The following is a 57,671-nucleotide window of genomic DNA, read 5'->3' on the forward strand; positions in this document are numbered from 1 at the left end:
AAAAATGTTTGAACAACGATATACAAAGGCCAAAAAGGGGTAGTCAGGCAGCCTCGGCTGCCTGACTACCCCTCCACATATAACTCATAGAGTATGGATGTTTACACATAATTCTTGACGGAACCTTTTATTGGCGATTTTCACATATTTATTGGCGAAAAAATGATTTTATTGGCGATTTTCACACGTTTATTGGCGAAAATAAAATTTTATTGGCGAACTGGAAAAAATCATTGTTTTTTTCCAGTTTCTCCACAAAAATAGGCCAACTCGCTCATTAGCGAATTGGCCTTCTTTTCTTATTTCTCAATCCAGGTATACATATACTGGTCGTCTTCAATAGCTTTGGCTTTCTTCACCGTCTTCAAGGGACGGAAGGTATCGATCATGACCGCTAGCTCTAGTGTTTCTTTTTTGCCGATGCTTGCTTCCGTTTTACCTGGATGCGGACCGTGCGGAATCCCGCTTGGATGCAATGTAATCGAGCCTTCCTTGATTCCCTTGCGGCTCATGAAATTGCCTTCTACATAGTAAAGCAGCTCATCGCTGTTGACGTTGCTGTGGTAATATGGCGCCGGGATCGCTTCAGGATGGTAATCGTAAAGCCTAGGGACGAATGAACAGATTACATAGTTATGGCCTTCGAATGTCTGGTGCACTGGCGGCGGCTGATGGATTCGGCCTGTGATTGGCTCAAAGTCCTCGATATTGAACGCCCATGGATACAGATAGCCATCCCAGCCGACGACATCAAGCGGATGGTGGTTCAGCACATGGCGGTGAAGATAACCGCGGGTTTTCGTGATGACCTCATGCTCCCCTTTTTCCGAGAAAGTCTCAAGCAATTCTGGTCCGCGAATGTCGCGTTCACAGAACGGGCTGTGCTCAAGCAGCTGTCCGTATTCATTGCGATACCGGCGTGGAGTCGTAATCTGGCTAAACGATTCGACAATCAATGCCTTTGTCTGCTCGGAATCATCTGGAACAACTCTGTACATCGTGCCAATCGGAATCACGACATAATCACCAGGACGATAGTTTATTGTTCCAAACATTGTTTCTACCTTGCCGGACCCATGATGGAAAAAGAACATCTCATCTCCATCGCCATTTCGGTAAAACTGCTTCATCGGCTCGGTAATATTGGCAAAACCGATTAACAGATCATCATTACCGAGGATATATTCCCTTCCGCTTAAAGCATCACCCGTTTTCGTGATCTGATCGGTCAAGAAGTGCCGATGGTTCAGTGATCCCTGTTCCTCATATTCAGGCAAATAGCTGCCGATCAGTTCACTTTTCACGACTTCTGTCGGCATATGGTGGTGATACAGAATCGACTGTGTGCCGGAAAAGCCTTTTGTGCCCATTACCTGCTCACGGAATAACGAACCATCTTCCTTTTTAAAAATCGTATGGCGTTTCTTCGGAATTTCTCCCAGCTGGCGGTAATACATGAAAACACCTTCTTTCTAGTCTTCGATAATTTTATTTTTCAGGACACCGAGTCCCGTAATCTCCAGTTCCACTTCGTCTCCTGGCTCAAGCCAGCGATGTACATTCGTGCCAAGCTCGAGGATGCAGCCTGTTCCGACCGTTCCTGATCCGATCACTTCACCCGGATACAGTGTCGTTCCCGATGATGCACGCTCGATCATTTCACCAAAGGAAAAATAAAGTTCATTCACATTTCCTCTGGACAGCTCTTTGCCATTCACCTTCGCAACCATTTCAAGGTCATAGCCTTTCCCAGCTTTCAGGGATTCCAACTCATCTCTCGTGACAAGGTAAGGACCGATTGAAGTCGCGAAATCCTTGCCTTTCGCTGGGCCAAGTCCTACCTTCATTTCCTGACGCTGAAGGTCGCGGGCACTCCAGTCATTCATGATAAAAAAGCCAAAAATATGCTGTTCGGCATCCTCAGCCTTGATATTCCTGCCTTCCTTGCCAATAACACAGGCTATTTCCAATTCATAATCCATCCATTCACAGTTCTGCGGCCGCCTGATTTCATCCTCAGGCCCCCGGATAGCAAGATGGTTGGTAAAATAGAAAACCGGGATTTCATACCATTCAGGAATCATCTCAAGACCACGATTTTCACGGGCGGTTTTTACATGCTGCTCAAACGCGTAAAAATCACGGACACTTTTCGGGTTTGGGAGCGGCGCTTTCAGGCTGACTTCATTTAATGGATAGGAACCATTCCCTGTCTCAATCAGCCCTTTATTTTTTCCGATATACTCCATGTATTGCTCATGGTTCTCGATGAATGCCAGTATATTGTCAGGCAAAGTACCGTTGGAGGCTTCATTCATATCGACTGCCATATTTCTTGAATTGATCCAGCCAGCACTCACTGTACCGTCTTTTTTTGTAAACGTAATGAATTTCATGAGATCACCTATTTCCTTTGCAGCTCAAAGGTTTTTGCCAGCGGCAGGGTGTAGGTTGCTCCTGCCAGCCTTCCAACCGGATTCAGCTTTTCTGAATTGATACGGCCGCTTTCGTAAAGTTCATCGGCGACATGGACATGGACCACCTTGCCAATGACAAGGCTTCCAGCTCCTGCTTCTTCCCCTCCAAAATGGAGGACCTGATCGAGAACACACTCAAGATGAACCTTGGACTCCTTGACCCGTGACGGTTTTACCGCCACACTGTCGACCTTGGTCAGCCCAGATGCCTCGAATTCATCCACATCCGAAGTGAATTCAGTGGCACAGTCATTCATCTGCTGAACAAACTCTTCACTGACAATATTGATGACGAATTCCTTTGTTCCTTCAATATTCTTCAGCGTATCCTTTTTCACGCCATCAGTCCCTCTCCTCATTGGTGAAAAACAGACCATCATCGGATTTGCGCTAATGACGGTAAAGAAGCTGAATGGAGCCAAATTGGCGTTCCCGTTTTCATCCTGGCTGGAGACAAAGGCAATTGGCCTCGGCAGGACAGAGCCTTGCAAAAGCTTATAAGCCTCTCTCCATTCAAGCGTATCTGTCTTGATTTCCAAGGCTTACACCGCCCTTTCATGAAAAAGCTGGCTGACGATTTGCAGAATGAATTCATGGTCTTCCCGCGAACCTAAAGTAATCCTGAACGCTTCCTTGTAGCCCGAAAGCTGCATTTGTCTGACAAGGACGCCATGCTCTGTCAGCGTCTGGATGACCGGTCTGTTTGTGAAGGCAAACAAGAAATTGGATTGTGAGGGGAAACTATCAATCTCCAACTCTTTGAACTTCGCACTTAGAAAGTCTCTCTCTATACTATTTTTAGCAGAGCACTCCTGGACAAAGTCCTGGTCTCCAAGCGCAGCCACCGCTGATGCCTGGGCGAGCTGGTTCACATTGAATACATCTCTTACTTTATGGAGCTCCTTCGCGATGTCTTCATGCATTATGCCATAGCCAACACGCAGGCTCGCAAGCCCGTATATTTTTGAAAAAGTTCTCAGGATAACAATGTTTTGATACTGCTCAAGCAACGGCATCGTATCAAGGTATTCCTTGGAGTCAGCGTACTCGAAATAAGCTTCATCCATAATGATCAGCACATTTGAAGGCACATTATCAATAAACGAAAGCAGTTCTTGCTTGGCGACAATTGTCCCGGTCGGATTGTTCGGATTGCAGACGAATACCATCTTTGTTTTTTCAGTGATTGCTTCCTGCATTTTTTCGAGATCATGCCGGCCTTCGATCATTGGTAATGTAACAGCTTTGCCCCCCTCGATCAGGACATTCGTTTTATAGCGGGGGAAAGTCACCTCCGCCATGACCGCTTCTTCACCTTTATCAATATACGCCCTTGTCAGCAGGCGGATGATTTCCTCTGAACCGTTCGAAACAAGAAAATGCTTTTCGTCCAATCCATAATGGGAGGAGAGCTTCTTAACGATTCCTGTGGTCATTCCATCAGGATAGAATGCCAGATTAGCAGATGCCTGCATGATTGCTTCTCTGACCTTTGGTGAAGTGCCATAAACATTTTCGTTATCCGATAGCTTCCTTACAGTAGTGATCCCATACTGTTCCTTGATTTCCTCTATTGTCTTGCCGAGGGCATATGGTGTGATTCCTTCAAGTTCTGCTCGTGCTTTTACGTTCATGTTCATCCCCCAATTTCTCAGTCGCCGTTTATAACGAAAAGGGAGCGAATCGCCCCCTTCCATCCCGGCTTTTAAAGGTTGCCGCGTCTTTCCTGTTCACGTTCGATTGATTCAAATAGAGCCTTGAAGTTGCCTTCGCCAAAGCCTCTTGCACCTTTACGCTGGATGATTTCAATGAACAGCGTCGGGCGGTCTACGATTGGCTTCGTGAAAATTTGCAGCAGATAGCCTTCATCGTCTCGGTCTACTAAAATGCTAAGCTCTTTTAACTTATCAATCTCTTCGTCAATTTTACCGACACGCTCAGAAAGCATTTCGTAGTATGAATCAGGTGTGCTAAGGAATTCTACTCCGTTATTACGAAGAGTGGCAACTGTACTTACGATATCTTCTGTTAGAATCGCAAGGTGCTGTACGCCAGGGCCATTGTAGAATTCAAGGTATTCCTGGATTTGCGACTTGCGTTTTCCTTCAGCCGGCTCGTTGATTGGGAACTTGATGCGGCCTCCGTTGTGCATCACCTTAGACATCAGCGCTGAATATTCAGTCACGATATCCTTGTCTGTGAAGTGCTTCATTTCCTTGAAGCCCATTACGTTCGCATAATAGTTAACCCATTCTTCCATTCTCTCAACATTGCCGACAACATGGTCGATGCCGATGAAACCTGCGTCATTCACAGGGACAGTCGTTTCATGCGCAGCAAATCCTGGCATGAAGATTCCCTTATAATTATTTCTTTCTACTAACGTATGGATTGTGTCACCGTATGTACCGATGACAGCTTTCTTCAAACTGCCATGTTCGTCAGAAACCTCATGCGGGGGCTGGATTTCGATCGCACCGCGTTTGACAGCTCCTTCGTAAGCCTTTTGCACATCATCAACAGCCAGTGCAATATCCTTGACGCCATCGCCGTGAGTCTTAACAAATTGAGCGACACGAGAAGAATCATTATAAGTACCTGTAACAACAAGACGAATCTTGCGCTGCTGAAGTACGTAAGAAGCCGTTTCACGGTTGCCAGTCTCAAGTCCGGAATACGCCACAACCTTGAAGCCAAACGCCGTCTGGAAGAAATGAGCTGCCTGTTTCGCGTTCCCTACATAAAGCTCTAAATAATCAACATCCTTTACCGGAAAAAAATCTTCAGTTGTTTGGCCAGATACCATTACTTTCTCTTGCATTGTGTAACCTCCCGTTTAAATATTTACAATATTTAAAATTATTTTATAGTAACTCTGCCTTCCCTCTCAAGAGCTCGATGTAAAGCTATAATGCTTTTACGCAGTGAAGAAACTTATTATGTTCACTGATGATTCTGCTATATTCCCCGATGACGAGGTTTTTCCCAGCTGAACCTGATTTAATCCCTGTTGGCGGAGATTTATTCTCCGTTGATCCAGTTTTATTCCCCGTTATAGCATATAGCAATCGAGCATTATATCTTAACCTTCTGCTTCTTCGGCACACTGTGAATTGCTTCCCCCTTGAATGCTTCGACAGCTTCAAGAAGCGCTTCGTTTACGCTTGGATGCGGATAGTTTGGGAACTTGAAATCTTCGTCCCGGGCAGCCATTTCGAGTGCCTGGATTCCATTTGAAATCAACTCGACTGCGCCTGCCCCGATCATATGTATGCCAAGCAGCAAATCACTAGTCTTATCGAAGACAACTTTGACCAGCCCTTCTTTTTTACCGAGGATTGAAGCAAAGCCATTAGCGGACATCGAAAACTCTCCGACGCCAACTTCATATCCTTGTTCGACCGCTTCCTGCTCCGTCAAACCAGCGCAGGCAATTGGCGGGCGGGTACGGGCAATGTGCGGAATGAATGTCATGTCATTTTCGCTAGGACGACCACAGATGGTTTCAGCGGCAGTCTTTCCTTGTTTAATCGCTTTTACAGCAAGCTGAGGTCCAGTCGTCACATCACCGATCGCAAAAATGTTTTCAATCGAAGTCCTGCCAGTATCGTCCGTGACAATAAAACCGTCAGGAGTTACTTTCATTTTAAGCCGATCGACCCCCAGATTCTCAAGCTGGGGCTTCGTGCCAAACGAATAGAACATATGGCTGCCAGCAACGGTCTTTACGCCTTTTTCACCAGAAAGGACAACATTAACTCCCTCTTCTGTTAAATCCGTCTCTTCAACAGAATAACCTTTCACAACGGCAATTCCCGACTTTTTCAAAATACGGTTCAACTCACGATTTATGCTCGAATCGAAGGCAAAATCAGCATCAGCTAAAATGAATGACACCTGAGAACCAAATGCCTGGAACACCATCGCCATTTCCAAAGCGATATAATCATTCCCAAGCACAATGAGATTTTCGGGAACCGCCGCTAAATCAGCGATCGACCAGATATCTAAAATTCTTTCTGCTCTGGGTGCATTCTCCATTTTTACCGGTGTGCCGCCTGTAGCGATAATCGCTTCATTGAACCGGTACACTTCGTAGCTGTCTTCATTCTCAACACCTATTTTGTCCTCGGAAAGGAAGAAAGCACTGCCTTTGATCAACTCCACTTTATTCGCTTTGCATAAAGCTTCTACACCATCACGGAGTTGCTTAACGACTTGATTTTTATAGTTTAAAAGCTTGCTGATTTCAAAATTAAGACCTGTTGTCTCAATCCCAAGCATTTCATCCTGCTTTGCTGCCACCAATCTTTCCGCACCATGGGCCATCACCTTGGAAGGAATGCAGCCTTTATTCAAGCAAACGCCACCAAGCTGGTCCCTTTCGATCAAAGTGACATTCTTTCCGAGCTGCGCTGCCCTTATTGCTGCATGGTATCCGCCGGGTCCGCCGCCAATGATCATTAAATCTCTTTCATGTGCTATTTCGCCAACGACCATTTACATCAACTCCAGAAGCATCATTTTGGGGTTCTCGATCAACTGTGCGAACCTGTTTGTAAAGGCTACTGCCGTTGCACCATCGGCAACTCGGTGATCAAAGGCCATTGATAGATTCATGATCGAGCGGATCGCGATTTCATCCTGATCGGTTACAACAGGCCGTTTCTTTGTTTTATGGAAAGAAACAAGTGCCGTTTGAGGATGCTGGATGATTGGTGTTGCGCCAATGCTTCCCCCAAGCGGACCTACATTGCTGACCGTGAATGTCCCTCCGGAAATATCCTTGACTGTCAGCTTATCTTCCAGGGCTAGGTTTGTCAGACGCTTCATTTCTTCATGGATCTGTTTCAGGTTTTTCTGCTCAACATTCCGGATGACTGGAACAATCAGCCCATCAGGAGTGTCAACGGCAATTCCAATATGGTGCTCACGCAACAGCTGAATGCTTTCGTTTTCTTCATTAAGCACTGCATTAAAGACAGGAAATTCTTTTAATCCGATCGACAGCGCTTTAATGAAAAAAGCTGTAGCAGAAATAGAATTTCCAGAAGACTTGATTTGCTCCCGGAAGGTAATCAGCTCGCTTACATCGATTTCCTCATAATGAGTGCAATGTGGAATCGTGAAAATGGATTGGACCATCTTCTTCGCAATCTGCTTGCGGCGTCCGCGGAACGGTATTGTATCCTGAGATAGATTTACAGTCTCAACCACTTCGGAACCTGCTTCCGAAGTATTCGAAGCCTTTGTTTCGGAACTCACTTCTGAAATATTCGGAGCCTTCCATTCGGAACCTGGTTGCGAAACCTTCGGAACCTGATGTTCGGAAGTCACTTCCGAATTGCTCGCAACACCGGAATCTCTTAATTTCACAGCAGCTAAAACATCCTCATCGGTAATTCGGCCAGCTGGTCCAGTACCGTTTAGGTCCATTATATTAATGTTATTTTCACGGGCAATTTTTCTTGTATATGGAGAAGCGAGGATGCGTTTTGAACGCTCGCTTACAACCTCTGTCACAATGCCATCCACCGGTCTGTTCAGCAGATTCACCGCAACCTTCGAAGGTTCAGCTTTAACATCATCGCTAACCTTCTGAGTTTCTAAAGTTCTTCCAGCACCGGCACCATCCTCCATAATCAGGAGTGTCGTGCCGACTTTCACCGTTTGGCCTGGAGTCATTAGCAATTCTTTTATTACACCTGATCGTGGAGCGGGAATTTCTGCAGTCATTTTGTCTGTCTGGACTTCAACCAATGGATCATCTGCTTTAACGAAATCCCCGGGTTTCACCAGGTAACAGTTAATGTCGGCTTCAGTCATCCCTTCCCCAATATCATGGAGCTTTACTTCAACCATTGGCACGCCTCCTAAAACTTCATCACTTTCTCGATTGCAGCTGCGACTCTTTTCGGGGTCGGCAGATAATGGTCTTCGAATCCAAAATACGGTACAGGCGTGTCATAGCCTGTTACTCTTTCAGCCGGGGCCTTCTGATAAAGGAATGCTTCATCATTGATCAGCGAGATCAAATCGCTGCCAGTCCCGCCAGTTGCGTGTGCTTCATGGAGAATAACAGTACGTCCAGTCTTTTGGACGGACTCAATGACGAGGTCCTTGTCGATCGGATAAAGCGTCCTTAAATCGAGAACCTCACAATCAACACCCTTTTGCTTCATAACCTCAGCTGCCTTCATGGCAACAGGAATCATCGCTCCCCAGGCAATCACGGTTACATCATCGCCTTCAGTCAGCTTTTTTCCCTTGCCAATCTCAACTGTATACTTCCCCTCCGGAACCTCATCGCGGGAAGAACGGTAGCTTCTCATCGGTTCAAGGAATAGGACCGGATCCGGATCTTCAATCGCGGCAATCATCAGCCCTTTGGCATCATATGCATTGGACGGGCAGACAACCTTCATGCCAGGCATATGGGTAAACAGAGATTCCGTACTGTCACAATGGATTTCTGGTGCACGGACACCGGCACCATAAGGAGCGCGAATCACCATTGGCACGGTAAAATGGCCCATCGTTCTCATTCTCAGCCTTGAGGCATGAGTCATAATCTGTTCATAAGCGGGATAAATGAATCCCAGGAATTGAATTTCAACTACCGGACGGAAGCCATTTACAGCCATTCCAATAGCTGCTCCAACAAAACCCGCTTCACTTAAAGGAGTATCGATTACACGGTCCTCACCATATTTCTCTTGTAGTCCATCTGTAGCACGGAAGACTCCGCCGTTTTTGCCAATATCTTCACCTAGAAGGATGACATGCTTGCTTTCACCAAGCATCGTATCAAGTCCATCAGTAATGGCCTGGACGAGTGTCAATGTCTTTGTCTGAACAGCAGTTTTCATTATGCCTCACCCCCGAGGAACTCTAGGTATTCTCGTTTTTGTTTTTCAATGGTCCATGTTGGCTTTTCAAAAACATAATCAAAGATCACGGCTGGGTCAGCTGGAGGGAAACTTTCCATCTCCTGAACTGCGGCATCAATTTCCGCGGCAGCATGTTCTGCGATTTCCTTCACCCATGCTTCATCATAGATACCTTCATTTTTCATCCAGTGTTCCAATCTCAAGAGCGGATCAGTTTCCATACGTTTCATTGCGCTTTCACTCTGGTCACGGTATTTTGAAGCATCATCAGCCGTTGTATGCGAACCGTATCTCCACGTCATAGCTTCAATCAACGTCGGACCTTCCCCGTTGCGGGCTCGTTCTAGCGCCTTCTCAGTTTCTACGAAAACGGCAAAAACATCATTTCCGTCTATCCGTACACCAGGAATATCATAAGCCAATGCTTTCTGGGCTATCGTGGCTGAGTTCATCTGTTTGCTGATTGGTACAGAAATCGCGTATTGATTGTTTTGACAGAAATAAACGACGGGAGAATGAAAGACGCTTGCAAAATTCAAGCCTTCATGAAAATCCCCCTCTGATGTTGCACCGTCGCCAAAATAACAAATGGCTGCATTCTTCGTCCCTCTTTGTTTTTCGGCAAAAGCTGCACCAGCTGCATGAGGAATCTGGGTGGCAATCGGAATAGCAGGCGGGAAAATCTTTTTTCCTTCCGGCGGAACACAGCCTTCATTCCGTCCATTCCAGAACAGCAAGATATTCCTCAGGGAATGGCCAAATACCATTGCTGCACCATGATCGCGATAAGTCGGAAACATCCAGTCCTCATTTTCCAGAGCAAGAGCAGTTCCTACCTGGGATGCTTCCTGACCTTCAAATGGCGCATATGTCCCTATCCGGCCCTGACGCTGGAGACTGACTGACTTCCTGTCTAGCGTGCGGATTCTTACCATTTCCGAGTAGAATTGCTTCACACGCTCTTCGGTCACTAAATCCTTATATTCAGCGGATACAATGTTCCCGTTCTGGTCCATCACTTGAAAAATAGGAAAATCCTTTTCCATCGGCTCACCCTCTATTTAAAATCTCTGTTTCTATTACATTCTCACTGCCCACTTCGGACGTTTCATGTGAGAGAAAAAGCTGTTGCGTCTTGTTCTTGCCTCAATTCGGTTTTCACAGAATTTATTGGCGGCTTCCACAGTTGTGATTCCTTCGCGCTCTGCCTGGCTGTATATATTCAAAAGAGAATTATAGATTGCTTTTGTTTTCTTCAAAACGCGTTCTTTGTTTGGCGAATAAAGCTCATCAGCTACCTGGATCAAACCGCCAGCATTGACAATATAATCAGGTGCATAGAGGATGCCTTTTTCCTGGAGCACAAGTCCATGCCGTTCTTCCTTCAGCTGGTTATTGGCTGAACCGACAATCGCCTTTACCAGAAGCTGGGGTATTGTATCATCATTGATGATTCCACCCATTGCACATGGGATAAAAACATCTGCTGGCTGTGAGTAAATCTCGTCGCTGCTCACAACCTTGATGCCCCCACCCATTTCCTGAGCCTTATGGACAATTTGATCGATTGCCTTTTGGTTGATATCTGTTACGAACAGGTCCGCACCATTTTCAAGCAAGTATTCAGCAACCTTGTAGCCAACCTTCCCCAATCCCTGGATTGAGTATGATTTTCCTGATAAATCATCCGTTCCCCAAAGCGCTTTGCTCGTTGCCTGCAAGCCATAGATTACACCCTGTGCAGTTGGAACCGAAGAATCCCCGCTGCCGCCGTATACTTCATCTACACCGACGATGCAATTTGTTTCTTTCAAAGCATGGACAAAATCCTCCGGATCGGTTCCCATGTCAGTACCTGTATAAAAACGGCCCTGGATCGATTCGACAAATTGGCCGAATGCCCTGAATAACTCTGGGCTCTTATCCTTAGTAGGATCGCCAATAATAACTGCCTTTCCTCCGCCAAAATCGACATCGGCAGCTGCACATTTGTATGTCATTCCTTTAGAAAGACGCAAAACATCCTCAAGTGCATCGTCAACCGTCTTATACGGATACATGCGGCATCCGCCTAAAGCTGGTCCTAAACGTGTACTATGGATGGCAATAATCGCCTTTAATCCAGATGCTTCATCATTACAAAAAACTACTTGCTCGTGTTCTCTAATTTGTTCAAACATATCCATTTTTCTTTCCCCCTTTATTCCGTTAAAACATGTTAGCGCTTTCATTATTGCGCAAAATTTTTAGCTGCCAGTTAACAGTTCAGATATCCTTGACTTAGGCAGGATGACCTGTTTTACTTCGCCTACGCCGACAAGACGGCCGCGGCTTTCCGCCTTCACATTGGTTATGATGATATTTGATTGAAGATCAGTCACTGTAGCGGTAATCGAAACCTCTGCCCCCTCGACACATGGAGCAATATGCTTTACAGTCACTGCGCCTCCCATTCCTTCTTCGTGACCCTCTAAAAATGGAAGTATGACTTGCCTTGATACCCATTCCATGTGATAAACCATCGAAACCGTGGAGTATACCGGATGAACGAGCTTCCCCTCAAAGCGGGCAAACATTTCTGGTGTTACTTTGACATCTATAGAAGCCGTGTGCCCAGCTTTTAAGCCATCACGCATCATATCCCACCTTTCCAAGTTGCAAATATGTATAACGTTTATTTAACGTTATCATAACATTTCGTTAAATAAACGGTCAATAAATTGTAAGAAATTTTGGTATTTTCTTATAAATGATAGTGGTATAATAATTTCTTTTGATTTTGCTCTGTTAAACAAGGCTGTTGATTTTCGTTCCAGGCGCTTCGCTTTCCGCGGGGGAAGAATTATGAAAAAGCTCAAGTGCCAGCTTTTTCAAAGACAAATTCTTCTTGGCTGGCGCTGAGCCTCCTCGTCGCTTCGCTCCTGCGGGGTGCAAATGATTCCTCACGAGAATCATTTCACCTAGGTCTCACCTGACCAGCTAAGCCCGCAGGACATTGATTGGGCTTCCTCGAACCTGCCCACGCACGATGGAACTGCGTTAGCATTTTCGGAGGAGTCTTCGCGCCTTCCACTACAATCAACAGGTATTAAAAACAACATTGGGCTTTAACAGAGCCTTGATCTTTAGCTTTGTTATATTAAACTGTCGATTTCCGCTCAGGTCAACAGGTGCTAAAAATCAACATTAATCTTTTACACAACCATTTTTTCAGAAAAAGGGTTTATTAACTTTGCCGCAGACTTCCGCTTCAAACAACCAGAGTTTACAAAATCAGCCATGACCTTTACCACAGCTAAAAATATAGTGGTATCTATTCAAGAATAAAAACACTCTTAAGAATGCAAAAAAAAATCAACCAGCAATGTTTAGCTGGTTGACGCGTTTTAACTGAGCAATGCCCGGTCATTTGCCATCTTTGTTCCGCGAATCCGCTGGAACTCATTGAGCAGGTCATCAATCGTAAGCTTTGCCTTTTGTTCTTCATTTACTTCTAGAATGATTTGGCCTTTATCCATCATGATCAGCCTGTTTCCTAAATCCAGGGCCTGCTGCATATTGTGTGTGACCATTAACGTCGTCAAGTGGTATCTATCAACGATTTCATTTGTTAAATTCGTGATCAGCTCTGCCCGTGATGGATCGAGTGCCGCAGTGTGCTCATCAAGCAACAGGATCGATGGCTCTGTGAAGGTTGCCATCAACAGTGACAACGCCTGCCTTTCTCCTCCAGACAGCATTCCTACTTTTGCATTCAAGCGATTTTCCAGTCCCAAATGAAGCGACTCGAGCACCTCTTTGAACAGCTCGCGACGTTTCTTTGTTACGCCAAGGCCTAGAGTCCTTCGTTTGTTTCGTGAGTAGGCGATTGCCAGGTTCTCCTCAATCGTCATGCTTGGAGCCGTTCCAGCCATTGGATCCTGGAATACCCGTCCAATCATTTTCGAGCGATTATACTCTGACATATAGGTGACATCCTTGCCATCCAGCGAAACCTGGCCGTGATCTGGAAGCATGACGCCTGAAATGATATTCATCAAAGTTGATTTCCCGGCACCATTGCTGCCAATCACGGTAACAAAGTCACCTTTTTTTAATGTGAGATTAATATTATCGAGGGCGATTTTTTCATCTGGTGTGCCCTCGTTGAAGACTCTATGAATCTGATTTAAGTGCAGCACCAGCCTCACCCTTTCTATCAGGAGTAACACTCATCATCTGGATGTTTTCAATCTGCCTCTTGACCTTCCGCTTTTTCTCTTTGTAGCTGTCGATCATTTTCGGCGCAGTCAGCGCCAGAATAACAATCACCGCAGTAATAAGCTTCATATCCCCTGGTTTAAGAAACTCAACCCGTAATGCCAGTGTGACTACTATGCGGTAGATGATTGAACCGCCAATTACAGCGAGTGTAGTTCTTGCAATTGATTTTGTTCCAAACAGAGCTTCACCGATAATTACCGAAGCAAGACCAATGATGATCATCCCGATTCCCATGCCAACATCCGCGAAACCGCCCTGCTGGGCAATTAACGCTCCGGAAAAAGCCACCATTGCATTTGAAAGCCCAAGGCCGAGAATGATCATCAGGTTTGTATTGGATGAAAAACTGCGGATCATTCTTTTGTTATCGCCTGTCGCCCTGATAGCCAGCCCGATTTCGGTCTTCAGGAAAGCATCCGTAATGAATTTGATTGCAAAGGTCACAATAATCATGAATAAAAGAATTCCCCATGTCCTTGGGAGACTGTCGCCAAGACCAACGGCTGACAGGATTCCGTTAAAAACTGAATCAATTCCAGTTTTATCGAAAAAGTCCCTTACCGCAGTCATTGTAGTATCCGTATTCAACAAGGGCACATTCGATTTCCCCATGATTCTGAGATTGATAGAATACAGTGCAATCATCATCAGGATCCCCGAGAGAAGCGCGTTTACCTTGCCGACTGTATGGATGACACCAGTCAAACAACCAGCGAGGAATCCAGCAACAAGTGCTGTCATCGTCGCGGCAAAGGGATTTGCACCATTTACGATCATGATTGCGGCAACTGCAGCTCCTGTCACGAAGCTGCCGTCAACCGTTAAATCTGGAAAATCTAATACCCGAAAGGATAAGTATACGCCTAGAGCCATAATGGCATAGATGATGCCTGACTCAAATGCTCCAAATATTGAAGTAAACAAGTTGAATCATCCTTTCTTTTATTCTTCGTAGAACTCTGCGTCCTCTCCCCATGCTTCCTTCACTTCAACGCCTTGTTCCTTAGCGGCCTTTTTATTGATTGTCAGTGTTAATGAATCAGGAAGCTCGACCGGGATTTCAGATGCTTTCTTTTTGCCGGATAAAATTTCAGCTGCCATCAATCCAGACTGGTAACCGATGTCGTAGTAGTTGAATCCGCTCGCCGCGACTGCTCCGCGCTTCATCGAATCCAATTCACCAACGAACAATGGAATCTTCTTGCCATTTGCCACTGAAATCACAGATTCAAGGGCAGAAACAACTGTGTTGTCAGTCGGTACATAAATGGCGTCAACGCGTCCAACAAGTGATTCAGCAGCCTGCTTAACTTCGGCAGAAGTTGAAATCGAAGCCTCTACTACTTTCGCACCGTTTGCTTCCGCAAGCTTCTTAACCTCTTTTAACTGGACTTCAGAGTTTTGTTCACCAGCGTTGTAGATGACGCCAATTTTCTTAGCTCCAACTTCCTTTGTCATAAAATCGACTGTCTTCTTCGTAGCATCCGGATGGTTATCTGTTGTACCTGTAATGTTGTCGCCAGGCTTATCGAATGCTTCAACCAGGCCTGCTCCAACTGGGTCTGTTACAGAAGTGAAAATAATTGGAATGTCTTTTGTTGCATTGAGTGCTGCTACAGCACTTGGCGTTGCGTTAGCAAAGATCAAGTCGACCTTGTCACCGACAAAGTTGTTTGCAATCGATGCGGTGTTGTTCATATCAGCCTGGGCATTCTGGAAATCATACTTCACATTTTCGCCTTCTTTAAATCCTTTGTCCTCGAGAGCCTTTTTGAATCCTTCCGTTGCGGCATCAAGAGACGGATGCTCAGCAAACTGAGTCAAGCCAATCTTGTACTGCTTTTTGTCTGATGAACCATTTGATGCTTCCTTTCCTCCGCATCCAGCCAAAACAAGCGCACTGGCAAGGACAAAGGAAATAGCTTTTACAGACTTCTTCATAAAAATCCCCCTTGATATTTTATAAACCGGCAAAACAGCTATGTAATTTAAGACTTGCAGGCAGCCGGAACGCACCAAATTCAACACTTTTACTTTCGTAATAGAATCGGAGATTAAGAATATTTGAAAGCGATTCCAAAAAGTATGATATTCACTATAGACACCGTAAATATAACGTTATATTAACACCACGTAAAAATAGTGTCAATAATATTCCGAAAATTTAGTATGTTGAGATTTCTAATTATTAAACCATCTTTTTAGAAAATCGACAAGATGTTTTTTGAAAATAACAAAACTTTTTTGCTTTTATGCGCGAAAGTGAGGGAGTAAACTCAGGTATTACTGGCTTTATGGCCATTAGAATTAATTCATGTTTGTATTATGGGTTGAAATTTGAAAAATAAAAAAGCATGCTTTCGTATTGAAGCATGCTTTGAAGAGATTATAGTAAGGCTGCAGCCACCTTCAAACGTTCACGAGCCTCTTTCACCATACGATCAAGTAATTCTTTTACGGTCGGAATATCTGAAATCAATCCGGATACCTGGCCGCCATTCATGAAGCCACATTCCTCGTTGCCTTCAAGTGCGCCTTTTTTATGTATATCTTCTGTTGTCAGTTCCGCAAACTCCTCCACCGTTAATCCCTGTTTTTCAGCCTCCAGCAGTTTCCCTGCATATGGAGTATTCAGCAATCTGCGGATCCTGCCGACAGACCTCCCGACAATCACCGTTTCATGATCATTGGCCAGCAATAATTTATGCTTGTAAACGTCATGGAATGGTGCTTCCTTTGTCGCTATGAACCTTGTTCCCATCTGCACTCCACTTGCACCGAGAGCCAGCATTGCCGCAAGACCTCTGCCATCCCCGATTCCGCCAGCCGCAGCAACAGGTATATTTACTTGTGCGACAATCTGCGGGATCAATGCGAGAGTGGTAGTTTCCAGATTCGAATTTATACCTGCCGCTTCATACCCTTCAGCTACTAAAATATCTGCCCCTGCTGTTTCTGCTTTCTTCGCCTGTTTTACAGATGCGACTACTGCAATGACCTTGACTCCCGCTTCGTGCAGCTTTGGAATAAAAGGTGCTGGATTTCCTGCAGATAAAGTAACTGCCGGAACCTTGTGCTTTACAGCAAGCTTTAAAATTCCCACCGCATCTGGGGAAACACTTAAAGCAACGTTCAAAGAGAAAGGCATAGAAGTCCTTGATTTGGTTTCAATTATTATTTGTTCAACTTCCTCAGCAGGCATCGTCCCGGCACCAATCGTGCCCAACCCTCCGGCTTCGGAAACAGCAGCCGTCAGTACCGCATTACTGATATTTCCCATTCCCCCCTGGATGATTGGATATTTTATGCCCAGAACAGAAGTAATTCCATTCACAAAAATTCCCCCTTCGTTATAATAATGTTATACTAATTTTAAAATTATGACAATTGCGAAAAGGAGTGACAATATGATTTTAACTTATCTCAATAAAAAGCCTGCGGTCGATGAAACCGTTTTTCAGGCACCAGGATGCTTTATCATCGGGGATGTGAAAATTGGCAAGAATTCAAGTGTGTGGTTCAATGCTGTCTTGCGTGGAGATGAAGATACGATTACGATTGGCGAAAGCTGCAGCATCCAGGATAATGTAACCTGCCATCTTTATGAAGGTTCCCCGCTAGTGATAGAGGATGAAGTCACAGTAGGACATAACGCAATCCTGCATGGCTGCACGATCAGAAAACGATGCATCATCGGCATGGGCGCCACCATCCTTGATGGTGCGGAAATCGGCGAGGAGTGTATCATCGGGGCCAATACGTTGATTCCAGCTGGCAAGAAAATCCCGCCACGTTCGCTCGTCGTCGGAGCACCAGGGAAAGTGGTAAGGGAGATTGGGGAAAAGGATTTAGAGCTAATCCAGTTATCAATCGATACATATGTCCAAAAAGGCAAGGAATATCGTGAGACATTGAAAGATATTAATTAAACGGAAAGAGCTTGGAAAGTACCAAGCTCTTTTCGTTTGCGATCAAACCCACTTTACAATATCGTCCATCGGCCGTCTTGTTTTTGGTTTTGGCTCATTGACTCTGTAGCCAAAAGCGCACATTACTGAAATTCCAAAGTGGCCATTCTCCAGCAAGCCTTCATCAGCAAGAAGCTGGTTCATTTTATCAAAATTGAAACCCTCAATCGGACAGGAGTCGATGCCGATTTGTGCCGCAGCCGTCATCATGTTGGCTAAGGCTATGTACGTTTGCTTGCAGGCCCAGTCAAAAAGCGGGCGCTCACCTTCGAGCAGGTTAAAATCAGATTTCTGGAATTCTTCGATTCTCTCGAGGTATTTAGCCTTGAATTCTTCGGGCAGCTTTTTAACATTTGTAAAATGGTCCTGTAAATAGGCTGAATCATATTTTGTGTCAAGCTTAGTCCTGGCGAGAATGACTACAAAATGACTTGCTTCCGGAAGCTTGCTAAAAGCTCCCCATGCTGTATTTTTAATTTTTTCCCGCAGTTCGTCACTTTGGACAACAAGCAGGCGCCAAGGCTCGAACCCAAATGAACTAGGTGATAATCGGCCTGTTTCTAATATGAAACGGAAATCGTCTTCGGGAATTTTCTTTTCAGGATCAAATTCCTTTGTGGCATGTCTAAATTGAAAAGCCTCAAGAATTTCTTGTTTTAATGTCTCTTTGTTTAGCATCTATCCATCTCTCCTTCCAGGTCTTTTTTATAACTTATCATATTTCCCTGGAATATTCATGAAAAAGCACTGTTGAACCCTTTTCAATTGCTTATGCTGCATGCTTGTGTTAAAGAAGAAAGCCATCCAGATCAAGGATGGCTTCACATTATTCCAAAATATAAGGATGGTCCATTACATTATAATCAACATCTTTATGTTTCATTTCATTTCCCTCTTTAAAGACGGACTCAAAGAAACGGGATGCCGGCTCAGCCAATTCCTTATAGTATTCGCTGAATAGCGAGGCTGCATGGCTGCCCAGCCATTTTTCAGGCAGCAGCTCTTCCGGCAGCCCTGGATCAAAGAAAAGGAACTTCCTGTATTCATGCACAAGCTTCGTCCGCTCGACGAAGCATTCGGCGTCTGACATGCTGCCTTTTTGAATCTTATTTTTATCAATGATGTATTTTTGGCTGTATTCACTGATGAAATCTTGATATTTTGCGTTAATCTCCTGGAGATCCCAGCTTTTCTCTACAAGTCTCCGATTCTCATGGGGACCCTTATATTCAGCAACAAAGAAGTCAACATACTGTTCTATCTCGTATTTTTCAATTAAATCATTAACCTGGCGTTCTAGATTGTTTGCCGAAACCCAAAAGCTGTTTGACATAGAACCAAAGCCGCTCCATATCAACTCTTTACGCAGTTCATCACGAACATTGCGGATTTCCTCAGGAATCGTATACATGAGAATTCTCCACTTTCCGTCCCATTCCTCGGGCTTCAATTTAAAAATACGCTTGCCCGCCTCGGCAATCCTTTTTTGCCCCCTTGGGGTGAGGGAATAATAGCTCTTGTTTCCAATCTTCTCAGCCTGCACCCATCCTTGTTTATTCATCCTGGAAATCGCTGCCCTTACAGACTGATCGTTGTGCCCGAATTCATTCAGCAGCCGAATCAAGCTGCCAATCCATATCTTGCTCCCATAATGGGAGATGTAGTCGCCATATAAGGTAAATATCATTGATCTAGTATTCAAGCTTCTGTCATCCTCATTCGTTTTTAATGAACGGAATAAATCCGTCATAAAATATTTTACAGTATTATCATTATTTTGCAAAAACAATTCGCTTCTATGGCAAAATCCATAGAGTCGGCACCCTATGGATCATGGTTTTATTCAGCTGTAAAAACAGGCTTTCGTTTTTCGCTGAAAGCATTCAGCGCTTCAACACGATCCTTTGTAGGAATCGTTACCTCATATGCCTTTGATTCAATTGCCAGCCCGGTCTGCAGGTCAGTGCTGCTGCCGTGCTGAATTGCATACTTTGCCTGTATTACTGCGATTGGGGCATTCTGAAGAATTTCCTCTGCTAGTTCCTTGCAGGCAGCCATGACGTTTTCTTTTGCTTCGATGGCAGTTAAAATCCCAAGCTCATACGCTTTTTCTGCAGATATTTTTCTCGCCGTAAGGATCAATTCCTTCGCCTTCATCTCGCCGATCAATCTTGAAAGACGCTGTGTTCCTCCTGCACCAGGAATGATTCCCCAGCTAACCTCCGTCATCCCCATCAAGGCGCTATCCGCAGCAATTTTAAAATCGCATGCGAGCATCAGCTCAAAACCCCCGCCAAAAGCGAAACCATTAACGGCAGCGATTGTCGGCTGCGGCAATTCAGCAACCGCGCTGAATACGTCGCGGATCTTCTTTACATTCCGACGGACTTCTGTCTCGGTAAGATGCTTACGCTCTTTTAAATCCGCTCCTGCGCTAAATGCTTTATCTCCAGCACCTGTAAAAATAACCACCCTGACATCCGGATCCGTATGGAGGCTATCGACTGCATCGCCCAGCTCCTTTAGCGTTTCATAATTGAAGCAGTTCAGTGATTCGGGTCGATCGATTGTTATATAAGCGATATGCTGCTCTTTCTGTAATTTGATATATTTCATTTACTTCTCTCCTATATTCTCGATAATGGTGGCAATCCCCTGGCCGACACCAACACACATTGTCGCCAGTCCATATTTCGAATTTCGCTTTTTCATCTCATATAAAAGGGTCGTCAATATCCTTGACCCGCTTGCTCCTAGAGGATGGCCGAATGCAATCGCTCCTCCGTTGACATTCACCTTTGATCGATCGAGTCCCAGCTCCTGGATGCAGCCAAGTGACTGGGCAGCGAATGCTTCATTCAATTCGATAAGATCGATGTCAGCAAGAGATAACTCTGACCTTTTCAATGCTTTTTGAACTGCAAAGACAGGACCCATTCCCATGATTGATGGCTCAAGGCCTGCCGTTGCTGAAACAACATATTTGGCCAGTGGCTTTAAACCAAGTTCCGTTGCTTTTTCACGGCTCATCATCAATATTGCCGATGCTCCATCGTTAACACCCGATGCATTGCCAGCTGTAACAGTGCCATCCTTGAAAAGAGGTTTCAGTTTAGCCAATTTATCGACAGTCGTGCCAGGACGTGGATGTTCGTCACGGTCAATGATCGTTTGATTGCCCTTTTTATCCTCATAAACAACTGGAACGATTTCGTTTTCAAACCGGCCATCTTCCATTGCCTTTCGTGCTCGCAGCTGGCTTTCTGCGGCGAACTCATCTTGTGCTTCCCTGGAGATGCTATACTTTTTCGCAACGTTCTCTGCAGTCTCTGGCATGCTGTCCGTTCCGTACATTTCCTTCAGCTTATCATTAACAAATCTCCATCCGATCGTTGTATCGAACATTTCCATATTTCCGCGTGGAAATTCTGTTTGCGGTTTGGCCATTACAAGTGGTGCTCTTGTCATGCTTTCCGTTCCGCCGGCAATGAAGATATCACCCTCACCTGCTAAAATTGCTCTTGCCGCATAATTCACTGCATCAAGACCGGAACCACATAGACGATTAATCGTCGTTCCCGCCACCTCGACAGGAAGGCCAGCCAAAAGGCCGGACATCCTGGCAACATTCCGGTTATCCTCGCCTGCCTGGTTCGCATTTCCTAGGACTACTTCTTCAATTTGAGTCGCTGGTACTCCAGGATTCCGCTCGATTATCGCTTTGATCACCAAAGCCCCCAGATCATCGGGACGGATATGGCGCAGGCTGCCGTTATATCTTCCAATTGGAGTCCTGACTGCATCTACAATAACAACTTCCTTCATAGTCATCCTCCTTTACTTAGTGGTCATTGATTCTCTATAGTCGTAGACACCGCGCCCCGTCTTCCTGCCCAGTCGTCCTGCTTTTACATACTGCTCCAGAAGAGGCGCTGGGCGGTATTTTCCCCCGAGTTTCTCATGAAGGTACTTCAAATTATTCAGCCTTGTATCCAAGCCAACCAAATCCCCTAACTCGAATGGTCCCATTGGATAATTAAGGCCGAGTTTAATTGCTTTATCTATTTCTTCTGCCGTGCCAACGCCTTCCTGCAGCATATAAAATGCTTCATTGCCGACAAGCGCGCTGATCCTGCTTGTCACAAAGCCCGGGAATTCATTGACAATGACAGTTTCCTTGCCCATCCGGATGGCAGCCTGCTGAATCGCTTCGGCTGTTTCATCACTTGTTTCCAGGCCGCGGATAATTTCGACGAGCGGCATCTTATGGACTGGATTGAAGAAGTGCATTGCGATGACTTTATCCGGCCGTTTGGTGAAAGAAGCGATTTCAGTCGGACTCATTGTAGACGTATTGGTAGCAAACAAGCAGTGAGTTGCTGCATGCTGGTCGATGACCTCGAAGATCGTTTTCTTGATATCAACTTTTTCCGGTACGGCTTCGATGACCAAATCGGCATCCTTAACGTTTTCTGCAAGGAAGTTTGAATAGTTAAGCCGTGCTTTTGCCGATGCAATGTCGTCTGCGGTTATTTTCCCGCGTGCCAACCCCTTTTCAAAAATGCTATTGATTTCAAGTTCGGCATTTCGGAGCTGTTTTTCTTCCACATCGATCAATACTGTATCAAATCCGCCTAGACAGCTGACATAGGCAATGCCCCTGCCCATTACACCTGAACCGATTACGACGAGTTTCTTCATTATATTTGTCCTCCTTTTTCGAAAAACTGAAAGGCGAGCACCCGCAAATGTGAGTGCTCGCCATTTCTTTACAAATTAAACGGGTTTAGCGGGCGGCTGCCGTAGTAAGAGACGATACTCTTTGTTTCTGTATATAAATCAAGTGTTTCGATGCTGAGTTCACGGCCGAAACCAGATTGTTTGTAGCCGCCGAATGGCGTCCCAGGGAAGGCTGAGAATGGGCAGTTGATCATGACGATACCCGCCTGGATTAGCTTAGACACTCTTGTGGCGCGGCCATAATCCTTCGTCCAGATTGCTGAACCAAGACCATATTCGCTGTCATTTGCGAGTTTGACAGCTTCCTTTTCATCCTTGAACTTCATCACCACAACGACAGGCCCGAAAATTTCTTCTTTTACAGCCTTCATGCTGTGGTTTGTTTCAGCGATAATCGTAGGCTCATACCAATAGCCATTTTCATAGCCTTCAAGGTTTGCAGCCTTTCCGCCTGTTAAAACTTCTGCTCCGTCTTCCTGGGCAGATTTTACATAACCATCGATTACATTCATCTGATCCTGGCTGATGACTGCCCCCACATGTGTTTCTTTATCAAACGGGTTGCCAAGCTTCAGCTGCTTTGTTTTTGCAACGAATTTTTCGATGAATTCATGGTACACATTTTCATGGACATACAGTCTTGAGCGAGCTTCACATGATTGGCCCGTATTATAGAAGATGCCAAACAATGAACCGTCGACGGCAGCATCAATATCGGCATCTTCAAAAATGATGCTCGGCGATTTTCCGCCTAGCTCAAGTGTCACTCGTTTAAGAGTTTGAGAGGCTCTTGCCATGATATCCTTGCCGATTGGTGTAGAGCCTGTGAAAGCTACTTTGTCTACTTTTTCATGCTCAACAAGATAGTTTCCAATGACTGAACCTGATCCAGGTATTACGTTTACTACACCCTCAGGAACGCCTGCTTCGATACAGATTTCTCCTAGCACGATTGCTGTCAGTGGTGTCAATGAAGCTGGTTTTACAATAACCGAACAGCCGACAGCAATAGCCGGAGCAATCTTCCATGCGGCCATCATCATTGGATAGTTCCAAGGAATGATCTGGGCACAGACCCCGACTGGCTCTTTTTCAGTGATGTTCTGGAAAGCTCCAGGCATGCTGTTGACAGCGCCGCGGTGGCTGACGATCGCACCTGCGTAAAACTCGAAGTCTTCGATTGCCTGCATTACCTGCCCCTGGGCTGCAGCAAGAGATTTACCCGTATCGAGAATCTCCAATTCTACCAGTTCATTGAAACGGGAACGCATGATAGAAGCAATTTTATTTAGCGTACGGGAACGCTTGTTAACTGGGAAATGGCGCCACTTGCCAAAGTCAAATGCATTTCTTGCAGCCTGGACTGCCAATTCCGCATCTTCTTTAGAAGCTTTCGCTACAGTTGCAACTTCCTCACCTGTTGCTGGATTGTACACTTTATATGTTTCACCATTTGTGCTGTCCTGGCGAACGCCATTAATAATTAGCTGATATGTCTCGCGTTTTACTGCCATTGATTCGAATTTTTGTTCTTTAACTGTTGTCACGCGTACCATCTCCTTTTTTTGTAGTGTGATAGTTTCGTTTATTTCCCTTTGAAAACTGGCCTTCTTTTTTCCATGAATGATTGGACGCCTTCTTTATGGTCAGCGGTTTGCCCGGCAATCCTCTGACTCTGTGCGTCTCTCTCTAGATAGTCTTCAAGATTTGAATGCCAGCTTGCTTTCAGGTTCCTTTTGATCAGGCCGATTGCCTTCGTCGGCATATTGGCGAGTCTTTCTGCGAATGCTGCCACTTTCTCATCCCATTTATCCATCGGAATGACTTCTGTAACAAGTCCTAGCTCTCTTGCCTTTTCTGCCGGAACTTTTTCACCAAAAACCGCAAGCTCCATTGCTTTTGCATGTCCGATGATTCTCGGTAGGTAATAGAGGTTACCGGCATCTGGTACTAGACCGACATGGATAAAGGCTTCCACAAAGCTCGCTTTTTCAGAAGCAACACGGAAATCACAGGCAAGTGCCAGGCTCATGCCAGCACCGGCGGCAACACCATTCACAGCCGCGATCACTGGCTTCTCACAGCGATCAAGCTCGAGAAGCATCGGATTATAGCGTTTGCGAAGCACCTCGCCGTGGTCCATGTCATCAGATACACCTGCCAAATCCTCGCCGGAGCAAAATGCCCGGCCAGCTCCTGTAATGACCAAGGCTCTGACTTCTTTATCCCTTGAAGCATTCTTGATCGCCGTCTGGATTTCCTTATTCAATTGTTCAGTGAAGGCATTCAATTTATCAGGGCGGTTCAGGGTTATGTAGGCTACCTGATTCCGCACTTCATACAAAACGGTTTCAAACACAGCTATGTACCCCCTTATTTCCCTTTAAACTCCGGCTTCCGTTTTTCCTTGAAAGCCCTCATGCCTTCCTTCTGGTCTTCCGTCGCAAAAAGCATATAGAAATTTTTGCGTTCATATTGCATGCCTTCATATAATGGATAATCGACCGCTTTCAGGATCGATTCTTTTATAAGCCTGACTGCGACTGGAGCCTGTTTCGCAATCGTGCTTGCAAACTTCAGTGTTTCTTCCATCAAGATTTCCTCGGCGAAAGTCGAGTTGATGATTCCATAATGCAAGGCTTCTTTTGCGGAAATACGCTTGCCGCTCAAAATCCATTCCATCGCCTTCGTTTTGCCCACAAGCTTTGTCAGCCTCTGCGTTCCCCCTGCCCCTGGCATGACGCCAAGACTTACCTCTGGAAATCCAAACTCGGCAGTTTCTGCAGCGAACAGCATGTCACAGCAAAGTGCAAGCTCGAATGCTCCGCCTAGCGCAAACCCATGCACCGCACCAATGACCGGTTTCTTGATCCATGCCAGGCGGTCCCAATCGGTGAATTGATTCAACGTTTCCATGCTGATTGCGTCAGCATCCATCATTTCATCAATATCAGCCCCTGCCGCGAACGCTCTGCCCTTGCCCGTTAAAACAATGACTTTCACAGCTGGATCCTGGTCATAAGCCTCCATGGCAGAAAGCACTTCCGATACCATTTGCCTGTTAAGTGCATTCAGAACCTTCGGGCGGTTAAGCTCGACCATCCCGATTTCCCCTGTGACCGACGTTTCGATTAATTCATAGTTTCTACTCATCAAGCTCTTCACCGATCATCAATGTGACCAGATCACCCGCGAAGCTCATAACATCCTTTCCAGAAGCCTTGCCTTCAGCTGATTTCATTCCCGCTTTTAACGATTCATGGTCGTCATAATACATTTCGCACATTAGGTAATACTTGCCTTCCCCACCCATTGGGCTGCCGACAACGCGAGTCACTTCCATCTTGCGCAAACCAGGAATTTTTGCTGTAAGTGGAGCATGCACTTCGAAATAATGCTTATCAAATGCCTCTTTATCCTGTGGATGTTTGTATAGCGCGATTAATTTAACCATTGAAAATCTCTCCCTTGTCATTGAATATTTTTATTTGGGTAAAAGTTTTTTTCACCGGAGTTGAATGGTTTTCACCGAAGTGAAAAGAATTTTTACCAGAGTGAATATATGCGTTGATTCGTGAAGCTATTAATCATTTGATGCGATAAATACGATGGATTTATCGACCTGTACTATTCACATCAAAGTAGATACTGGTTTCATCGCCTCGAAAGGATTTTTACAGGACTTGCAGTATAAAATGCTTCGGCAAGCTGTCGGTCCAAAAAGGTTTTCCATCGTCGTATATGTGGAACCGCAGTAAGGGCAGTCTGCCTGCCATTCTCCTGTTTCTGCAATATGCCTTGGTGGAGGGGCAATCCCGAATTCCTTTAACCGCTCTCTGCCAATGTCGGAAACTCTATCAGAAGTCCATGGCGGATGATAAATGAATTGCACCTCCACGTTTTGGACTTCATCAATAGCCGTTACTGCATTGACCACATTTTTTTTGATAATTTCAAGTGCCGGGCATCCCATGAAAGTCGGCAATAGTTTTATAAATACGCCATTTGGCGTATTTTCTACTTCCTCGACCATCCCAAGCTCGATAATGGAAACACTGTCGATTTCCGGATCCTTGACCGTCTGGAGTGCTTCGATGATTTTATCCCTAAGCATCAAGAATCACCAGCTTGCTGCCGGATCAAAATTATACACTTCACCTAGAGTATCCAGCGCAGACTGTAAATCTGATGAATGTACACCGTCTCGGCCATTGCCGCTCTTCATGCCGAATTTTTCTGGCATGTTGATGTCCAGCGATGCAACAACAGGAGACATCGCCTGAACCCATCTTTTACGCAAATCATCCTCTGATTCTATTAGATTATGCTTTACCATTTCTGCCCCTTTTTGCCCCAATGAAAACAGACCATCAAGATCTCCAAAAGCTGTTTCCATGGCTGTTTCCATTCTCGTCGTCGCTTCTCCGCCTGCGCTGACAAGCTGCGAGAACCAAGTTTTCCAGTGGAGCAGGTGATAGTACAGCTCCATATTCACCTTAACTGCTGCCTCGGCCAAAGGCTGGTATGACGAGTTCTTTAAAGACTCGATCTTGACCTTCTTCGCCTGGGCGTAAAAATAGTTCCTTACAACAGCGAATGCCCAATCATAGTGAGGTTCAGTTAAATACGTGCCAGGACCATTCACTTTTTCTAGCAAAATCGCATTTTTTCTATCACTGGCAGGTCGTGCATGTGCAAGTTCATCGGGATCCCCCGCCCCCAATTCATGGAGGAGCTGGTAAAACATCGCAGCATGGCCCATCGTATCCTGGCTGATTGAAGAAAATGCAACGTCTTCTTCTATATGAGGCGCCAGGCCAAGCCACTCTGAACCGCGGTATGCAAGGATGAAATCATCGTCAGCGAGCTGGAACAGGAGTTCAACAGCAGCATCCCGGTATGCTTCATTTTTCATCGCGTCTTCAAGTGCATATCTCATTTCTCCTGCTTCCCTCCCCACGACAGAATTTCTTTTTCATCGAGCATTTCCTGCTCATAATGCCGCCACTTCTTCTTTAAATAACCATATCCCTTTGTATTGCGATAATCCTTGTTATCCAGCCTCTGCAAAGTCTGGCGCTCCTCGAGCGTCATCTTCCTGACATCGTCTCGCTTTACGACCCATATATCCGCAACCGGCTCGCGCCTCATGAAATTTTCCTGGGCCATCACAAGTGCAAGTTCATGGTTCGGCGCCAGCAGCGAGAACTGGTACTGCAAAGGCGATGTGTCCGTCCGTTTACTGAACACTTCAAACTCCTGATAAAAACCCTTTCCAGACATTTTTTTCTCTCCTTTCCATAGAAGTCTCGAGGCAAATACGCCCCATAACCCTTTATGCTTTAGCGCTCAATGCGTCGATAACCCACTTGTTGTTGCTATAGGAAATTTCCCTCAGCCTTAAGCGATCCTTCGATTTAGGTCCATTATTCTTGATAATTTGCTTGAATTTGCTCCAATCAGGCTGCTGGTATTGCCACATACCTGATTCCTGGTCGAAATGCATCGTTTCATCAGGCAGCTTCAGACCCAGTGACAGGACTCTTGGAATATACTTTGTAAAAAAGTCCTGACGGAGCTCTTCGTTCGTTTTTGTCCGAATTTTATATTTGATCGTAGTATCCTGTTTGGAAGTACCTGTCGTTGATGCATCCCCAGGCCCGAAGAACATCAAAAGCGCTTCCCACCAGCGATTGATCGAATCCTGGATCATCGCTTTCTGCTCATCCGTACCTTCAGCAAGCGCCATGATGATGGCCTCGCCATGCTGAGCATGGAAAACTTCCTCTGCACAGATTCGCTTCAATGCCCTAGCGTAAGGGCCATATGAAGCATCAAGCATGTTTGTCTGCGTTATGATTGCCGCACCATCGACAAGCCAGCCAATCAATCCAGCGTCTCCCCAAGTTTTTGCTTCCATATGGAAAACGTTGTGGAATTTTAAATCACCGGATAATAGATCCTGAATGATATTCTCCCTGGATTTTCCTAGCGGCTTCATCAAATCCTCGACAACCCTTAGCAGCAGCTGGCCATGGCCCATTTCATCCTGGACCTTCGCCATAATTCCAAGCTTTCTCCTTAAAGAAGGGGCTTTTGGTACCCACTCCTTTTCAGGAAGAGCACCCATTATTTCACTGATGCCATGCATCGAGATCAGCTTGATCAGCGTCATTCTGTAATCAGCCGGCATCCAGTCGTCTGCTTCAATCTTCTCGCCAGCTTCAATCCGCTCGATAAAATGCTGATATTTTTCTTCCTCTGTAAGCTGGTCAAAGGAAATTGGATTTACCATGCTGTTGACCTCCTTAAAATTACGTTCCGATTGGTTCTTTTGTTTTATCAATAATCCTTACTGCCTTTCCTTCCGAACGCGGAATCGTCTTTGGACGATGCACTCGAACCTCCATCGAAATCAAGCACTGGCTCTTAAGCAATGACTGGATTGTTTGCTCCAGCTGATACACTGAATCAGAAATCGGGTCCTCACCAATACTGGTGAAATATTCGTCATTCATCTCAACGTGGAGTTCAAGAACCTTTAATGTTCTTTTTCGTAAAATTTGAATCTGGTAATGAGGAGCCAGTTCCGGGACAGTCAGCAGGCAATGTTCAATTTGCGATGGGAACACATTGACACCGTTGATGATCAGCATGTCATCAATTCGCCCCTTGACCCTGGACATTCTAACTGTTGTCCGTCCGCAGCTGCATTTTTCCTTCGTTAATGAAGCGATATCTCCTGTGCGGTAGCGGATGACCGGGAATGCTTCCTTCGTAAGGCTTGTGAAAACAAGCTCTCCTTCTTCCCCATCAGGAACAGGCTTCAATGTTTCTGGATCAATCACCTCGACGTAAAAATGATCCTCGGCAATATGAAGTCCAGCCTGCGCTTCATGGCATTCATTGGCGACTCCAGGACCGATTACCTCGCTCAGCCCGTAAATATCACACGCTTTAATATCCAATTTCTCTTCTAGAGTTCTTCTCATTTCTTCGGACCACGGTTCTGCTCCAAAAATCCCATATTTCAATGAAGTTTTCCGTGGGTCCTTGCCCATCTCCTCCATTGTTTCAGCGATATTTAAAATGTAGGAAGGCGTCCCGCAAATAACTTCTGGTTCGAAGTCTTCAATCAACATGATTTGCCTTTGGGTGTTCCCGCCGGAAACCGGCACTGTCACCATTCCAAGCTTTTCGCTTCCGTAATGCAGCCCAAGGCCTCCTGTAAAAAGTCCGTATCCGTATGCATTATGGAGGAACTTGCCCGGTTCGCCACCCGCGAGAGCGATTGACCTGGCAACAATTTCGCCCCACATATCAATATCATTTTGCGTGTATCCGACAACTGTCGGCTTGCCGCTTGTTCCCGAAGAAGCGTGAACCCTGACCAGTTCGCTTTGGGGGACTGCGAATAATCCAAACGGATAATGATCGCGCAAATCCTGCTTCTCCGTAAACGGAAGCGCTTCCAATTCTGCTAAACTATTAAACATTTCCGGCGAAAAATTAGCTTTTTCAAATTTCTCTCGGTAAAAGGGCACGCGCTGAACAACTCTTTCGACAACAGCCTTTAACCTTTGGAGCTGAACTTCCTCAATAAATTCACGGCTCTTCGTTTCGATTTCATGTAAAATCAAGTTTCTGCCCCCTGCATTACATAAAATTTTATTTATATAACGTTATATTACCGTAACACTATAAATGTGTTATACATTTTAAAACAAAGATACCGTGTATATAGGAAAAAGTCAATTATTTTTCTGAAAATTTTAATATTTAAAGCCAACGGATAGGAAAATTAGTGATAAGCTGAACTTCGTAGTATTTAAGGATGGAATATGACGCAGGGTTTTTGGAATAAAATGATCAGTTGCAACATTGATCTGGTTAATAATGCTATAATATTATTCTGTTGAAATCGATATTGTTGAGCGCTAAAAGTAATAAACCACGACTACAAATTAATTTATGAATTGAAAAGCGACCTCTACCATGAAAAAACCATGATTGAGGTCGCCCCAATAAAAGATTCTATTACGGATAAACTACTTGTAAATATATGCTACCTGCGTTACCGAATTTGTTCTTACTCTTCTTCAGGTTCGCGAATTTGCAGGTTCTGCCCAGCAGCCTGTCCGCCTTCGTCAGCAACTTGTGAGTCATCGTCAGCGTTCTGTCCGCCTTCATCAGCGTTTTGTCCTTGTTCATCAGCGTTCTGTCCGCCTTCATCAGCGACTTGTCCGCCTTCGTCAGCAACTTGTCCGCCTTTGTCAGCAACTTGTCCGCCTTCATCAGCGTTTTGTCCGCCTTCATCAGCGTTCTGTCCGCCTTCATCAGCGTTCTGACCGCCTTGTGCAGCAACCTGTCCGCCATTTTCTGCTTCTTGCCTAATGTTCTCATCACCGGCAATACCGCCTTCTTCGGCTTGGTTTCCACCAGCATTACCGCCTTGGTTAGCGAGATTGTTATTGTTGCTGATGTTGATATGAATGGAAAGGCCGTCTTTATCATATTTTACAGAAACCACTTCTTGATCTTTTTCATCATGCTCTTCATCAGATTTTACAGACTTTTTCTCCTTGTCTTCCCATTCTTTAAATTCTTTTTGCAACTTTTGATATTTTTTCCATTTTTTATCTTGTTTTTTAGATCCCATGAACTTCATTCCTCCTTTCCTTGTTTGATACTACAAATTATGCTTGTCTTCTAATTTGGAGTGTGCATATAGCCGCTGTCAAATAACCATTTTTAAAAATAACAGAATGGCTGCGTTATTTTTCACGAGCGAGCTCTCCCCTTGTGACTATAGTTTTTAATTTTAAAATCCTACCTGACTTTGGGATCTAGCGGACGAATGTGGCTCCCTTGCTTCATTCATGTTAGTTTTGTTTTGATCACACCTTTTCTTCAAAAATTGCCTAAACTAAAAAAAGAACCCCTTGACGTTTAGCGCCAAGGGGTTTCCTTCTATTAATACATTGACATATACTGTTCGCGTTCCCATGGGTGAACCTGCGTCCGGAACATATCCCATTCAATTTCTTTTGCTTCGACGAAGTGCTCAAGGATATGGTCACCAAGCGCTGAACAGATAACTTCGTTCTTCTTCAGCTGGTCAAGAGCTGCTGCTAATGTTGGTGGCAGATCATCGATACCTTCTTCTACGCGCTCTTCCTTGTTCATGACGTAAATGTTGCGGTCAACAGATGCTGGAGGAGTCAATTTGTTTTTAATTCCGTCCAATCCTGCCTTCAACAATACTGCCATTGCAAGGTATGGGTTTGCAGCCGGGTCAACGCTTCGAACCTCAACACGAGTGCTCAATCCGCGTGATGCAGGGATACGGATCAGTGGTGAACGGTTCTTTGCAGACCAAGCTACATAACAAGGTGCTTCGTAACCAGGTACAAGACGCTTATATGAGTTTACAGTCGGGTTAGTTACTGCCGTGAATCCTGAAGCATGTTTAAGTGTTCCAGCGATGAACTGGTATGCTGTTTCACTTAGCTCAAGCTTTTTGTCAGATGGATCATAGAATGAATTTTCTCCGTTGCGGAATAATGACATATTGCAGTGCATTCCGGAACCGTTCACACCGAACAGTGGTTTTGGCATGAATGTAGCATGCAGACCGTGTTTACGAGCAATTGTTTTGACAACAAGCTTGAACGTCTGGATCTGGTCACAAGCTGTTAAAGCATCTGCATATTTAAAGTCGATTTCGTGCTGTCCAGGAGCAACCTCGTGGTGGGATGCTTCGATTTCAAAGCCCATTTCTTCAAGCTCTAGCACGATGTCGCGGCGGCAGTTTTCACCAAGGTCTGTCGGCGCAAGGTCAAAGTAGCCGCCATTGTCGTTAAGCTCAAGCGTTGGCTCTCCATTTACATCAAGCTTAAACAGGAAGAATTCCGGTTCTGGCCCAAGATTAAAGTTTGTGAAGCCAAGCTCTTTCATTTCTTCTAAAATACGCTTTAAGTTACCGCGCGGGTCTCCAGCAAATGGAGTACCGTCTGAATTATTGATATCACAGATCAAGCGTGCAACTTTACCCTTTTCAGCTGTCCAAGGGAATACTACCCATGTGTCTAAATCCGGGATCAGGTACATGTCTGATTCTTCAATTCGAACGAATCCTTCGATTGAAGAACCGTCGAACATCATTTTATTATCAAGCGCTTTTTCAAGCTGGCTTATTGGAATTTCTACGTTTTTGATTGTTCCAAGAATGTCAGTGAACTGCAAACGAATGAATTTTACGTTTTCTTCTTTTGATAATCGTACAATGTCTTCTCTTGTGTACTTAGCCATTCTTAATTTCCTCCTAGAATTTAAATCTTTTAGTTAAGTTGCTTAATGAAAGAACCTTGACATGTCTCCATGATTGGCTGAACGGTTGAACCGCCCTGCCTGGAGCAGTTCCTTACGAAGTAATTTCCGCAAATCTGCGTCCGAAAGCTCACGTCTTGTTTTCTCTGCTTGCTTCTTCTCAGCAGCACTTATGGCTGTCTGTTGTTTCACATTGTAAATTTGCTTAATGCCTGCCATGTTGACTCCCTGATCAATCAAATCTTTAATCTCAAGGAGCTTGTCGATATCGTTTAAGGAAAAGAGTCGTTTATTGCCCTCGGTTCTTGCCGGAGAAATCAATTCATGCTCTTCATAGTATCGGATCTGTCTTGCGGATAAGTCTGTCAGCTGCATGACAATCCCAATGCTGAAGAGCGGCATATTCCGGCGAATTTCACTTCCGCCCATTTGATTTCTCCTCCTTCCCTCCTAAGATAATCTCATTATATTCAATGTGAGGTATGTTGTCAAACATATGTTAGATTATCTGACATGAAATATCATAAAAAAAAACAGGACATATTTAGAAGCTGTCCTGTTGTATATTTTCCTATTCTACAATAATTAAACCTTTTTCGATTAAAGAATCGACGGCAAGGCAAATGGCCATCTTTACGTGCGAATAAGTCAATCCACCCTGTACGTATGCTACATACGGCGGTCGGATTGGGCCATCGGCTGTCAATTCAATGCTTGCTCCCTGGATGAAAGTACCAGCCGCCATGATGACATCATCTTCATATCCAGGCATATAGGCTGGATATGCGGTAACGTGGGAATTTATCGGCGAAGCATATTGGATTGCCTGGCAAAAAGCGACCATTTTATCTCTATCATCAAATTGGACGGACTGTATCAGGTCGGTGCGCTGCGAATCCCATTTCGGAGAAGAATTCATACCAAGCCTGTCAAGAATTGCCGCTGTAAAAACAGCACCCTTTAACGCCTGGGCGACAATATGCGGCGCCATGAAAAAGCCCTGATACATTTCCTGCAATGAATACAAAGAAGCTCCCGCTTCGGCCCCGATGCCCGGTGATGTCATCCTATAGGAGCATGACTCGACATATTCTGTTTTACCGACGATGTAGCCACCGGTCTTGGCGATGCCGCCGCCAGGATTTTTAATCAATGACCCGGCCATCAAATCTGCTCCGACATGGCATGGCTCTAGATCTTCCACAAATTCGCCGTAACAGTTATCAACAAAAACGACGACATCTGACTTGATTTCTTTTACGAACTTCACCATTTCACCGATTTCAGCAACTGTAAATGAAGGCCTGGTAGCATATCCCTTGGAGCGCTGAATGCCGATCATCTTTGTTTCTGGCTTGATCGCCTTTTGGACAGCCTGCCAATCAATTTCTCCTGTTTCGGTAAGGTTCACAGTGTTGTAGGAAATGCCAAACTCCTTCAACGAACCATTGCCCGTACCGCGGATGCCGACGATTTCTTCTAGAGTGTCATACGGTTTCCCTGTAATGTATAGAAGTTCATCCCCTGGACGGAGTATTCCGAACAAGGCGATTGAAATAGCATGTGTTCCAGAAATAATTTGGGGACGGACAAGGCCCGCTTCTCCGCCAAAAACTTCAGCATAGATTCTTTCAAGTGTTTCACGCCCGGTATCATCATATCCATATCCGGTTGTCGGAATGAAGTGCGAATCACTCACCCTGTTTTTCTGAAAGCTTTGCAATACCCTGAACTGGTTGGAATCAATTTTTCCATCTATTTTCTTATGCACTCCGGCAATTTGCTGCTCAATCTCGCTGACAATCAGCTGCAGCTTAGGCCCGTTTTTTAACTGTGTAAACATGTTGCTCTCCTATCTAATGTAAAAATCATTGATAATTCTTTCGGACAAGTTTTATATATCAATATCCCGGAATTGAAAGGCTTTATGCTCTTTTCTGATTGCATTTAAACAATGAGATAAAGAAAACACCTTTTTACTCTTGAGAGTAAAGGATTTAAATTGTAAATCGCTTCAGCTGCCCGGTAATCTGATGGTCTGTCAGAGAGAAACCCTTGCAAACATACCCCTGTTTCTCCTCATCAAAAGCAAGCTCGCGAAGAATCGTATCATTTTTCAGCTGCGCCAGCAGCTTGCCTTCATCCGAAGGGACAAGGACATGGAATGGTTCCATCATGCCGATGATTGTCTGCTCGATTTTTATAAGCAGGTTCTTCCTGTCTTCCTCGCTGAAGGCACTTATAAACGCCGTTTCATTCTTTGCATTCGGAACAAAATCCTGATGTGCGATATCCCGTTTATTATAAACGGTAATCTGGGGAATCTGGTGTACTTCAAGATCCTCCAACAATTTATTGACGGTCTGTTCGTGGGAAAAATAATCCTGGTTCGACATATCGACTACATGAAGCAATAGGTCGGCTTCCCGAACTTCTTCAAGCGTTGAACGAAAAGCAGCAATCAATGTTGTCGGCAAGTCCTGGATGAATCCAACCGTATCCGTCAATAGTGCCGTAAAACCGCTTGGCAATATTGCCTTGCGCGTCATTGGATCGAGTGTAGCGAACAATTGGTTTTCTTCATAGGAATCTGCTTCAGTCAAACGGTTGAACAGCGTTGACTTACCTGCATTTGTATAGCCGACAAGCGCGATTTGGAACGTCTTATTCTTTTTCCTGCGTTCCCGGTAGCGGTCGCGGTGCTGGACGATGACAGATAATTGGGTTTTAATATCGTCAATCCGCCTGCGAATATGACGGCGGTCGGATTCCAGCTTCGTTTCCCCTGGTCCCCTGGTCCCGATGCCGGCCCCAAGACGTGACATCTCAATCCCTTTTCCGCCAAGCCGAGGCAGAAGATATTGAAGCTGCGCTAGCTCGACCTGGAGCTTCCCTTCTTTTGAGCGTGCTCTTTGGGCAAAAATATCAAGGATCAACTGAGTACGGTCTATGACTCGCGCTTTAAGGCCAGCAGAAAGATTGCGGTTCTGGCTCGGGGATAATTCATCGTTAAAAATAATTAAATCCGGCTCGAGCTCTTCTTCAAGCGCCTGCAGCTCTTCAACCTTGCCTTTTCCTATGTATGTAGCAGGATGAACTTTCTGCCTTTTCTGAGCTAATTGTACAAGGACCTTGCCTTGTGCAGTTTTTGTCAGCGACTCAAGTTCTTCCATCGAATAAAGAAAACGGAGATCATCTTCTTCAGAAGTTTGACAGCCTACAAGGATTACTTTTTCAAGCACATTTTCTTGTTCCAAATAATACCCTTCTTTCCTTATATATACCTACACACATCATACCAAATATCAAAGGCAAACAAAAATTTTACAGGTTAGAACTAAATAGGTTGTAAATTGAAAAAAACGTGTTAAAATCAATATGTTTGTATTTTCCTATTTTAGTATTCAAGGACCATCTTAACAAGAGGAGAAAAACGTAAAATGACATGGGATGTACTCAGCATGATTGGAACAGTAGCATTCGCAATTAGCGGTGCGATCATTGCAATGGAAGAAGAATATGATATCTTCGGAGTTTATATATTAGGAATCGTGACAGCGTTCGGGGGCGGAGCGATCCGGAATTTGCTGATTGGAGTGCCAGTTTCGGCACTATGGGACCAGGGTCTCTTTTTCAATCTGGCATTGCTGTCGATCACAATTGTGTTTTTGTTTCCAAGCAATCTTTTAAAACACTGGCAGCGCTGGGGCAATTTCTTTGACGCGATCGGCTTAGCCGCCTTCGCGATACAAGGCGCAATTTACGCTTCGAATATGGGTCACCCGCTGAGCGCGGTCATCGTCGCAGCTGTATTGACTGGAAGCGGCGGCGGAATCATCCGAGACCTGCTTGCCGGCCGCAAACCACTTGTATTGAAAGCGGAAATCTACGCCGTATGGGCCGTATTCGCGGGTCTTGCCATCGGGCTTGGAATGGCAAACAAAGCAGTTGAGCTTTATAGTTTATTTGCAATAATCACTGCTCTTCGTGTCTTGTCATACACTTACAAATGGCATCTCCCAGTCAGAAAGCTTGGAGTAAACTAGGAGCTTTCCCATTGACCACCCTCAGCTAAAAGCAAATAATACAAAAAAGCAGAGTGAATTCATTCATGAATTCACTCTGCTTTTTCTGTATTATGAAGAACTAATCTTAAAACTACTCAGAAGTAATGCTCTTCAATTTCATTAATGCGATTCGCCTTACCACTCGAGCTTGCCTGAGCGCTTATATTTACATAAGGACAGGCATTATAGCCTGTCTTCTATTAGATAATCTTCCTTCCCATCTGGCCAATTGCGTAATGGATTCCATGCTGAAGGGTTTGGAAGCAATCGAATTTTGATAAGTTAATGTTTGATTGTGTTATTTCAATTCCCAGTGATGAAGAAATGCCAACAAGAATCGTTTTCGTGCCAATCAATCTTGCAGCAGAACCTATCTTCTCAATTAAGCTGACAGCATGCGGGCCAATTTCCTGTTCCATTCCCGTTAAATCAAGTACCAGGTAGCTTGCTTTGTATGACGGAAGTCTATCGAGAGTATTTACAAGTAACTGGTCTGCGCGGTCTTCTTCATATTTCCCAATAAGCGGGACAACGACGATTCCCTCTAAAACTGGGATAATCGGTGAGGAAAGTTTATTTACCAATTCTTTTAACTCTGCAGTTTTCTCATCCACAAGATTCTCGAGGTGCCTGATATGTTCAGATTCTTTTTTGCGCGCCAGCTGATGGATATTATCCGAAATTGTTACATCAGCAGGAAAATATTCAATCACACTGTGATCATGGCCTTCCAATTGGTGCTGAGTAATTTTATACCAGATGTTTGTGCCAAAAAGACCGGAGAAAACTCCAGCGTAATGCGCCGGAAGGAAGCTCCCACCCTTGGTTTTCCCTTGCGCCACGTTTACTTTATGTTCCCAGCTGTCCTTCATAAAAGCCGTGAATGTCATCGATTCAAAGTCCAGATCTTTAATAATCGTCATACCCCAGCCCGCTGAAGCATATGTATTCGTAATCATTTCCGCCGCTTCTGCGACACTGACTTCCTTCATTTTCTCAAAATACTGGCCCACGACCAGCCCCTGGCGGAAACCTGTAGATTCAAACACTAAGTTTGATGCCTCTTCACCGGAAATCTCCTCAATTGTGTCAAAGAATGTCTTCATTGCCGATGATATCCAGAACAGGACAGCATCCTGGCCTTCAAATGAGAATTTACCCGTTTTCAAATCCCAGCTGAAATTTATACCTTCTACATCATAGTTATAATTAGACCCCATATATTTACCCCTTATCTATATATATTATTTAGAAGTACTTCGATATTTTCCCCCGGTAACTATAAAAAGTAGTCGAACCTCATTCTTTTTACCCAAAAAGATGCAGTCTAAACCTTTTTAGTGTAAAAAAAAGATGATCCTGATTAAATTTATCTCTCAATAAAAAAGGGATTCCAGCTCAAGGCTGAAATCCCTTTGGTCTTACTTCAAGAATGACATGATTGAATTAGGGTCGAAGCCTAATACCCAATTGCCATTTACATTTGATTGAGGCACACCCATTTGACCTGTAGCATCTACAAGCTTTTGTGCTTCAAATGGATTTTGCTGTACATTAACTTCCTTGTAAGTGATGCCTTTGTCGTCCAGGAAGTTCTTCAGCATTGTGCAATAAGGACATGTATTTGTAGTGTAAACTGTGATATCGTTCATTGTAAATTCCTCCTATAAACTGTTTTATATACCCATAAGGGTATATTAACAAAGACAATAAATAATGTCAACATTAGCTGCTGACATTATTTACTCCATTTAATCATCTGAAAAAACTAGATCATTGCTTCGAATTGTCATCAGTTCGTGCCTGTCAAATTGGTTCTGCATCAACAGTCGCATTGCCTGGGCTCTGATTGATTTCTCAATCACATTGCGGACATAACGGCCATTCGAAAAAGCAGCGGGACCGAGCGACGATTTGACCAAAATCAAATGCTCACGCAGTTTTCGTTCTGCCTCGTGGCTGAGACTGTACTCTCTCTCCTTGAGCATTCTCTGGCTGATTTCCATAAGCTGTTCAATTGAATAGTCCGGAAAGTCAATTACGAGTGGAAACCTTGAATGAAGCCCTGGGTTCAATGTTAAAAAGTAATCCATTTCACGTGAATACCCGGCAAGGATTAAGATGAATTCGTGCTGCTTATCCTCCATATGCTTTACAAGCGTATCAATGGCTTCCTTGCCAAAATCCTTTTCTCCTCCGCGTCCGAGGGAATAAGCCTCATCTATGAACAAGATGCCCCCTAGCGCTTTTTTTATAAGATCTCGCGTCTTTTGCGCAGTATGCCCAATATATTCTCCAACCAGGTCAGCTCTTTCCGCCTCAATCAGATGCCCCTTGGAGAGAACATTCATCTTCAAGAAGAGCTTGCCGATAATTCGGGCCACCGTCGTCTTCCCAGTGCCCGGATTTCCCTTGAACATCATATGGAGGGCCTGTTTCCCTGCTTTCAGCCCCATTTCTTCCCGCTTTTTGTTGACATAAATCCATGCATATATTTCTTTGATCATACGTTTCATTTCTTCCATGCCAACAAGCGTCCCGAGCTCTTCCTCAATTTCCTTCAAGGCTGCGTGCTCTTGCGGGATCGACTTTGGGACCAGCTGCACATCAGGCAATTCCTTTGTCAGCGATTTTCGTTTTTCCGCATTCAAGACAATGCTGATTTGACCGTTGTTTTTCTTTCGAAGCGGTTGGTCCAAAGATTTCACCTCTCATTCTGGAAACAATATACTAACCTCAGCTGTATCTTAGGTAACTGCCTATTCTAGGCATATGCCATCATTCCGGCATAGTTTCATATTGTTTGTGGAGTATATTCGGGAATCGAATCAATTCATCCTGAGGCCTCTTTTGACAAACTCCTCCAGCAATTTTCTCTCCCTGTCAGAATCTGCGGTTTCCCAAGAAATAAACTCCTATATTTATATGTATTCCGGGAGGCGGTAATTCATTTTAAAATAAATCTCAAATGCTAAGGATTTTACATTTTTATTCATTAGGATCTGATAAAACAGGTATATCTTTTTCATTGAAGATGCTGATTCGTTCTTTATCTGCCCCATTTCATTAAGCGTTTTATATTTCTGGGCTTAATACCATTCCATATAAGAAAAGCGCAAGCGCCTTGGTCAGCCCCGACAAGCGCTGGAGGGCCGACCGGTGAAGTCGTTCTTTGACTTCATTGGGCGGACCGAAGCGACTCGAGGGGCTAGGCGCTGGAGCTGGACAATTCTCGAAGTAAATTTTATACTTTCTTATTTTACAAAGAAAAAACCCGCCATTGGCGGGTCTCTTGCTCGTTATTTTAGTTAAGCCTGGCCTTCATAATCGATCTGAACATTCTTTTGCGGTGCGAAGGTTGAAATGGCATGTTTATAGACAAGCTGTTGCTTTCCATCAGATTCAAAAAGAACGGTAAAATTATCGAAGCCTTTAATTTGGCCTCTCAATTGAAATCCGTTCAATAAAAAAACGGTCACGTTAATATTGTCCTTACGGCACTGGTTTAAATATTGGTCCTGAATGTTCACTTGTTTCATGGGCGGATCCTCCTCTTTTATCTCTATTATTATGTATTCGCTTTTATCTCGAGCTTTCCTTCAATGAAGTTGGAAATTTCGGCGAATTTTTTTTCAGCATCATTTGACACTGACATATCAAACCATTCCACATTCATCTTGTTTCGAAACCAGGTTAGCTGCCTTTTTGCATAGCGGCGTGAATTTTGTTTTAAATTCTCGATCGCTTCCTTAAGAGAAATTTTGCCATCGAAGTAATCGTAAAGTTCCTTATAGCCGATTGCCTGAATTGATTGGCACTCTCTTAATCCTTCATTATAGAAGAATTTCACTTCATCCAGCAATCCTTCCTCTATCATTAGATCGACTCGAAGGTTTATGCGGTTATAAAGCATTTCCCTATCCATCGTCAATCCGATGATTGCTGTATCGTACAATAGCTCGGGAGATTGGTTCTCTTGCAGCTCCGACGCTGTTTTTCCAGTGCAATGGACGATTTCAAGTGCCCTGATCACACGGCGCACATTGTTCGGATGGATTCTCGAAGCACTCTCAGGATCTGCATCCAACAACCTTTCATGCAACAATTCCGGACCATGTTCTTCTGCTTCTCTTTCCAAACGGCTTCGGAAATCGGGGTCTGAAGGTGCCTCTGTAAAATGATAATCATACATAACAGACTGGATGTACAATCCTGTACCCCCGACAATCATGGGAATTTTCCCCTTAGAGCTGATTTCGGCGATTTTTTTGCGGACGAGGTCCTGGAATTCTGCAGTTGAAAAAGTTTCATCTGGCTCTTTAATATCAATTAAATGATGCGGAATACCTTCCATTTCTTCAGCAGTGATTTTCGCAGTCCCGATATCCATGCCTCTATAAATTTGCATGGAATCACCGCTGATGATTTCACCATTGAATCTCTTAGCCAATTCGATGCTAAGCTTGGTCTTACCGACAGCTGTCGGTCCAATTAACACAATCAATTTCTGTTTTTCTTTCAAAAAATTTCACACTGCCTTTTCAATTTACATGTTGACTTAGTTGCCCAGCCATATAATTTTATCTTACCATTAAATAGAAAGCAGTTGAACATCTATGCATTATACCCTTTTCTTTCAGGCAGTATTCATAGTTTCAGCTTTCCTGAAAAAATTTTCCTCTACTTTTACAATTAGATAACGATTCCGTAACAAAACCCCTTTCACCCCCAAATTCATGGTAGTTTAATAGAAGTCTATGATGGATTTACTAATTTATATAGAACTGGGTGAAAACGAATGTTATCAACTACAGAAATTGGCATCGATTTAGGAACTGCAAACACACTAGTATATAGTAAAAATAAAGGAATCGCTTTGAATGAACCTTCCGTCGTGGCGATTGATACTGAAACAAAGAATGTCCTTGCAGTAGGCAAGGAAGCGAAGGAAATGATCGGGAAGACTCCAGGCAAGATTGTCGCCATCCGCCCATTGAAGGATGGAGTTATCGCTGACTTCGACGTCACTACAGAAATGCTTAAGCACATCATGAAAAAAGCTGCGAAAAAGGGTGGTTTTTCACTCCGCAAACCGGATGTTGTTGTCTGCACCCCTTCCGGTTCCACAAGTGTTGAACGTCGCGCAATCCAGGACGCAGTCAGGAATGCTGGTGCAAAAAAGGTTCACCTTATTGAAGAACCTGTAGCAGCTGCAATCGGGGCTGGCCTTCCTGTAGATGAGCCAGTAGCGAACGTTGTTGTAGATATCGGCGGCGGAACAACTGAAGTTGCGATTATTTCATATGGCGGCGTCGTAGCATGCCATTCGATTCGAATTGCCGGGGACAGATTGGACGAGGATATCATTCAATACGTCCGCAAAGAGTACAATGTGTTAATCGGTGAAAGAACGGCTGAAAAAATTAAGATGGAAATCGGCTATGCTCTTGTTGACCATGAAATGATGGAAATGGATATTCGTGGCCGTGACCTTGTAACAGGCCTTCCAAAGACTGTTACCCTTAATTCTTATGAAATCAGGGACGCAATCAAGGAATCCCTCCTTCATATCATGGAAGCAATCCGCGCAACGCTTGAAGACTGCCCTGCAGAATTGAGCGGTGATATTGTAGATCGCGGTGTGATCCTTTCAGGAGGCGGTGCATTGCTTAACGGAATCCAAGACTGGCTGGGCGGTGAAATGGTCGTTCCTGTCCATATCGCGCCAAATCCGTTAGAATCTGTAGCAATCGGTACTGGTAAAGCATTGCAGTACATCCATAAGCTGCAGCCAGCTGTGAGATAATCTTTTAAATGTAAGAGAGGGTGTCCCAAAAGTTATAAACTTTTGGGACACCCTCTCTATTTTTAGTAAGGCTTGTGAAAATGGTCCGCTGATTTCCATTCCAGGCGCTTCACTCTCCGCGGGGCCAGCGCTGAGCCTCCTCGCCGACGCTGGAGTCTGCGGGGTTAAATGCTACTTCACGTGGACCATTTCAACTTAGGTCTCACCTGTCCGGCTGATCCCGCAGGACATTGATTGACTTCCTCGAGCCTGCCCACGCACGATGGAAATGCGTTAGCATTTTCTGAGGAGTCTTCGCGCCTGAATGGATACAGGGTCCTGAAAGTTATTCTACATATTGTCTCCGAAGTTTATTGAAGTACAGGAACACTGGCAATGGAATCACAATAAAGCCAAGGCTTTTGATGATTTGGTTAATGGCTTGGTTTTTCTGTCTTGCCTTTTCTTCCTTGAGATATAGCTCATAATTAGTCCTTAGTTCCTCCTCGCTAATTTCTTTTTTGCTACCCTCAATCTTTTCGTGTATGTTCATTTGTTTGTACTCTGTGAAACTTTGATAATAGCCTGATGGGCTGACAAGATCTGCTGTTGCCATGAATATTGAAACACCACCGCCAATGACCATCATCAACGTCGCAAACAAAACCAAGTAAGTATATAAATGCCTGACCACGTCTTCTCCCCCTTTTTCTTTGTTTTTCAAGGCAAACGCAATGATAAAGACAACGATGAAGATTAAAATAAAGAATACTAAAAAGCCAAACAAATGGAGCACCTCCATTCTTCTTCTTACCTTAAATATACTGCCGAAAATAATTTTATACTATATATATATTTTCTGAAATTTCCCCCATAAAAAAGACAGTGCTTCCCGGGTGGGAACACTGTCTCTGTATACCTATGTTTACATTACCCGTTTGAACATTTTTTCCATTTCGTAAGTAGAATAATGAACAATGATCGGCCGGCCGTGCGGACATGTGAACGGATCTGAGGAACTGCGCAATTCATCGAGCAATGCCTGGATCTCATCGTTTCGCAAATGGTGATTTGCCTTGATCGAAGCCTTGCAGCTCATCATGATGGCTGCATCCTCCCTCAGCTTTTTAATGTCTACTTTTTTCATCGCCAGCAGCTGTTCGATCATGTCCTCAATCAGCTCTTTTTCCTCGCCGTGCGGCAACCATTGCGGATGGGAGCGGATGATGAAGCTATTGTAGCCGAACGGCTCAAGGAAGACACCTACTTTTTCAAGTTCATGCTGATGCTCATTGATTTTGATACATTCATCAGCAGAATATTCAAGCGTGATTGGCACAAGCATTTCCTGAAGCTCTGTCGCTACTTCGCCTACTTTATCCCTGAAGTACTCATACTTGATTCTCTCCTGGGCAGCATGCTGGTCAATTATATATAAGCCCCGTTCATTTTGTGCCAGAATATAGGTTCCATGCATCTGTCCGATTGGATAAAGCGGCGGAACCCGTGAACTTGTCCCTTCAATCGCTGGCAGTTGAGCACTATCAGGATCAACTTCTTGAAAACTTTCCTCTTCATCCATTACCTGCAGCTTCTCTATACTTGAAGCGGTATTCATCACAGTCTCTTCGGCTACAAAAGCATTTTTCCAATTCGGAGTTTCCGATAATGGATAATCTTTTTGTTCGGTTGCTTGATTACGTTTGCTTAGTTCAGCAGCCTTTTCTTCAATTATTGGTTTGCTGTCTGTCCTGGAAATTGAAGTTGTTCTCTCATGGGCTGGTAAATGATCAAGATCCATAAGGATTTGTTCTGACTTTGTCTTTTCCGGTTTCTGTGCGACAAACCCAGCAGGAATCAACGCTTTCGTTTTAAATGCGTTCTTGATTACGTTAGAAACGAGCTCATTAAGCTCCTGCTCTTTACTTAAACGCACTTCCATTTTGGAAGGATGTACATTCACATCGATCAACAATGGATCCATTTCGATATTCAGCAGGACAACTGGGTATCTGCCGATTGGCAGCAAGGTATGATAGCCTTCCTGTATCGCTTTTACAAGGGCATAATTCTTAATGAAGCGGCCATTTATCATCGTCGATATATAATTCCTTGATGCCCTTGTGATTTCAGGCATCGAGATATAGCCGCTGATTTTATAATCTAATGATTCCCCTGAGATAGGAACCATTGCCTTCACCATATTGATTCCATAAATCGCTGCCAATACCTGCCGTACATCACCATTGCCTGCCGTCTTCAATAGCTGACGGCCATTATGGACGAGCCTGAATGAAATATCAGGATTTGCCAGCGCAAGCCTGTTGACTACATCAGTAACGTTTCCAAGCTCAGTATGGATGGTTTTCATATACTTAAGGCGGGCTGGGGTGTTAAAAAACAAGTCTGTAATCGATATGTCCGTTCCTTTGCGGCTGTCTGCCTTTTCGATTGATTCGACTTTGCCGCCTTCTATCGTGATTTTATTCCCCTCAACACCTGTGGACGTCTTCATTTCAAGCCTCGAAACGGAAGCAATACTCGGCAGTGCCTCGCCCCTGAATCCAAGAGTCCTGATCCTGAACAAGTCATTTTCATTCTTGATTTTGCTGGTCGCATGGCGCTGGAAGGCGACAAGAACATCGTCTTCTTCTATGCCATCGCCATTATCGGTAATCCTGATTCTCGCAAGCCCTGCTTCTTCCAGATCTATTTCGATCACCGTACTGCCGGCATCTATCGAGTTCTCTAGCAGTTCCTTCACGACGGAAGCCGGGCGTTCGACTACCTCGCCAGCTGCTATTTTGTTCGATAAAGCATCATCAAGCTGAATGATTTTTCCCATATCCTCACCTCCAGCATTTGATTCATTTCTTTTTAATTTCTAAGCTTTTTCTGCAATTCATAAAGCACGTTCATCGCTTGAAGCGGAGTCATATCAAGGATTTCAATTCCGCTCAGTTGATCGAGGACCAGCTTTTCCTTTTTGCTTGCTGCACTTTCCTTTTTGGGTGCTGGTTCTTCATCAAAAAACGATAGCTGTGCAGCGGCTGCTGTTTCGGCAGCCTGCAGTCTGCTTTGTTCGTTTTGTGACGCGAATATAGCAGACTCTTGAACCATTCCTCCGCTTCTCTGTCCATGGAGTTCGTTTGTAACCTGGGCGTCAGTCTGCTCTAGTATTTGTAAAATTTCTGCTGCGCGTTCAATCAGCTCTGCTGGCAAATCGGCAAGCTGTGCCACATGGATACCATAACTCTTATCTGCTGCACCTTCCCGAATTTTATGCAGGAATACTACTTTCCCGTTTTGTTCAACGGCGCTCACATGGACATTCTTAAGTTTGAACAATTCATTCTCCAATGTCGTCAATTCATGATAGTGAGTTGAAAACAGCATTTTTGCGCCAATTTTATCGTGGATATACTCAATCATCGCCTGGGCGAGAGCCATTCCATCATATGTGGAAGTACCACGGCCGATTTCATCAAACAGAATCAAGCTGTCATTCGTGGCATTGGTTATCGCATTCTTTGCTTCCAGCATTTCAACCATAAACGTACTTTGACCAGATACAAGATCGTCTGCCGCACCGATTCTAGTGAACACCTGGTCGAAGATCGGCATCGATGCCTCGGATGCGGGGACGAAGCAGCCGATTTGTGCCATGATTGCTGTCAAGGCAATCTGGCGCATATACGTACTTTTACCTGACATATTTGGCCCGGTGATCAAAAGAACTTCCCGCTCTCCGTCCATATAGCAATCATTCGGCACATATTCCTGAGCATCCATTACTTTCTCGACAACTGGATGGCGGCCATCCTTCAGGACGATTTTCCTGTCTGCCGAAAATACGGGCATCACATATCGGCGCTGTTCGCTCAGCTCGGCAAATCCAAGGAGGACGTCCAGTTCACTGAGTGCCTTTGCAAGTGCTTGCAGTCTAGGAATGTATTCCTTAATTGTCTCCCGGATGCCGGTAAATAGCTGGTATTCAAGTTCAACGCTTTTTTCTTCTGCTGCGAGAATCAATTCTTCCTTTTCCTTCAGTTCAGGAGTGATGAAGCGCTCAGCGTTCGAAAGCGTCTGTTTTCGTTCATATTGGCCTTCCTGCAGTAAATGCAAGTTTGCTCTTGTTACTTCGATATAGTAGCCAAAAATCCGGTTATAGCCGACCTTCAAGGATTTAATGCCTGTTTTTTCGCGCTCCTGGCGTTCAAGCATCGCAATCCATGTCTTTCCGTTTCTGCTTGCATCACGGTACTGATCAAGCTGCTCGTCATATCCATCACGGATGATATTGCCTTCCTTCACGGACATTGGCGGGTTGTCAACGATTGCCTGTTCCAGCAAATCCGCAGCCTCTTCACATGGGTCAAGGCGATCAGCCATTCTGACTGCTTCTTCATGGGGCAGGCTCTCTAAAATATGCTTTAAAGATGGAACCTGGAGTAAAGACCTTTTTAGCTGCATTAAATCCCTTGGATTTAAATTGCCAAAGGCAACCCTTCCTGCGAGCCTCTCCAAATCATATACTTCTTTTAGCTTTTCCCGTAATTCCTGGCGCTCGAAAAACTGGTCCACAAAAAGCTGGACCATTTCCTGCCTGGAATTGATTTCTTTCTTATCAATAAGGGGCCTGCTAATCCATTGCTTCAGCATTCTTCCGCCCATAGCCGTCATTGTTTCATCAAGCAGCCATAATAGCGTGCCTTTTTTAGCTGTGGAACGGATTGTTTCCGTCAACTCAAGATTACGCTTCGAAAAATAATCGATTTTCATAAATTGCTGGACTTTGTAAACAGACACCTTTTGGAGATGGTCCAGGCTTCGTTTCTGGGTCCTGTACAAGTAATTGAACAATCTGGAAGCAGTCACTTTTAACTGATCATTATCAAGGTCCGCAAAAAGTTCTAGGAAGCTGTCATTTTGTTCAGTGTTATCCTCCATCGATAACGCCAGAATCGACCGCTCCTTCAGCTTCTTCTGTATTTCAGGTGAGAGTGAGCTTTCGATGACGACTTCCTTTGCGCCAGACATCGACAGTTCGTTGATCAGCTCATCAATATTCCCCGATATTAATGTCGCCCTGCTTTCACCTGTCGTCAGGTCACTGCAGGCGAAACCGTACGTGTGATTAGGAAAAACGGAAACAGCCGCGATAAAATTGTTTTCTTTATCCGTTAGACCGCGCCCCTCCATCATTGTGCCCGGAGTAATCAGCTGGACAACTTCCCTTCTCACCACACCCTTTGCCGTTTTCGGATCTTCAGTCTGCTCGCAGATTGCAACCTTATATCCCTTTGCAATCAATTGTTCAATATAGTTAGGAGCGGAATGGTAAGGCACACCACACATTGGAATGCGTTCCTCACCGCCGCCCTCTCTGCTTGTAAGCGTGATTTCGAGTTCCTTGGAAGCCTTAAGGGCATCCTCAAAGAACATCTCATAAAAGTCGCCCAGGCGAAAAAATAAAAAGGCATCCTGGTAATCTGCCTTAACTTGCAAGTATTGCTTGATCATAGGGGTATATGTAGCCATATTATCCTCCAAAATTCACTTTGTTTCGATCTATTACTCTAAATATCTATTATAACTCGACAAAAGTTAATTTTCGATAGAATCCCCTTAAAAAGAATTACCAGTGGATAATTCTCTTTAGACGCAAAAAGAAACAGGACCAGTGACTGCCCTGTTTCTACGTTTGAAATACATTATGTTTCCGTGCCATTTCTACCCATTCATACCGTTTATGTGTCTCCAGCTTTTCTCCTATTTTTTGACGATGGTTTTCAACTGTTTTCACCGATATATCCAGCCTTTCAGCGATGTCTTTTTGTGAGTATCCCATTACGGTCAGGATGAAGACCTCTTTTTCTCGCTTTGTGATCGGCAAATCGATCTGATGAAAATGATGACCATCAGATTCATCCTCAAACACATGGTTATCGAACACTTTCTGATTGGCCAGTATCAAATCAAGTGACTGGACGAGGTCATCACGCTTAAGCTGCTTGATTAAATAACCGTCAGCACCCGCCTCGTAGGCTTTTTTCTGGTAACCGATATCATCATGCATTGAAAATACAACAATTTTTGCATCTGGGAGTATTTTTCGCAACCGCTCAAGTGTGGTCAAGCCATCCAGGCCGCCCGGCATCGAGAGGTCGAGCATGACCAAATCGGCAGAGAAATTTTCAGCCGCCTTCAGAGCCTCATAACCATCGCACACACACATCCTGCCATCAACGCAAAAGGATTGCTGCAAAAGCATACTTAACCCGTCTCGCACGATTTCATGGTCATCGATGATCATTAAATTCATCTTCTCTCTCTCCCTCACTTCGTGTTAAAGAAACAAACCCTTCTACCCGAGTTGGACCACCTTCCTTACTAATCCAACGGATGTCCCCACTTAGCATCTTGCACCTTTCATACATATGTTTCAGGCCAAGTCCATTGCTTTTACAGCCATCTGCAATGAACCCGTTGCCATTATCATATAAATTGAAAAAGATATATTGATAGTACGATTTTAAATGAATGGACAAATATGTCGCCTGACCATGCCGAACAGCGTTTGCGACACTTTCCTGGATGACCCGGAACAAATGCAGTTCTTTTTCCGGATCGAAGTGATGGTCCTGTTCGATATCGATTTGTAAAAAGATATCGATTTGATACAGCTTCCTCCAGTCCTTCACTGCCTCAGCCAAGGATTTCTTCAAACCGATGTCGTATACAATTTCCGGTCTTAGGCTTTTAGTGAGGTGTTTAATATCACTGAGCGTCTTTTCCATGACATTGACCATATTTGAAATATGGTTCTGGTATTTTTCATCGCTAATATTTTGTCTGATTACTTCCAGACCGAGAAAAATGCTATAGACACTTTGACCGATGTGGTCATGGAGCTCCCGGGCAATTCTTTTCCGCTCAGCTTCCTGGGCTAGCATCGTCTCCTGGACAAGCAGTTCATGTAATCGGGCCCGTTCACTATTTTCATTTTTTATGGGCTGACGGATTCTGAGGATAAAGTATTCTCGATCCGATGTACTCAGTTTCTTTAAGGACATTTCAAATTCTTCAAGTCCTTCATACACAGCCATATGTGAATTAAAAAAAGGAATCGGATCGTCCGAAGTTAAAATACAGCGGTTTTCGTCTTTTTCAACCTCCCGATCCTGGCAATACGTACAATAAGGTACTTTTTCGCCAATTTCCCAGCCCGTCATGGCAAAAGCTTTTTCATTCATATAATGTATCGTCCGCCCTTGATCCATCAGGATAATTCCTTCAGGCAAGTGGTCGACAATTTCAGCTAAAACTTCCTTCTGCATCAACATATAAATCCCCCGAAAAAAAATCATCTAACAGGATTACGAAGCTCTTTACTCTTACATTTTAACCCCTATTTTCTACGGAACGGCAGCTGGATTATTAACATTAGGTGAATGTTTTAAAATACACTAATTCTTGGATAAGATAATCCGCTCCAAAAAAAAAAACAGGCTGAAATTCAGCCTGCCTAAATTCACAAAATTATTTTATTGTGGTCAATACTTGTTCAATATCCTCATTTGCCATTTCGATTGCCTGCGGCATGGTCCTTATTTCCTTGGATGCCCAGTAATCATAAAGCCGAGCCACATCATTGCGGTTATACACCTGATTTCCAAAGTAGCTATAAAAATAGGCAAGCAAAACATTCACCACATTTGCCGGGAGTTTTTTTCTTGTTGAAATTGATCTTAATGCGATATTTTCCAGACCGCGGATATTGTTATTTGTAAATTTCTCCACCACTTCAATTGGCAAAGCGGTCTCACAGAAACGAAGGAATTCTGGGTCATTTAATAGTTTATTCATTGAAAAATCTCCTGCTTTATATTGTCTTGATCGCGTTCTCCAATAGTTCAATGTCCTTTGATATTTCTTTCCTTATCCTGACATCCATGCATCTTTGGAATTCTTTATGCAGCCTTCTAAGTTCTTCATGAAAGATTCGATACTCAAAGTTGTTTTCCATAATCGCCCTCATTATTCTTGACTGTTCTAGAAAATATTTTCCCGTTTTTTCCTTGCGGTAAACAAATTTCTTATGAGGGATGTTAATATCCTAACATTACCATTAAGCGGACATGAAACGAAAGAGGTATTTTGGTCTATTTCATTTTCCCAACAACTCATTTTATATTTGTCCACCCGGACTTTGATGACGTACAGTAATAATAAGTTGCGCTCCATTATTGTCCGTCATCACCTGGATGATGGACAGTAATCTTCGTTTCCGCCCCATTATCGTTCGTTAAACAGTTTAACCTATCTCTTCTTTTTAAAAGAATCCGATCATTTCCTCAGCCCTACAAACAGCCCAGCTTTGATGTTCATGGAACAACCGTTCCATTGCCTTGGAAGGCTCCATCCACTTGAGAAAGTGGCCTGCTTCAGCTTGAACTCCTGCCTTTCCTGCTAAATTACCAAAATAAAAATGTCCCTCACTTAAATAGTGTTTCCTTTCATTTGAAGAGTAAAAGTAGCGCCGGGCACTTCCGATAAATCCTCCTATTTCAACAAGCATTCCCATTTCTTCGATGCCTTCTCTTCTAAGACATTCTTCATGGCTTTCTCCGCTCTCCAAACCACCACCAGGTAAAAAAAATTTTCCATCAGCAGTTTGAATTAAAGCGATTTTGTCATGTGGGTCATTAAAAACGACTCCATATACAGCTGGTCTCCTGACATACCGAACTCCAGGTTCCTTATTACCAAAATTAATCATTTTCTCTACCTCAATCAGTCCATAAGCTTCATGAACAACATAAACAAGATCGTAACTGAAAAAAATCCAAAGACAAAATAGCCAAAATACCGAAGCGGTTTAGGTAGTTTTTTTAAGTCGACATCCGTTGGGTAGCCTTCAATTTGGTTCATGTGTTCCATTGCATCATTAATGGGTTTTTTATCTGACAAGTTAATCTCCTCCTATTAAGAATTATCCTTTGTTATATGAGTATCACTTTGTACCACTATTTACGTTAGCTGAAAGTAAAAGATTCATATATGGTTTCATTTGTTTGATTTTAGTTTTTCAGGTTTATTGGTTACCTGATGCAGGATGCTCTTAATCGAAAGGCTCTGTTAAATTAGGCTGTTGATTTTCGTTCCAGGCGCTTCGCTTTCCGCGGGGCTGGCGGCGAGCCTCCTCGTCGCTATTCGCTCCTGCGGGGTCTCACCTGTCCATCTGATCCCGCAGGACATTGATTGGGCTTCCTCGAACCTGCCCACGCACGATGGAAATGCGTTAGCATTTTCGGAGGAGTCTTCGCGCCTTCCACTACAATCAACAGGGTTAAATAACAACATTGAGCTTTAACTAAATTGATGTTTGTTCCATCCTGCCATCGCTCTCTTCTTTTCGTGCTTTATTATATAGTTCTTGGTGTTGTCATACATTCCCTTTTTCAAGATGGAAATATTTGCTTGTACCTTCCATCTTAAATTCGATAATCTCTGAGACATTTATGAAGGGGCTTCACTTAGCAGAGACATATCTTCTAAAAGGAAGGAAAAGAACGATGGTTCAAAACATAAAAGCCTGAACTCATTGTGAGTTCAGGCTATACTGTAGACAAACTCGATGAAAATCGGGCTTGTTTATAGTCTTTTTTTTGGTTAGTGGGGGGGAATGGGCTGTTGATTTCCGTTCCAGGCGCTGAGCTTTCCGCGGGGCTGGCGCTGAGCCTCCTCGCCGCCGTTGGCGTCTGCGGGGTCTCATCTGTCCAGCTGATCCCGCAGGACATTGATTAAGCTTCATCGAACCTGCCCACGCACGAGGGAAATGCGTTAGCATTTTCGGAGGAGTCTGCGCGCCTTCCACTCCAATCAACAGGTCCTCTAAAAATTAGAGTGGACTATACCAAAGTCTATTTTTGAGGAAAATCCAATTGTATGCGTTGTACAACCCTGAGGTGACTTGAAAAATTGTCGATGCAGGCGATGCTTGCATTGAACCTGAAGACGACGGCCAACTGGACAGGGAGAAGTCCAGTAATAGCCTAAAAAGTATGGCATAGAGAGTCTATTTTCCCAAGCAAAATCCGGTAAAATTCAAAAACGGGTTCGGAATGAGACTATTTCGAACCCCTTTTGTCGACAAACAGGCCTGAACTCATTGTGAGTTCAGGCCTATGATTCATTATAAAAATATTATTGGTACTGCTGCCGCTAACAGAAGATAACGGAGGATGAATCCACCAGCCAGAACGGCACTTTCGGTAATAATTGTAGCGGCGATGCCTTGTGTACCGGCAGCTGCTACTTCCAGTCCAGCCTGGCTTTGATGAAGCTTTTTCGAATTGAAGAGTTCGAGTGCTTCAATTAGGATCGGGACTACTAAGCCTACAGCAACCAAGCCCAACCAAAATAATGTGCTGTACTCACCCGTTAAAAGCATAGAAACGGATTTTGCCGCAGATTCATTCGTCGATGATGTAATCAGGAACATTGTGAAAATCAAGAATACCTCTGTAATGAGCAATGTTAAGTGTATCTTTTTTAATGACATGACATGGTGGACGACTTTTTTATCAAATATCGCTGATACAAGCATTGTACCGGCAATCCCTGTTGAAAATGCAGAGACGACAAACAGGATTGGCAGGATTGCTGTATTCCATAATGGAACCGCCCCGATAACGCCGATCAGGAATCCAGTGTAAATGGCTGTAGCAACCGCAAAGACAATTCCAACATATTCTGCGATTTTCATGATCTCTTTTTTCAGCAATTCCATTAAGGCAATGTATGCTGCTGCTACCATGAACAAACTTATGAAATAAGTACCGATTGTCATTACCGAATTAAAATTCGTGAAGAGGTAGATAAAACGTAAAGGATCCTTCAGGCCCGCTTCAGCATCAACAATCAAAAGTAACAAGCCAATTCCCATAAGGACTGGGCTGATCAGCCTTCCTGCAATCCTGACCGTAACGGCTTCAGGATATTTCCTGGCTGCATACGAAGAAGTTAAAAATGCTCCGGCACTGAGTCCCGCCAGGAATAAATAGGCCGCGATAATTGTTCCCCAAACCATTATACTCACCTCACGTAATAGATTTTTGCTTTGCCTAGGTCTGGCCTTAAAGGCTGGGCATTTAATTTAACGATCGCCTTGGAGACTTCGCTGTTCGGATCATCTAGATCACCAAAGATCCTTGCACTGCTTATGCAGGTACTGACGCATGCAGGCTGCTTGCCTTCAGCGACAAGCTCGGCACAGAAGCGGCATTTTTCAACCACCCCGGTTAGGTGATCCTGCGTTCTCGCACCATAGTGGCAGGCGACCATGCAATATTTGCAGCCAATGCACTTATCAGGGTCAACCAGCACAATGCCATCTTTTGTCGTATATGTCGCTTTTGTCGGACAGACACTTTCGCATGGAGCATCCTCGCAATGCTGACATTGGACAGGGATAATTTCATTCTTCACGTTCGGGAAGACACCTGTTTCTTTTTCATAAAATTTGATATAAGACTCTTCAACCGGAAGCTCATTCTGCATTTGGCAGCTTACCCGGCATGCATAACAGCCGACGCATTTTCTAGTGTCTATTACCATTCCATAGCGTGCCATCAGCCTTTCACCTTCCTAACCTTAACGATTACCTCATGAATATTTCCTGCCCCGCTCCATTTTTCAAAATCGAATGGAACATGTTCCATATAGCCGAAACCGATACCATATCCTGTTTTTAAATCCTTGGACGTTATGCCATAGTGGCTTGGCACAAAGATTGCTTCAGGATGGATGCGTTCTGTTACTTTGACCCGGATTTTGCTTGTGGCCTCACTAGATTTTACTTCAACCATGTCTCCATCTTTAATTCCTAATGCCTTGGCCCTGACTGGATTCATCCAGATTCTTTCTAAATCGTAATCCTTCGTGATTTGCATCAGGATAGGGATATTCGCTGTCTGAGTGTGGCTGTGGATGGCCTGCTTTCCGGTGATTAAGCGGAAGGAATCATTTTTCGGGCTCACCTTCGGCTCAATCCACTCGACAATTGGATTAAATCCTGCAGCTTTATATGTCTCACTATAGAATTCTATTTTGCCAGAAGGAGTTTTTAATTTTGGCAGTTCTCCTAATACGATTTCCTCTTCCGAGAACATGATTGTTCCTTTTTCCCTCAGTTGCTTATAAGTGATGCCAGTCGGGGCAAGCATCGCTTCATTCAATTGGTCAAGTGTAAAGTTGAAATACTGTCCTGCGCCGCATGCTTGTGCAAGCTCTGTATAGATCTCGTGGATTGGTTTCGTTTTTGGATGCACTTTTTCAACCATCTGTTGGCGAAGTGCGATACCCGGTATCTTCCCAGGCAAGCTTTCGATGACTTCGTCACGTTCAATATATGTCACTTCCGGAAGGACATAATGTGCAAGCTGAGCCGTTTCAGACATCTGGACATCAATTGCGATGACTAAGTCCATTTTGGATAATGCTTCCTTCATTACCTTCGGGTTACCGTATCCCAGTGCTGCATTTGAATGGTAATAGATAGCGGCCTTCATTTTTCCTTCAAGCGCTTCTTTTGCTACGATGGTAGCAACACCGCTTTCTGGATAGGCTAGCGGGAATTCCTGCGATCCTGCCTGTGGTACTTCAGGCTCACTCGGACTTGGATGTTTAGCTTTATCCAATTTTCCGAGGTGTGGTTTTTCGCCAAAAATACTGCCGCCTTTCTGTTGATAGTTTCCTAGCAGCGCATTGAACATCGCTACCGCACGACCTGTTTCCGTGCTGTTTTCATAGTTGCATCCAAAAGCCCCTCTCCATGATTGTTCAATAAGCGCTTTCGGCTTAGCTTTTCCCATATCAACAGCGATTCTAGTGATTACATCAGCAGAAATACCTGTTATCCCTTCTGCCCAATCAGGAGGATATTTACTAAGTTCCTTCGCATATTCTTCAAATCCGACTGTATAATTCTTGATGAATTCAATGTCATGAAGGTTTTCTTTGATCAGTACATGGGACATCGCCAGTACCAATGCAAGGTCAGTTCCCGGCCGAATTGCCAGCCATTCAGTCGCAAGGTTGCCGGTGTTGTTCAATCTCGGGTCGACAATCACAATCTTGGCTCCATTATCCTTTGCTGCCGCAAGAGATTGCACAGAGCTTGGTCGGATACCATCACCATAGCTTCTGCCGATGAACATGATGTATTTTGCGTTGCTGATATCTGCACTCGTAGCAGTGACCCCTACAGTATGGAGGAATCCAGCGTCACGTGAGTTTGAACAAACAACATGGTGTGTATAATAGTTGGCAGAGCCAAGAGCATTAATGAAGCGTGGAGAATAAAATTTCCCTGAAGCACGTGGATCTTCTGTTAGAGATACAGCTTGAGGTCCATACTCCTTGATGATTTTATTCAATTTCTCAGCTATTTCCTTATATGCCTGCTCCCATGAAATGGGTTCGAATTTTCCTTCACCAACCCGTTTGAGCGGCTGGGTAAGCCTGTCTTTGGAATAGACAACTGTCGCGTATCCATGCCCTCTTGCGCAAAGCTTGCCTTTTGAGAATGGATGGTCAGGATGACCTGTCAGCTTCCATAACCGTCCATTTTTCACATGGCCAATCATTCCGCACTTGCTAGAGCACGCATTGCATGTACTGGGGATTTCCTTGATCTCCGCGTTAGCTCCAGCTTTTACATATTCATTGGACCACTCATTAAATCCTACTGTCCCAGCTGATGTCAATGCAGCTGTGGCGGCAGTAGCTTTAATAAATCCGCGCCGTGATATTTTTGTATCAAGCATTTTCATTAGCCCTCCTTTTTCTTAAGAACATTCCATGGCATTTTCAAATGCATTGTTTGCATTGGTTATTGCTTTTCGGATAAAAGTAAACTACTTGTCTTTCACTTGGCCCGAGCCCTGGCCGAATCCCTGAATCCAGAAAGGATGACAAACCTTATGATTCCGGAAGATACTTTTGAGGCTAAAAGCAACAAAAATTACGAAATGAGTGTTTAAACAATGTACTTGCGCCGTTGGTTTTAACACTAAAAGCATCACCACCTTCCATATTTGGAAAGTTACAAGTTACAAGTATTCGCTACGCTGGGCCTCAATTACTTCGATAAGGAACCTGGTGACCCGGGAATAAAACGTTTGATTCGGTACTTCCTTAAGCTTTGTTTCGTATTCAGCGAGCCAATCGAAGTGGTCTTTAATAAATTCCGCCGTGTATTCATTGGGAGCATGCTCGATAAAGTACGCGAGCAATTCAAGCAGAATGGAAATATGATCCGGCATGCCCTTGTATTCAAGCGGGATTTCTATTTGAAATTCACCTAAAATGAACTGGATATGCATTGCTGAGTCACCTTGTAAATAACCTTTGCTATGCGCAAAAGGCAAAGTGCACGTTTCATCCTGTGTCCATGGTTTGTAAAGCGATTCGATCGGCAGTGTGGTTCCCTTTTCAGAGATTGCTATTGTCGACATATACATTGAACAAAAACACTCCAGACTTTCTGGCAAGTAATTCTCCAAAGACACTGGAGCAATTCCGTAAAGATTCTCTGTTGTTCGTTCTAGTTTTTCAAACAGCTTATTTTCCTTAATCTCCTTCCAGAATTCTAGGGTCGGAGGCTTATACAGTTCAGCGAAGACCATTAGGATCTCAGCGGAGACAGATTTTTTATCCAGAAGCTCATTCACTTGTTACACCACCTTTACATCCTCTCATGTACATTTTCACTATATGGCAATAAAGTTTGTGAAACAATATACATTCTGTGGAGAATCACTCCAAAGTATGTGAAGGATTTCACCTAAGAAACTTTATCATCACCCCACTGTCAGGATGCTGCTAATATAAGAATCTCTTACTATTATTGATTTATAGCTGTACAAGTAATTTCTCTAATAGGCTTTATGTGAACATTCCCCAACATATATATGAAGATCCCGTTAACTCAAATCTTTTTAGAATTTTTAATCGTAAAATAGAAGTGAACGAATTCACACTTTGAGGTGACCTTTTATGTCGCTAGTTACGAATTGGCTGGAAAGCTTAAGTTATGATCTTGAGATATCAGCAGCCTGTCTAAAGAAAATAAGTCCTGCCAGCAG

58 protein-coding genes (1 of these 58 running past the window's edge) are annotated in these 57,671 nt (G+C 44.2%); 5 read left to right on the top strand and 53 right to left on the bottom strand.

Annotated features, from left to right (window positions below):
* Nucleotides 1-299: 299 nt before the first annotated feature.
* The 16 genes from M3204_RS18330 to M3204_RS18405 form a co-directional block, all read right to left on the bottom strand.
* Nucleotides 300-1,457 carry a homogentisate 1,2-dioxygenase gene (locus tag M3204_RS18330; protein WP_251485549.1) on the bottom strand — a complete coding sequence of 386 codons (1,158 nt, stop codon included), beginning with the start codon at nt 1,455-1,457 and terminating at the stop codon, nt 300-302.
* A gap of 15 nt (nt 1,458-1,472) precedes the next feature.
* Nucleotides 1,473-2,396, bottom strand: coding sequence for a fumarylacetoacetate hydrolase family protein (locus tag M3204_RS18335; RefSeq protein WP_251485552.1), 924 nt, complete (start codon nt 2,394-2,396; stop codon nt 1,473-1,475).
* A gap of 8 nt (nt 2,397-2,404) precedes the next feature.
* A complete protein-coding gene (locus M3204_RS18340) occupies nt 2,405-3,016 on the bottom strand; it encodes a flavin reductase family protein (protein WP_251485555.1) in 612 nt (203 codons plus the stop codon).
* A gap of 3 nt (nt 3,017-3,019) precedes the next feature.
* Nucleotides 3,020-4,111, bottom strand: coding sequence for a histidinol-phosphate transaminase (hisC, locus tag M3204_RS18345; RefSeq protein WP_251485558.1), 1,092 nt, complete (start codon nt 4,109-4,111; stop codon nt 3,020-3,022).
* Between the two features lie 71 nt (nt 4,112-4,182).
* Nucleotides 4,183-5,298: a 4-hydroxyphenylpyruvate dioxygenase gene (gene hppD / locus M3204_RS18350; RefSeq protein ID WP_251485561.1), complete on the bottom strand. Its 1,116-nt coding sequence runs from the start codon at nt 5,296-5,298 to the stop codon at nt 4,183-4,185.
* Between the two features lie 254 nt (nt 5,299-5,552).
* Nucleotides 5,553-6,977 carry a dihydrolipoyl dehydrogenase gene (gene lpdA / locus M3204_RS18355; RefSeq protein ID WP_251485575.1) on the bottom strand — a complete coding sequence of 475 codons (1,425 nt, stop codon included), beginning with the start codon at nt 6,975-6,977 and terminating at the stop codon, nt 5,553-5,555.
* Nucleotides 6,978-8,339, bottom strand: coding sequence for a dihydrolipoamide acetyltransferase family protein (locus tag M3204_RS18360; protein WP_251485577.1), 1,362 nt, complete (start codon nt 8,337-8,339; stop codon nt 6,978-6,980).
* An 11-nt stretch (nt 8,340-8,350) separates the two neighbouring features.
* Complete coding sequence (locus M3204_RS18365) at nt 8,351-9,346, bottom strand: alpha-ketoacid dehydrogenase subunit beta (RefSeq protein ID WP_251485580.1); 996 nt, start codon at nt 9,344-9,346, stop codon at nt 8,351-8,353.
* Nucleotides 9,346-10,413, bottom strand: coding sequence for a pyruvate dehydrogenase (acetyl-transferring) E1 component subunit alpha (gene pdhA, locus M3204_RS18370; protein ID WP_251485583.1), 1,068 nt, complete (start codon nt 10,411-10,413; stop codon nt 9,346-9,348). The genes M3204_RS18365 and pdhA overlap by 1 nt, the downstream gene beginning before the upstream one ends.
* 33 nt (nt 10,414-10,446) lie before the next feature.
* Complete coding sequence (locus M3204_RS18375) at nt 10,447-11,553, bottom strand: Leu/Phe/Val dehydrogenase (RefSeq protein ID WP_251485586.1); 1,107 nt, start codon at nt 11,551-11,553, stop codon at nt 10,447-10,449.
* A 60-nt stretch (nt 11,554-11,613) separates the two neighbouring features.
* Nucleotides 11,614-12,003, bottom strand: a complete 390-nt coding sequence (locus tag M3204_RS18380) for a thioesterase family protein (RefSeq protein ID WP_251485939.1) — start codon at nt 12,001-12,003, stop codon at nt 11,614-11,616.
* A gap of 151 nt (nt 12,004-12,154) precedes the next feature.
* Nucleotides 12,155-12,313 (bottom strand): hypothetical protein, encoded by a 159-nt coding sequence (locus M3204_RS18385; RefSeq protein WP_251485589.1) that lies wholly within the window; start codon nt 12,311-12,313, stop codon nt 12,155-12,157.
* Between the two features lie 440 nt (nt 12,314-12,753).
* On the bottom strand, nt 12,754-13,548 hold the full coding sequence (locus M3204_RS18390) for an ABC transporter ATP-binding protein (protein ID WP_251485592.1): 795 nt from the start codon (nt 13,546-13,548) through the stop codon (nt 12,754-12,756).
* Entirely contained in the window at nt 13,523-14,554 is a 1,032-nt protein-coding gene (locus tag M3204_RS18395) for an ABC transporter permease (protein ID WP_251485595.1), read from the bottom strand. Before M3204_RS18395 ends, M3204_RS18390 begins: the two co-directional genes overlap by 26 nt.
* Nucleotides 14,555-14,572: 18 nt before the next feature.
* Nucleotides 14,573-15,571 (bottom strand): ABC transporter substrate-binding protein, encoded by a 999-nt coding sequence (locus M3204_RS18400; protein ID WP_251485599.1) that lies wholly within the window; start codon nt 15,569-15,571, stop codon nt 14,573-14,575.
* A 445-nt stretch (nt 15,572-16,016) separates the two neighbouring features.
* The gene (locus tag M3204_RS18405) at nt 16,017-16,964 is read right to left on the bottom strand and encodes an NAD(P)H-dependent flavin oxidoreductase (RefSeq protein ID WP_251485602.1); all 948 of its coding nucleotides are present in this window, start codon (nt 16,962-16,964) and stop codon (nt 16,017-16,019) included.
* A gap of 73 nt (nt 16,965-17,037) precedes the next feature.
* Here M3204_RS18405 and M3204_RS18410 point away from each other — a divergent pair, with 73 nt between their 5' ends.
* Nucleotides 17,038-17,559 carry a gamma carbonic anhydrase family protein gene (locus tag M3204_RS18410; RefSeq protein ID WP_251485613.1) on the top strand — a complete coding sequence of 174 codons (522 nt, stop codon included), beginning with the start codon at nt 17,038-17,040 and terminating at the stop codon, nt 17,557-17,559.
* Between the two features lie 42 nt (nt 17,560-17,601).
* Here the strand turns inward: M3204_RS18410 and M3204_RS18415 are convergent, their stop codons facing one another.
* From M3204_RS18415 to hflX, 19 genes are all read right to left on the bottom strand, one after another.
* Nucleotides 17,602-18,276 carry an NAD(P)H-dependent oxidoreductase gene (locus M3204_RS18415; RefSeq protein WP_251485615.1) on the bottom strand — a complete coding sequence of 225 codons (675 nt, stop codon included), beginning with the start codon at nt 18,274-18,276 and terminating at the stop codon, nt 17,602-17,604.
* Between the two features lie 148 nt (nt 18,277-18,424).
* A complete protein-coding gene (gene paaX / locus M3204_RS18420; RefSeq protein WP_251485630.1) occupies nt 18,425-19,300 on the bottom strand; it encodes a phenylacetic acid degradation operon negative regulatory protein PaaX in 876 nt (291 codons plus the stop codon).
* A gap of 137 nt (nt 19,301-19,437) precedes the next feature.
* Nucleotides 19,438-20,214: an enoyl-CoA hydratase-related protein gene (locus M3204_RS18425; RefSeq protein ID WP_251485633.1), complete on the bottom strand. Its 777-nt coding sequence runs from the start codon at nt 20,212-20,214 to the stop codon at nt 19,438-19,440.
* On the bottom strand, nt 20,215-21,423 hold the full coding sequence (locus M3204_RS18430) for a thiolase family protein (protein WP_251485636.1): 1,209 nt from the start codon (nt 21,421-21,423) through the stop codon (nt 20,215-20,217).
* Between the two features lie 12 nt (nt 21,424-21,435).
* The gene (locus tag M3204_RS18435; protein WP_285857060.1) at nt 21,436-22,299 is read right to left on the bottom strand and encodes a 3-hydroxyacyl-CoA dehydrogenase; all 864 of its coding nucleotides are present in this window, start codon (nt 22,297-22,299) and stop codon (nt 21,436-21,438) included.
* Nucleotides 22,300-22,367: 68 nt separating this feature from the next.
* Complete coding sequence (locus tag M3204_RS18440; RefSeq protein WP_251485638.1) at nt 22,368-23,885, bottom strand: aldehyde dehydrogenase family protein; 1,518 nt, start codon at nt 23,883-23,885, stop codon at nt 22,368-22,370.
* A gap of 38 nt (nt 23,886-23,923) precedes the next feature.
* Nucleotides 23,924-24,697: an enoyl-CoA hydratase-related protein gene (locus M3204_RS18445; RefSeq protein ID WP_251485641.1), complete on the bottom strand. Its 774-nt coding sequence runs from the start codon at nt 24,695-24,697 to the stop codon at nt 23,924-23,926.
* A 14-nt stretch (nt 24,698-24,711) separates the two neighbouring features.
* Nucleotides 24,712-25,491, bottom strand: a complete 780-nt coding sequence (locus M3204_RS18450) for an enoyl-CoA hydratase-related protein (protein WP_251485658.1) — start codon at nt 25,489-25,491, stop codon at nt 24,712-24,714.
* Complete coding sequence (locus tag M3204_RS18455; protein ID WP_251485660.1) at nt 25,484-25,792, bottom strand: EthD family reductase; 309 nt, start codon at nt 25,790-25,792, stop codon at nt 25,484-25,486. Before M3204_RS18455 ends, M3204_RS18450 begins: the two co-directional genes overlap by 8 nt.
* A 177-nt stretch (nt 25,793-25,969) precedes the next feature.
* Nucleotides 25,970-26,452 (bottom strand): 1,2-phenylacetyl-CoA epoxidase subunit PaaD, encoded by a 483-nt coding sequence (gene paaD / locus M3204_RS18460; RefSeq protein ID WP_251485670.1) that lies wholly within the window; start codon nt 26,450-26,452, stop codon nt 25,970-25,972.
* A gap of 6 nt (nt 26,453-26,458) precedes the next feature.
* Entirely contained in the window at nt 26,459-27,277 is an 819-nt protein-coding gene (gene paaC / locus M3204_RS18465; RefSeq protein ID WP_251485680.1) for a 1,2-phenylacetyl-CoA epoxidase subunit PaaC, read from the bottom strand.
* A complete protein-coding gene (paaB, locus tag M3204_RS18470; RefSeq protein ID WP_251485692.1) occupies nt 27,274-27,621 on the bottom strand; it encodes a 1,2-phenylacetyl-CoA epoxidase subunit PaaB in 348 nt (115 codons plus the stop codon). Before paaB ends, paaC begins: the two co-directional genes overlap by 4 nt.
* A gap of 52 nt (nt 27,622-27,673) precedes the next feature.
* Nucleotides 27,674-28,633, bottom strand: a complete 960-nt coding sequence (gene paaA / locus M3204_RS18475; RefSeq protein ID WP_251485707.1) for a 1,2-phenylacetyl-CoA epoxidase subunit PaaA — start codon at nt 28,631-28,633, stop codon at nt 27,674-27,676.
* 19 nt (nt 28,634-28,652) lie between these two features.
* Nucleotides 28,653-29,978, bottom strand: coding sequence for a phenylacetate--CoA ligase family protein (locus M3204_RS18480; RefSeq protein ID WP_251485710.1), 1,326 nt, complete (start codon nt 29,976-29,978; stop codon nt 28,653-28,655).
* Nucleotides 29,979-30,427: 449 nt separating this feature from the next.
* A complete protein-coding gene (locus tag M3204_RS18485; RefSeq protein ID WP_251485712.1) occupies nt 30,428-30,997 on the bottom strand; it encodes a hypothetical protein in 570 nt (189 codons plus the stop codon).
* Between the two features lie 314 nt (nt 30,998-31,311).
* On the bottom strand, nt 31,312-32,649 hold the full coding sequence (gene glnA / locus M3204_RS18490; RefSeq protein WP_251485723.1) for a type I glutamate--ammonia ligase: 1,338 nt from the start codon (nt 32,647-32,649) through the stop codon (nt 31,312-31,314).
* 42 nt (nt 32,650-32,691) lie between these two features.
* Nucleotides 32,692-33,096 (bottom strand): MerR family transcriptional regulator, encoded by a 405-nt coding sequence (locus tag M3204_RS18495; protein WP_251485726.1) that lies wholly within the window; start codon nt 33,094-33,096, stop codon nt 32,692-32,694.
* Between the two features lie 142 nt (nt 33,097-33,238).
* Nucleotides 33,239-34,510 (bottom strand): aminotransferase class I/II-fold pyridoxal phosphate-dependent enzyme, encoded by a 1,272-nt coding sequence (locus M3204_RS18500; protein ID WP_251485729.1) that lies wholly within the window; start codon nt 34,508-34,510, stop codon nt 33,239-33,241.
* Nucleotides 34,511-34,664: 154 nt separating this feature from the next.
* Complete coding sequence (gene hflX / locus M3204_RS18505) at nt 34,665-35,924, bottom strand: GTPase HflX (RefSeq protein ID WP_251485744.1); 1,260 nt, start codon at nt 35,922-35,924, stop codon at nt 34,665-34,667.
* A 183-nt stretch (nt 35,925-36,107) separates the two neighbouring features.
* Between hflX and M3204_RS18510 the strand changes: the two genes are divergently transcribed.
* Nucleotides 36,108-36,713: a trimeric intracellular cation channel family protein gene (locus M3204_RS18510; RefSeq protein ID WP_251485747.1), complete on the top strand. Its 606-nt coding sequence runs from the start codon at nt 36,108-36,110 to the stop codon at nt 36,711-36,713.
* Nucleotides 36,714-36,934: 221 nt separating this feature from the next.
* Here M3204_RS18510 and M3204_RS18515 read toward each other — a convergent pair whose 3' ends face one another.
* From M3204_RS18515 to spoVK, 3 genes are all read right to left on the bottom strand, one after another.
* Nucleotides 36,935-37,954 (bottom strand): STAS domain-containing protein, encoded by a 1,020-nt coding sequence (locus M3204_RS18515; RefSeq protein ID WP_251485750.1) that lies wholly within the window; start codon nt 37,952-37,954, stop codon nt 36,935-36,937.
* 201 nt (nt 37,955-38,155) lie between these two features.
* Nucleotides 38,156-38,386, bottom strand: a complete 231-nt coding sequence (locus tag M3204_RS18520; protein WP_251485753.1) for a glutaredoxin family protein — start codon at nt 38,384-38,386, stop codon at nt 38,156-38,158.
* Between the two features lie 99 nt (nt 38,387-38,485).
* Nucleotides 38,486-39,433, bottom strand: a complete 948-nt coding sequence (gene spoVK, locus M3204_RS18525) for a stage V sporulation protein K (protein ID WP_251485756.1) — start codon at nt 39,431-39,433, stop codon at nt 38,486-38,488.
* 460 nt (nt 39,434-39,893) lie between these two features.
* Between spoVK and M3204_RS18530 the strand changes: the two genes are divergently transcribed.
* Nucleotides 39,894-40,046, top strand: coding sequence for a hypothetical protein (locus M3204_RS18530; RefSeq protein WP_251485768.1), 153 nt, complete (start codon nt 39,894-39,896; stop codon nt 40,044-40,046).
* On the opposite strand, the gene hfq is transcribed toward M3204_RS18530, so the two are convergent.
* Together hfq and miaA are read right to left on the bottom strand one after the other, a co-directional pair.
* Nucleotides 40,043-40,273 carry an RNA chaperone Hfq gene (gene hfq / locus M3204_RS18535; protein WP_214902219.1) on the bottom strand — a complete coding sequence of 77 codons (231 nt, stop codon included), beginning with the start codon at nt 40,271-40,273 and terminating at the stop codon, nt 40,043-40,045. The genes M3204_RS18530 and hfq overlap by 4 nt on opposite strands.
* 29 nt (nt 40,274-40,302) lie before the next feature.
* A complete protein-coding gene (gene miaA / locus M3204_RS18540; protein WP_251485770.1) occupies nt 40,303-41,256 on the bottom strand; it encodes a tRNA (adenosine(37)-N6)-dimethylallyltransferase MiaA in 954 nt (317 codons plus the stop codon).
* 276 nt (nt 41,257-41,532) lie between these two features.
* Here miaA and mreBH point away from each other — a divergent pair, with 276 nt between their 5' ends.
* On the top strand, nt 41,533-42,540 hold the full coding sequence (mreBH, locus tag M3204_RS18545; protein ID WP_251485773.1) for a rod-share determining protein MreBH: 1,008 nt from the start codon (nt 41,533-41,535) through the stop codon (nt 42,538-42,540).
* A gap of 325 nt (nt 42,541-42,865) precedes the next feature.
* Here mreBH and M3204_RS18550 read toward each other — a convergent pair whose 3' ends face one another.
* The 13 genes from M3204_RS18550 to M3204_RS18610 all read right to left on the bottom strand — a co-directional run bounded on the left by M3204_RS18550 (nt 42,866) and on the right by M3204_RS18610 (nt 57,257).
* The gene (locus tag M3204_RS18550; RefSeq protein WP_435367736.1) at nt 42,866-43,315 is read right to left on the bottom strand and encodes a hypothetical protein; all 450 of its coding nucleotides are present in this window, start codon (nt 43,313-43,315) and stop codon (nt 42,866-42,868) included.
* Nucleotides 43,316-43,444: 129 nt separating this feature from the next.
* A complete protein-coding gene (gene mutL / locus M3204_RS18555) occupies nt 43,445-45,364 on the bottom strand; it encodes a DNA mismatch repair endonuclease MutL (protein WP_251485790.1) in 1,920 nt (639 codons plus the stop codon).
* 32 nt (nt 45,365-45,396) lie between these two features.
* Entirely contained in the window at nt 45,397-48,060 is a 2,664-nt protein-coding gene (gene mutS, locus M3204_RS18560) for a DNA mismatch repair protein MutS (RefSeq protein WP_251485800.1), read from the bottom strand.
* 157 nt (nt 48,061-48,217) lie between these two features.
* On the bottom strand, nt 48,218-48,844 hold the full coding sequence (locus M3204_RS18565; RefSeq protein WP_251485802.1) for a response regulator transcription factor: 627 nt from the start codon (nt 48,842-48,844) through the stop codon (nt 48,218-48,220).
* Nucleotides 48,822-49,865: a histidine kinase gene (locus M3204_RS18570; protein ID WP_251485804.1), complete on the bottom strand. Its 1,044-nt coding sequence runs from the start codon at nt 49,863-49,865 to the stop codon at nt 48,822-48,824. The genes M3204_RS18565 and M3204_RS18570 overlap by 23 nt, the downstream gene beginning before the upstream one ends.
* 196 nt (nt 49,866-50,061) lie before the next feature.
* Nucleotides 50,062-50,388 carry a hypothetical protein gene (locus M3204_RS18575; protein WP_251485806.1) on the bottom strand — a complete coding sequence of 109 codons (327 nt, stop codon included), beginning with the start codon at nt 50,386-50,388 and terminating at the stop codon, nt 50,062-50,064.
* Nucleotides 50,389-50,404: 16 nt separating this feature from the next.
* Nucleotides 50,405-50,548 (bottom strand): hypothetical protein, encoded by a 144-nt coding sequence (locus tag M3204_RS18580; RefSeq protein ID WP_251485807.1) that lies wholly within the window; start codon nt 50,546-50,548, stop codon nt 50,405-50,407.
* Between the two features lie 306 nt (nt 50,549-50,854).
* Nucleotides 50,855-51,301, bottom strand: a complete 447-nt coding sequence (locus M3204_RS18585) for an NUDIX hydrolase (RefSeq protein WP_251485809.1) — start codon at nt 51,299-51,301, stop codon at nt 50,855-50,857.
* 14 nt (nt 51,302-51,315) lie between these two features.
* Nucleotides 51,316-51,492 (bottom strand): amino acid transporter, encoded by a 177-nt coding sequence (locus M3204_RS18590; RefSeq protein ID WP_251485812.1) that lies wholly within the window; start codon nt 51,490-51,492, stop codon nt 51,316-51,318.
* 1,225 nt (nt 51,493-52,717) lie between these two features.
* On the bottom strand, nt 52,718-53,614 hold the full coding sequence (gene nrfD / locus M3204_RS18595; RefSeq protein ID WP_251485814.1) for an NrfD/PsrC family molybdoenzyme membrane anchor subunit: 897 nt from the start codon (nt 53,612-53,614) through the stop codon (nt 52,718-52,720).
* Between the two features lie 5 nt (nt 53,615-53,619).
* Nucleotides 53,620-54,156: a 4Fe-4S dicluster domain-containing protein gene (locus M3204_RS18600; RefSeq protein WP_251485816.1), complete on the bottom strand. Its 537-nt coding sequence runs from the start codon at nt 54,154-54,156 to the stop codon at nt 53,620-53,622.
* Complete coding sequence (locus M3204_RS18605) at nt 54,156-56,351, bottom strand: molybdopterin-containing oxidoreductase family protein (protein WP_251485818.1); 2,196 nt, start codon at nt 56,349-56,351, stop codon at nt 54,156-54,158. Before M3204_RS18605 ends, M3204_RS18600 begins: the two co-directional genes overlap by 1 nt.
* Before the next feature lie 285 nt (nt 56,352-56,636).
* Nucleotides 56,637-57,257 carry a molecular chaperone TorD family protein gene (locus M3204_RS18610; RefSeq protein ID WP_251485820.1) on the bottom strand — a complete coding sequence of 207 codons (621 nt, stop codon included), beginning with the start codon at nt 57,255-57,257 and terminating at the stop codon, nt 56,637-56,639.
* Between the two features lie 325 nt (nt 57,258-57,582).
* Here M3204_RS18610 and M3204_RS18615 point away from each other — a divergent pair, with 325 nt between their 5' ends.
* Nucleotides 57,583-57,671, top strand: the beginning of a protein-coding gene (locus tag M3204_RS18615) for a 4Fe-4S binding protein (RefSeq protein ID WP_251485823.1). It continues 823 nt past the right edge of the window; the window shows 89 of its 912 coding nt (coding positions 1-89); the start codon lies at nt 57,583-57,585; its stop codon lies beyond the right edge, outside the window.

Source organism: Mesobacillus subterraneus (genome assembly GCF_023715485.1).
GTDB lineage: Bacteria > Bacillota > Bacilli > Bacillales > Cytobacillaceae > Mesobacillus > Mesobacillus subterraneus_B.

Excerpts from the sequence above, each read along its gene's own strand:
- M3204_RS18330 (WP_251485549.1), bottom strand. The coding sequence starts at position 1,457 with ATGTATTACCGCCAGCTGGGAGAAATTCCGAAGAAACGCCATACGATT.
- M3204_RS18335 (WP_251485552.1), bottom strand. The coding sequence starts at position 2,396 with ATGAAATTCATTACGTTTACAAAAAAAGACGGTACAGTGAGTGCTGGC.
- hisC (WP_251485558.1), bottom strand. The coding sequence starts at position 4,111 with ATGAACGTAAAAGCACGAGCAGAACTTGAAGGAATCACACCATATGCC.
- hppD (WP_251485561.1), bottom strand. The coding sequence starts at position 5,298 with ATGCAAGAGAAAGTAATGGTATCTGGCCAAACAACTGAAGATTTTTTT.
- lpdA (WP_251485575.1), bottom strand. The coding sequence starts at position 6,977 with ATGGTCGTTGGCGAAATAGCACATGAAAGAGATTTAATGATCATTGGC.
- M3204_RS18360 (WP_251485577.1), bottom strand. The coding sequence starts at position 8,339 with ATGGTTGAAGTAAAGCTCCATGATATTGGGGAAGGGATGACTGAAGCC.
- M3204_RS18365 (WP_251485580.1), bottom strand. The coding sequence starts at position 9,346 with ATGAAAACTGCTGTTCAGACAAAGACATTGACACTCGTCCAGGCCATT.
- pdhA (WP_251485583.1), bottom strand. The coding sequence starts at position 10,413 with ATGGAAAAGGATTTTCCTATTTTTCAAGTGATGGACCAGAACGGGAAC.
- M3204_RS18375 (WP_251485586.1), bottom strand. The coding sequence starts at position 11,553 with ATGGATATGTTTGAACAAATTAGAGAACACGAGCAAGTAGTTTTTTGT.
- M3204_RS18380 (WP_251485939.1), bottom strand. The coding sequence starts at position 12,003 with ATGCGTGATGGCTTAAAAGCTGGGCACACGGCTTCTATAGATGTCAAA.
- M3204_RS18400 (WP_251485599.1), bottom strand. The coding sequence starts at position 15,571 with ATGAAGAAGTCTGTAAAAGCTATTTCCTTTGTCCTTGCCAGTGCGCTT.
- M3204_RS18410 (WP_251485613.1), top strand. The coding sequence starts at position 17,038 with ATGATTTTAACTTATCTCAATAAAAAGCCTGCGGTCGATGAAACCGTT.
- M3204_RS18415 (WP_251485615.1), bottom strand. The coding sequence starts at position 18,276 with ATGCTAAACAAAGAGACATTAAAACAAGAAATTCTTGAGGCTTTTCAA.
- M3204_RS18425 (WP_251485633.1), bottom strand. The coding sequence starts at position 20,214 with ATGAAATATATCAAATTACAGAAAGAGCAGCATATCGCTTATATAACA.
- M3204_RS18430 (WP_251485636.1), bottom strand. The coding sequence starts at position 21,423 with ATGAAGGAAGTTGTTATTGTAGATGCAGTCAGGACTCCAATTGGAAGA.
- M3204_RS18435 (WP_285857060.1), bottom strand. The coding sequence starts at position 22,299 with ATGAAGAAACTCGTCGTAATCGGTTCAGGTGTAATGGGCAGGGGCATT.
- M3204_RS18450 (WP_251485658.1), bottom strand. The coding sequence starts at position 25,491 with ATGAGTAGAAACTATGAATTAATCGAAACGTCGGTCACAGGGGAAATC.
- M3204_RS18455 (WP_251485660.1), bottom strand. The coding sequence starts at position 25,792 with ATGGTTAAATTAATCGCGCTATACAAACATCCACAGGATAAAGAGGCA.
- paaD (WP_251485670.1), bottom strand. The coding sequence starts at position 26,452 with ATGCTTAGGGATAAAATCATCGAAGCACTCCAGACGGTCAAGGATCCG.
- paaC (WP_251485680.1), bottom strand. The coding sequence starts at position 27,277 with ATGAGATATGCACTTGAAGACGCGATGAAAAATGAAGCATACCGGGAT.
- paaB (WP_251485692.1), bottom strand. The coding sequence starts at position 27,621 with ATGTCTGGAAAGGGTTTTTATCAGGAGTTTGAAGTGTTCAGTAAACGG.
- paaA (WP_251485707.1), bottom strand. The coding sequence starts at position 28,633 with ATGGTAAATCCAATTTCCTTTGACCAGCTTACAGAGGAAGAAAAATAT.
- M3204_RS18485 (WP_251485712.1), bottom strand. The coding sequence starts at position 30,997 with ATGGGATCTAAAAAACAAGATAAAAAATGGAAAAAATATCAAAAGTTG.
- glnA (WP_251485723.1), bottom strand. The coding sequence starts at position 32,649 with ATGGCTAAGTACACAAGAGAAGACATTGTACGATTATCAAAAGAAGAA.
- M3204_RS18495 (WP_251485726.1), bottom strand. The coding sequence starts at position 33,096 with ATGGGCGGAAGTGAAATTCGCCGGAATATGCCGCTCTTCAGCATTGGG.
- M3204_RS18500 (WP_251485729.1), bottom strand. The coding sequence starts at position 34,510 with ATGTTTACACAGTTAAAAAACGGGCCTAAGCTGCAGCTGATTGTCAGC.
- M3204_RS18510 (WP_251485747.1), top strand. The coding sequence starts at position 36,108 with ATGACATGGGATGTACTCAGCATGATTGGAACAGTAGCATTCGCAATT.
- M3204_RS18515 (WP_251485750.1), bottom strand. The coding sequence starts at position 37,954 with ATGGGGTCTAATTATAACTATGATGTAGAAGGTATAAATTTCAGCTGG.
- M3204_RS18520 (WP_251485753.1), bottom strand. The coding sequence starts at position 38,386 with ATGAACGATATCACAGTTTACACTACAAATACATGTCCTTATTGCACA.
- hfq (WP_214902219.1), bottom strand. The coding sequence starts at position 40,273 with ATGAAACAAGTGAACATTCAGGACCAATATTTAAACCAGTGCCGTAAG.
- mreBH (WP_251485773.1), top strand. The coding sequence starts at position 41,533 with ATGTTATCAACTACAGAAATTGGCATCGATTTAGGAACTGCAAACACA.
- mutL (WP_251485790.1), bottom strand. The coding sequence starts at position 45,364 with ATGGGAAAAATCATTCAGCTTGATGATGCTTTATCGAACAAAATAGCA.
- mutS (WP_251485800.1), bottom strand. The coding sequence starts at position 48,060 with ATGGCTACATATACCCCTATGATCAAGCAATACTTGCAAGTTAAGGCA.
- M3204_RS18565 (WP_251485802.1), bottom strand. The coding sequence starts at position 48,844 with ATGAATTTAATGATCATCGATGACCATGAAATCGTGCGAGACGGGTTA.
- M3204_RS18570 (WP_251485804.1), bottom strand. The coding sequence starts at position 49,865 with ATGTTGATGCAGAAGGAAGTTTTAGCTGAAATTGTCGACCACTTGCCT.
- M3204_RS18575 (WP_251485806.1), bottom strand. The coding sequence starts at position 50,388 with ATGAATAAACTATTAAATGACCCAGAATTCCTTCGTTTCTGTGAGACC.
- M3204_RS18580 (WP_251485807.1), bottom strand. The coding sequence starts at position 50,548 with ATGGAAAACAACTTTGAGTATCGAATCTTTCATGAAGAACTTAGAAGG.
- M3204_RS18585 (WP_251485809.1), bottom strand. The coding sequence starts at position 51,301 with ATGATTAATTTTGGTAATAAGGAACCTGGAGTTCGGTATGTCAGGAGA.
- nrfD (WP_251485814.1), bottom strand. The coding sequence starts at position 53,614 with ATGGTTTGGGGAACAATTATCGCGGCCTATTTATTCCTGGCGGGACTC.
- M3204_RS18600 (WP_251485816.1), bottom strand. The coding sequence starts at position 54,156 with ATGGCACGCTATGGAATGGTAATAGACACTAGAAAATGCGTCGGCTGT.
- M3204_RS18605 (WP_251485818.1), bottom strand. The coding sequence starts at position 56,351 with ATGCTTGATACAAAAATATCACGGCGCGGATTTATTAAAGCTACTGCC.